Annotated in this window: 53 protein-coding genes and 7 pseudogenes (1 of these 60 cut by a window edge); 32 read left to right on the plus strand and 28 right to left on the minus strand. The window is 52.3% G+C overall.

Features of this window, described 5'->3' with window-relative positions; translation table 11 throughout:
- From AACY49_RS21910 to AACY49_RS21920, 4 genes are all read right to left on the minus strand, one after another.
- A partial coding sequence (locus tag AACY49_RS21910) for an Orn/Lys/Arg decarboxylase N-terminal domain-containing protein (protein ID WP_339526357.1) occupies positions 1 to 1,423 on the minus strand: 1,423 nt, incomplete at its 3' end.
- 33 nt (positions 1,424 to 1,456) lie between these two features.
- Positions 1,457 to 3,640 (minus strand): ornithine decarboxylase SpeF, encoded by a 2,184-nt coding sequence (speF, locus tag AACY49_RS21915; RefSeq protein WP_339526359.1) that lies wholly within the window; start codon positions 3,638 to 3,640, stop codon positions 1,457 to 1,459.
- Positions 3,641 to 4,349: 709 nt separating this feature from the next.
- Positions 4,350 to 4,457, minus strand: coding sequence for a hypothetical protein (locus tag AACY49_RS31935; protein WP_445262658.1), 108 nt, complete (start codon positions 4,455 to 4,457; stop codon positions 4,350 to 4,352).
- A complete protein-coding gene (locus tag AACY49_RS21920) occupies positions 4,457 to 4,783 on the minus strand; it encodes a hypothetical protein (RefSeq protein ID WP_339526361.1) in 327 nt (108 codons plus the stop codon). Before AACY49_RS21920 ends, AACY49_RS31935 begins: the two co-directional genes overlap by 1 nt.
- A gap of 406 nt (positions 4,784 to 5,189) precedes the next feature.
- Between AACY49_RS21920 and AACY49_RS21925 the strand changes: the two genes are divergently transcribed.
- The 4 genes from AACY49_RS21925 (at position 5,190) to AACY49_RS21940 (ending at position 10,379) form a co-directional block, all read left to right on the plus strand.
- The gene (locus tag AACY49_RS21925; RefSeq protein ID WP_339526363.1) at positions 5,190 to 5,873 is read left to right on the plus strand and encodes a hypothetical protein; all 684 of its coding nucleotides are present in this window, start codon (positions 5,190 to 5,192) and stop codon (positions 5,871 to 5,873) included.
- Positions 5,870 to 7,894 (plus strand): hypothetical protein, encoded by a 2,025-nt coding sequence (locus AACY49_RS21930; protein ID WP_339526365.1) that lies wholly within the window; start codon positions 5,870 to 5,872, stop codon positions 7,892 to 7,894. Before AACY49_RS21925 ends, AACY49_RS21930 begins: the two co-directional genes overlap by 4 nt.
- Positions 7,895 to 7,903: 9 nt before the next feature.
- A complete protein-coding gene (locus AACY49_RS21935; RefSeq protein WP_339526367.1) occupies positions 7,904 to 8,902 on the plus strand; it encodes an ATP-binding protein in 999 nt (332 codons plus the stop codon).
- Positions 8,903 to 8,999: 97 nt separating this feature from the next.
- Positions 9,000 to 10,379 carry a hypothetical protein gene (locus AACY49_RS21940; RefSeq protein ID WP_339526369.1) on the plus strand — a complete coding sequence of 460 codons (1,380 nt, stop codon included), beginning with the start codon at positions 9,000 to 9,002 and terminating at the stop codon, positions 10,377 to 10,379.
- A gap of 774 nt (positions 10,380 to 11,153) precedes the next feature.
- Here the strand turns inward: AACY49_RS21940 and AACY49_RS21945 are convergent.
- A complete protein-coding gene (locus AACY49_RS21945) occupies positions 11,154 to 11,612 on the minus strand; it encodes a helix-turn-helix domain-containing protein (RefSeq protein WP_339526371.1) in 459 nt (152 codons plus the stop codon).
- Positions 11,613 to 11,939: 327 nt separating this feature from the next.
- On the opposite strand from AACY49_RS21945, the gene AACY49_RS21950 reads away from it, so the two are divergent.
- The 5 genes from AACY49_RS21950 to AACY49_RS21970 all read left to right on the plus strand — a co-directional run bounded on the left by AACY49_RS21950 (position 11,940) and on the right by AACY49_RS21970 (position 14,346).
- Positions 11,940 to 12,443 (plus strand): hypothetical protein, encoded by a 504-nt coding sequence (locus AACY49_RS21950; RefSeq protein WP_339526372.1) that lies wholly within the window; start codon positions 11,940 to 11,942, stop codon positions 12,441 to 12,443.
- A 3-nt stretch (positions 12,444 to 12,446) separates the two neighbouring features.
- On the plus strand, positions 12,447 to 13,175 hold the full coding sequence (locus tag AACY49_RS21955; protein WP_339526373.1) for a metallophosphoesterase: 729 nt from the start codon (positions 12,447 to 12,449) through the stop codon (positions 13,173 to 13,175).
- Between the two features lie 107 nt (positions 13,176 to 13,282).
- The gene (locus tag AACY49_RS21960) at positions 13,283 to 13,684 is read left to right on the plus strand and encodes a DUF6957 family protein (RefSeq protein ID WP_339526374.1); all 402 of its coding nucleotides are present in this window, start codon (positions 13,283 to 13,285) and stop codon (positions 13,682 to 13,684) included.
- Positions 13,685 to 13,735: 51 nt separating this feature from the next.
- Complete coding sequence (locus tag AACY49_RS21965) at positions 13,736 to 14,104, plus strand: hypothetical protein (protein ID WP_339526375.1); 369 nt, start codon at positions 13,736 to 13,738, stop codon at positions 14,102 to 14,104.
- 23 nt (positions 14,105 to 14,127) lie between these two features.
- Positions 14,128 to 14,346 carry a hypothetical protein gene (locus tag AACY49_RS21970; protein WP_339526377.1) on the plus strand — a complete coding sequence of 73 codons (219 nt, stop codon included), beginning with the start codon at positions 14,128 to 14,130 and terminating at the stop codon, positions 14,344 to 14,346.
- Positions 14,347 to 14,442: 96 nt separating this feature from the next.
- Here AACY49_RS21970 and AACY49_RS21975 read toward each other — a convergent pair whose 3' ends face one another.
- Complete coding sequence (locus tag AACY49_RS21975) at positions 14,443 to 14,742, minus strand: hypothetical protein (RefSeq protein WP_339526379.1); 300 nt, start codon at positions 14,740 to 14,742, stop codon at positions 14,443 to 14,445.
- 198 nt (positions 14,743 to 14,940) lie between these two features.
- Between AACY49_RS21975 and AACY49_RS21980 the strand changes: the two genes are divergently transcribed.
- Positions 14,941 to 15,240: a hypothetical protein gene (locus AACY49_RS21980; RefSeq protein ID WP_339526381.1), complete on the plus strand. Its 300-nt coding sequence runs from the start codon at positions 14,941 to 14,943 to the stop codon at positions 15,238 to 15,240.
- A 147-nt stretch (positions 15,241 to 15,387) separates the two neighbouring features.
- The gene (locus AACY49_RS21985) at positions 15,388 to 15,885 is read left to right on the plus strand and encodes a hypothetical protein (protein WP_339526383.1); all 498 of its coding nucleotides are present in this window, start codon (positions 15,388 to 15,390) and stop codon (positions 15,883 to 15,885) included.
- A 94-nt stretch (positions 15,886 to 15,979) separates the two neighbouring features.
- Here the strand turns inward: AACY49_RS21985 and AACY49_RS21990 are convergent, their stop codons facing one another.
- A complete protein-coding gene (locus AACY49_RS21990; RefSeq protein ID WP_339526384.1) occupies positions 15,980 to 16,114 on the minus strand; it encodes a hypothetical protein in 135 nt (44 codons plus the stop codon).
- Here AACY49_RS21990 and AACY49_RS21995 point away from each other — a divergent pair.
- Together AACY49_RS21995 and AACY49_RS22000 are read left to right on the plus strand one after the other, a co-directional pair.
- Positions 16,113 to 16,361, plus strand: a complete 249-nt coding sequence (locus AACY49_RS21995; protein ID WP_339526385.1) for a type II toxin-antitoxin system PrlF family antitoxin — start codon at positions 16,113 to 16,115, stop codon at positions 16,359 to 16,361. The two genes, AACY49_RS21990 and AACY49_RS21995, sit on opposite strands and share 2 nt — an antisense overlap.
- A 105-nt stretch (positions 16,362 to 16,466) precedes the next feature.
- Positions 16,467 to 16,832, plus strand: coding sequence for a histone-like nucleoid-structuring protein, MvaT/MvaU family (locus AACY49_RS22000; RefSeq protein ID WP_339526387.1), 366 nt, complete (start codon positions 16,467 to 16,469; stop codon positions 16,830 to 16,832).
- A 47-nt stretch (positions 16,833 to 16,879) separates the two neighbouring features.
- Here AACY49_RS22000 and AACY49_RS22005 read toward each other — a convergent pair whose 3' ends face one another.
- A complete protein-coding gene (locus AACY49_RS22005; RefSeq protein WP_339526389.1) occupies positions 16,880 to 17,011 on the minus strand; it encodes a DUF2256 domain-containing protein in 132 nt (43 codons plus the stop codon).
- A gap of 284 nt (positions 17,012 to 17,295) precedes the next feature.
- Between AACY49_RS22005 and AACY49_RS22010 the strand changes: the two genes are divergently transcribed.
- From AACY49_RS22010 to AACY49_RS22020, 3 genes and pseudogenes are all read left to right on the plus strand, one after another.
- Positions 17,296 to 17,637, plus strand: coding sequence for a DUF190 domain-containing protein (locus tag AACY49_RS22010; RefSeq protein WP_339526391.1), 342 nt, complete (start codon positions 17,296 to 17,298; stop codon positions 17,635 to 17,637).
- A 105-nt stretch (positions 17,638 to 17,742) separates the two neighbouring features.
- Positions 17,743 to 18,176, plus strand: a pseudogene (locus tag AACY49_RS22015) (inorganic diphosphatase).
- Positions 18,177 to 18,544: 368 nt separating this feature from the next.
- The gene (locus tag AACY49_RS22020) at positions 18,545 to 19,897 is read left to right on the plus strand and encodes a chloride channel protein (protein WP_339526393.1); all 1,353 of its coding nucleotides are present in this window, start codon (positions 18,545 to 18,547) and stop codon (positions 19,895 to 19,897) included.
- On the opposite strand, the gene AACY49_RS22025 is transcribed toward AACY49_RS22020, so the two are convergent.
- A complete protein-coding gene (locus tag AACY49_RS22025; protein ID WP_339526395.1) occupies positions 19,871 to 21,148 on the minus strand; it encodes a DUF2254 domain-containing protein in 1,278 nt (425 codons plus the stop codon). The two genes, AACY49_RS22020 and AACY49_RS22025, sit on opposite strands and share 27 nt — an antisense overlap.
- Positions 21,149 to 21,299: 151 nt before the next feature.
- On the opposite strand from AACY49_RS22025, the gene AACY49_RS22030 reads away from it, so the two are divergent.
- Positions 21,300 to 21,620 carry a DUF1109 domain-containing protein gene (locus tag AACY49_RS22030; RefSeq protein ID WP_445262660.1) on the plus strand — a complete coding sequence of 107 codons (321 nt, stop codon included), beginning with the start codon at positions 21,300 to 21,302 and terminating at the stop codon, positions 21,618 to 21,620.
- Positions 21,621 to 21,775: 155 nt separating this feature from the next.
- A complete protein-coding gene (locus tag AACY49_RS22035) occupies positions 21,776 to 22,336 on the plus strand; it encodes a lipocalin family protein (protein WP_339526397.1) in 561 nt (186 codons plus the stop codon).
- Positions 22,337 to 22,798: 462 nt separating this feature from the next.
- Here AACY49_RS22035 and AACY49_RS22040 read toward each other — a convergent pair whose 3' ends face one another.
- The 3 genes and pseudogenes from AACY49_RS22040 to AACY49_RS22050 form a co-directional block, all read right to left on the minus strand.
- Positions 22,799 to 23,233 (minus strand): universal stress protein, encoded by a 435-nt coding sequence (locus tag AACY49_RS22040; RefSeq protein ID WP_339526399.1) that lies wholly within the window; start codon positions 23,231 to 23,233, stop codon positions 22,799 to 22,801.
- Positions 23,234 to 23,364: 131 nt separating this feature from the next.
- Positions 23,365 to 26,096: pseudogene (locus tag AACY49_RS22045) on the minus strand (cation-transporting P-type ATPase).
- A 395-nt stretch (positions 26,097 to 26,491) separates the two neighbouring features.
- A complete protein-coding gene (locus AACY49_RS22050) occupies positions 26,492 to 28,702 on the minus strand; it encodes an LTA synthase family protein (protein ID WP_339526401.1) in 2,211 nt (736 codons plus the stop codon).
- 292 nt (positions 28,703 to 28,994) lie between these two features.
- Between AACY49_RS22050 and nhaA the strand changes: the two genes are divergently transcribed.
- The gene (gene nhaA, locus AACY49_RS22055; protein WP_339473621.1) at positions 28,995 to 30,191 is read left to right on the plus strand and encodes a Na+/H+ antiporter NhaA; all 1,197 of its coding nucleotides are present in this window, start codon (positions 28,995 to 28,997) and stop codon (positions 30,189 to 30,191) included.
- Between the two features lie 63 nt (positions 30,192 to 30,254).
- Here the strand turns inward: nhaA and AACY49_RS22060 are convergent, their stop codons facing one another.
- The 3 genes from AACY49_RS22060 to AACY49_RS22070 form a co-directional block, all read right to left on the minus strand.
- Complete coding sequence (locus AACY49_RS22060; protein ID WP_339473620.1) at positions 30,255 to 31,106, minus strand: universal stress protein; 852 nt, start codon at positions 31,104 to 31,106, stop codon at positions 30,255 to 30,257.
- A gap of 11 nt (positions 31,107 to 31,117) precedes the next feature.
- Positions 31,118 to 32,605 carry a SulP family inorganic anion transporter gene (locus AACY49_RS22065; RefSeq protein WP_339526403.1) on the minus strand — a complete coding sequence of 496 codons (1,488 nt, stop codon included), beginning with the start codon at positions 32,603 to 32,605 and terminating at the stop codon, positions 31,118 to 31,120.
- 646 nt (positions 32,606 to 33,251) lie between these two features.
- Positions 33,252 to 33,494: a hypothetical protein gene (locus tag AACY49_RS22070; protein WP_339526405.1), complete on the minus strand. Its 243-nt coding sequence runs from the start codon at positions 33,492 to 33,494 to the stop codon at positions 33,252 to 33,254.
- A gap of 207 nt (positions 33,495 to 33,701) precedes the next feature.
- On the opposite strand from AACY49_RS22070, the gene AACY49_RS22075 reads away from it, so the two are divergent.
- From AACY49_RS22075 to AACY49_RS22085, 3 genes are all read left to right on the plus strand, one after another.
- Positions 33,702 to 34,019, plus strand: coding sequence for a transposase (locus AACY49_RS22075; RefSeq protein ID WP_339473614.1), 318 nt, complete (start codon positions 33,702 to 33,704; stop codon positions 34,017 to 34,019).
- 276 nt (positions 34,020 to 34,295) lie between these two features.
- Positions 34,296 to 34,868, plus strand: a complete 573-nt coding sequence (locus AACY49_RS22080) for a TetR/AcrR family transcriptional regulator (protein ID WP_339526407.1) — start codon at positions 34,296 to 34,298, stop codon at positions 34,866 to 34,868.
- Positions 34,865 to 35,842, plus strand: a complete 978-nt coding sequence (locus AACY49_RS22085) for a DMT family transporter (RefSeq protein WP_339526409.1) — start codon at positions 34,865 to 34,867, stop codon at positions 35,840 to 35,842. The genes AACY49_RS22080 and AACY49_RS22085 overlap by 4 nt, the downstream gene beginning before the upstream one ends.
- A 268-nt stretch (positions 35,843 to 36,110) precedes the next feature.
- On the opposite strand, the gene AACY49_RS22090 is transcribed toward AACY49_RS22085, so the two are convergent.
- Positions 36,111 to 37,352 (minus strand): cation:proton antiporter, encoded by a 1,242-nt coding sequence (locus AACY49_RS22090; protein WP_339526411.1) that lies wholly within the window; start codon positions 37,350 to 37,352, stop codon positions 36,111 to 36,113.
- Positions 37,353 to 37,811: 459 nt separating this feature from the next.
- Here AACY49_RS22090 and AACY49_RS22095 point away from each other — a divergent pair, with 459 nt between their 5' ends.
- Together AACY49_RS22095 and AACY49_RS22100 are read left to right on the plus strand one after the other, a co-directional pair.
- A complete protein-coding gene (locus AACY49_RS22095; protein WP_339526413.1) occupies positions 37,812 to 39,692 on the plus strand; it encodes a DUF294 nucleotidyltransferase-like domain-containing protein in 1,881 nt (626 codons plus the stop codon).
- Positions 39,689 to 40,408, plus strand: coding sequence for a 3'-5' exonuclease (locus AACY49_RS22100; RefSeq protein ID WP_339526415.1), 720 nt, complete (start codon positions 39,689 to 39,691; stop codon positions 40,406 to 40,408). The genes AACY49_RS22095 and AACY49_RS22100 overlap by 4 nt, the downstream gene beginning before the upstream one ends.
- Before the next feature lie 114 nt (positions 40,409 to 40,522).
- On the opposite strand, the gene AACY49_RS22105 is transcribed toward AACY49_RS22100, so the two are convergent.
- From AACY49_RS22105 to ltrA, 4 genes are all read right to left on the minus strand, one after another.
- Complete coding sequence (locus AACY49_RS22105) at positions 40,523 to 41,659, minus strand: mechanosensitive ion channel family protein (protein WP_339526416.1); 1,137 nt, start codon at positions 41,657 to 41,659, stop codon at positions 40,523 to 40,525.
- Between the two features lie 91 nt (positions 41,660 to 41,750).
- The gene (locus AACY49_RS22110) at positions 41,751 to 43,418 is read right to left on the minus strand and encodes a BCCT family transporter (protein ID WP_339526418.1); all 1,668 of its coding nucleotides are present in this window, start codon (positions 43,416 to 43,418) and stop codon (positions 41,751 to 41,753) included.
- A 563-nt stretch (positions 43,419 to 43,981) separates the two neighbouring features.
- Positions 43,982 to 44,239 (minus strand): hypothetical protein, encoded by a 258-nt coding sequence (locus AACY49_RS22115; RefSeq protein WP_339526419.1) that lies wholly within the window; start codon positions 44,237 to 44,239, stop codon positions 43,982 to 43,984.
- 142 nt (positions 44,240 to 44,381) lie between these two features.
- Positions 44,382 to 45,668, minus strand: a complete 1,287-nt coding sequence (gene ltrA, locus AACY49_RS22120) for a group II intron reverse transcriptase/maturase (protein WP_445262659.1) — start codon at positions 45,666 to 45,668, stop codon at positions 44,382 to 44,384.
- A 663-nt stretch (positions 45,669 to 46,331) separates the two neighbouring features.
- Here ltrA and AACY49_RS22125 point away from each other — a divergent pair.
- Together AACY49_RS22125 and AACY49_RS22130 are read left to right on the plus strand one after the other, a co-directional pair.
- Positions 46,332 to 46,409 (plus strand): annotated as a pseudogene (locus tag AACY49_RS22125) (IS66-like element accessory protein TnpA); the annotation flags it as partial.
- 62 nt (positions 46,410 to 46,471) lie between these two features.
- A pseudogene (locus tag AACY49_RS22130) lies at positions 46,472 to 46,852 on the plus strand (transposase); the annotation flags it as partial.
- Between the two features lie 219 nt (positions 46,853 to 47,071).
- On the opposite strand, the gene AACY49_RS22135 reads toward AACY49_RS22130, so the two are convergent.
- A complete protein-coding gene (locus tag AACY49_RS22135) occupies positions 47,072 to 47,488 on the minus strand; it encodes a 4-oxalocrotonate tautomerase (protein WP_339526421.1) in 417 nt (138 codons plus the stop codon).
- 148 nt (positions 47,489 to 47,636) lie between these two features.
- Between AACY49_RS22135 and AACY49_RS22140 the strand changes: the two genes are divergently transcribed.
- Complete coding sequence (locus AACY49_RS22140) at positions 47,637 to 48,224, plus strand: TetR/AcrR family transcriptional regulator (protein WP_339526423.1); 588 nt, start codon at positions 47,637 to 47,639, stop codon at positions 48,222 to 48,224.
- Between the two features lie 205 nt (positions 48,225 to 48,429).
- Here the strand turns inward: AACY49_RS22140 and AACY49_RS22145 are convergent.
- Positions 48,430 to 48,534, minus strand: a pseudogene (locus AACY49_RS22145) (AAA family ATPase); the annotation flags it as partial.
- Positions 48,535 to 48,539: 5 nt separating this feature from the next.
- On the opposite strand from AACY49_RS22145, the pseudogene AACY49_RS22150 reads away from it, so the two are divergent.
- The 3 genes and pseudogenes from AACY49_RS22150 to AACY49_RS22160 all read left to right on the plus strand — a co-directional run.
- Positions 48,540 to 48,773, plus strand: a pseudogene (locus tag AACY49_RS22150) (hypothetical protein); the annotation flags it as partial.
- A gap of 190 nt (positions 48,774 to 48,963) precedes the next feature.
- A complete protein-coding gene (locus AACY49_RS22155; protein WP_339526476.1) occupies positions 48,964 to 49,143 on the plus strand; it encodes an antitoxin Xre-like helix-turn-helix domain-containing protein in 180 nt (59 codons plus the stop codon).
- The gene (locus tag AACY49_RS22160) at positions 49,140 to 49,325 is read left to right on the plus strand and encodes an antitoxin Xre/MbcA/ParS toxin-binding domain-containing protein (protein WP_339526425.1); all 186 of its coding nucleotides are present in this window, start codon (positions 49,140 to 49,142) and stop codon (positions 49,323 to 49,325) included. Before AACY49_RS22155 ends, AACY49_RS22160 begins: the two co-directional genes overlap by 4 nt.
- 138 nt (positions 49,326 to 49,463) lie before the next feature.
- On the opposite strand, the gene AACY49_RS22165 is transcribed toward AACY49_RS22160, so the two are convergent.
- From AACY49_RS22165 to AACY49_RS22190, 6 genes and pseudogenes are all read right to left on the minus strand, one after another.
- Entirely contained in the window at positions 49,464 to 49,682 is a 219-nt protein-coding gene (locus tag AACY49_RS22165) for an AbrB/MazE/SpoVT family DNA-binding domain-containing protein (protein ID WP_339526427.1), read from the minus strand.
- A 78-nt stretch (positions 49,683 to 49,760) separates the two neighbouring features.
- Positions 49,761 to 50,042, minus strand: a complete 282-nt coding sequence (locus AACY49_RS22170) for a hypothetical protein (protein WP_339526429.1) — start codon at positions 50,040 to 50,042, stop codon at positions 49,761 to 49,763.
- 202 nt (positions 50,043 to 50,244) lie between these two features.
- A pseudogene (locus AACY49_RS22175) lies at positions 50,245 to 50,397 on the minus strand (endonuclease); the annotation flags it as partial.
- Positions 50,398 to 50,399: 2 nt separating this feature from the next.
- Positions 50,400 to 51,557 carry a HEPN-associated N-terminal domain-containing protein gene (locus AACY49_RS22180; protein WP_339526431.1) on the minus strand — a complete coding sequence of 386 codons (1,158 nt, stop codon included), beginning with the start codon at positions 51,555 to 51,557 and terminating at the stop codon, positions 50,400 to 50,402.
- 42 nt (positions 51,558 to 51,599) lie between these two features.
- Entirely contained in the window at positions 51,600 to 51,938 is a 339-nt protein-coding gene (locus AACY49_RS22185) for a DUF7693 family protein (protein WP_339526433.1), read from the minus strand.
- Positions 51,939 to 52,038: 100 nt separating this feature from the next.
- On the minus strand, positions 52,039 to 52,233 hold the full coding sequence (locus AACY49_RS22190) for a hypothetical protein (RefSeq protein WP_339526478.1): 195 nt from the start codon (positions 52,231 to 52,233) through the stop codon (positions 52,039 to 52,041).
- Positions 52,234 to 52,728: 495 nt separating this feature from the next.
- On the opposite strand from AACY49_RS22190, the gene AACY49_RS22195 reads away from it, so the two are divergent.
- On the plus strand, positions 52,729 to 53,442 hold the full coding sequence (locus tag AACY49_RS22195) for a hypothetical protein (protein ID WP_339526435.1): 714 nt from the start codon (positions 52,729 to 52,731) through the stop codon (positions 53,440 to 53,442).
- A gap of 187 nt (positions 53,443 to 53,629) precedes the next feature.
- Positions 53,630 to 56,851 carry the 5' portion of a hypothetical protein gene (locus AACY49_RS22200; protein WP_339526437.1) on the plus strand. The gene runs 9 nt beyond the window's last position, so the window shows 3,222 of its 3,231 coding nt (coding positions 1–3,222); the start codon lies at positions 53,630 to 53,632; the stop codon falls past the right edge of the window.

Below are 56,851 nucleotides of genomic sequence, written 5' to 3' on the forward strand. Positions count from 1 at the left end.
GGCGAGCCATGGCCTGGCGAAAGGCAATGGCCTCGTCGATGGACTCATCGGTAAGGTAGCCCCCTGCGTCATCCATCATTTTCGACGAAACATCAATCGAAGCGATGATGCTGTACTGCGGTGACGTCGAGGTGTGCATCATGAAGGCTTCGTTGAACAGAGCCGGCTTGACCTCAACCTTGCCCGAGCGGACATGGATCATCGAAGCCTGTGAGAGCGCCGCCAGTAACTTGTGGGTAGAGTGGGTGACTGTGACGGTGGCATCGTCGGGGTGGCGTTCGCCACGGTGCATGCCATAGCGGCCCTCGTAAAGCGGATTGAAGCGCGCGTAGGCATACCAGGCTTCGTCGTAGTGGATGCGATCGACGCTCTGGCTCAGCTCGCGGGTGGTGGTTTGCACGTTGTAGCAAAGGCCATCGTAGGTCGAGTTGGTCAGCACCGCGAGCACCGGGGGCGTTTGTTTATCGCTCACCAGCGGGCTGTCTGCGATTTTCCTGGCAACTGCAGCCGGCGTCAGTTCTATAAGGGGGACCGGCCCGATCAGGCCCCGAGCATTGCGCCTTGGACGCAAATACAGCGGCACCGCCCCGGACATATTCAACGCATAGTTCAACGACTTGTGGCAGTTGCGATCGACCAGCACGGCATCGCCGTCGGTCACTGCTGAATGCAGGACGATCTCGTTACTCGCCGAACTGCCTCCGACCGAGAAAAAGGTGAAGTCGGCACCGAACACCCGGGCCGCGAACTTTTCCGCTTCATCTATGGGGCCTGAGTGGTCATTCAACGAGCCCAATTGGCCGACCGAAACACTGAGGTCGGAGCGAAGCATCTGCTCACCATAGAAGTCGAGGAACGTACGCCCGACAGCCGTTTTCATGAATGCCGTGCCGCCGGTATGGCCAGGGGTGTGCCAGGAATACTCGTGCGTATCGGCAAAGTTGACCAGCGCGCCGAAGAACGGCGGCAGGATGGTATCCAGGTAACGGCGGGCTGCCGCTTCTATGCGCCCGGCGATGAATTCGGCGCTGTCTTCAGGCTGCCAGATAAACCCGTCAATGCACTCGATAAATGCCAGCGGAACCCGGCTCTGATGGGCTTGGCTCATCCCCAGCATGATCGGCAGTTGAGCCGTTCGCCGGCGCATCAGCTGGATAAGTTGCAGGGCCTGATCAGGCGCGTTCTCACACAGGCCCCATCCAATGATCGCGCAGCAGTAAGTCGAATTTGCCTTGATGGCGATTTCGGCCTCATCAAGAGATCTCACCCATTCAACTGCCACTTCATTCTCGTGCAGCGCTGTGGCGATGGATTGGACACTGCGCACCAGAATGTTGTCGTCGGTTTCCAAGGCATCAGCCACGATCAACACGGGGTAGCGCTGCGCCAGGTCGGCGGGTAACCGTGTTTGCGAGCGACTCATGGGCGTCTCCTTTAGAAAGTGGCTGGCGATGCATCAGGTTTTGAGTACGTAGCCAAAGGCACTGGTGCGTCCGCCTTCCTGCTTCAGATAAACGCCTTGCAGTTCCGGTGTGAAGCCGGGCAAACGGTTGATGCCATCCTCAAGCGCCAGGAAATACTTCAATACCGCGCCACCCCACATTTCGCCGGGCACCACGCAAAGGACACCCGGCGGGTAGGGCAACGCGCCTTCGGCAGCAATGCGTCCATCGGCTTGTGCCAACGGCACCAACTCGACATTGCCGCGGATGTATTCGATCTGCGCCGCCTGAGGGTTCATCGCCTTTTTGGGAAAGTGCTCCTTTCGGAACATGTCTTTCTGCAGTTGCTGAACATTGTGGCTGCGGTAGAGGTCGTGCATCTCCTGGCAGAGCTGGCGGATCCTGTAGTCGCGATAACGTTCCTGGTACTGCTCGTAGATCGCCGGAAGCACCCTGCTCATGGGGGCATCATCATTGATGAAACGTTCGAAGCGCGTTAACTGCGCGGCGAGATGGCTCATTTTTGCCCAGTCTTCGGCGGGTGTAAGCAGAAACAGAATCGAGTTGAGATCGCATTTCTCAGGAACGATGCCGTTCTGCCGCAGGAAGCTCGCCAGGATGCCGGCATGGATACCAAAATCGGTGTAGCTGCCGTCGACGGGGTCAATGCCAGGTGTTGTAAACAGCAACTTGCAGGGGTCGATGAAATATTGTTTGTCGGCATACCCGGGGAAGGCGTGCCAGCGATCCTTCGGATGAAACTCGAAAAACCGAACGTCGTTGGCGATCTCATCGGTCGGGTAGTCCTGCCAGGGGCGACCATCGATGGTGCCCGGTACGAATGGGCGGATCATGGTGCAGGCTTCCATGATCAATTTGCGCGCATTGATGCCGAACTTGACGCAGTCTTCCCACAGGCGCAGGCCGCTGCGGCCAGCATGGATGCGCGCATTGACATCCAGTGACGCAAACAGCGGATAGAACGGGCTGGTGGAGGCCTGAGCCATGAAGGCATTGTTCACTCGGGCATGGTTGCAGTAGCGCGCCTGACCCTTTATGTGCCGGTCCTTTTTGTGGATCTGTGAGGCCTGGGAAAAGCCGGCTTGTTGCTTATGCACCGATTGAGTGACGAAGATACCGGGGTCGTTCTTGTCAAGATCGAGCAGTAGTGGCGAGCAGTCCTTCATCATCGGTATGAACTGTTCGTAACCGACCCAAGCCGAATCGAAGAGAATGTAGTCGCACAGCTGACCGATTCGATCGACCACCTGGCGGGCGTTGTAAATAGTGCCGTCATAGGTGCCGAGCTGGATAACCGCCAGACGAAACGGACGCGCCAGCGTGGCCTTGTCTGGAGCGACCTCGTTGATCAGCTCACGCAGGTAGTCTTCCTCGAAGCAGTGGGCGTCTATTCCACCGATGAAACCGTAGGGATTGCGCGCGGTTTCCAGATAAACCGGTGTGGCACCCGCCTGGATCAGGGCGCCTTGGTGAACGGACTTGTGGTTATTGCGATCGAACAGGACCAGATCGCCCGGCGTGAGCAAGGCGTTGCTGACGACCTTGTTGGAGGCCGAGGTACCGTTGAGCACAAAGTAGGTCTTGTTGGCGTTGAACACTTTGGCGGCATGTTTTTGTGCAAGCAGCGCAGGACCTTCGTGGATCAGCAGATCGCCGAGCTTGACGTCGGCGTTGCACAAGTCGGCGCGAAACAGTGTTTCGCCAAAGAAGTCGAAGAATTGTCGGCCGGCCGGATGCTTGCGAAAGAACTGGCCGCCCTGATGGCCTGGGCAGGCAAACGTCGCGTTGGCTACTTCGTAGTACTGCTTGAGCGCATTGAAGAATGGCGGGAGGAGGGTGTCTTCATAAGACTTCGCAGCGGTTTCGAGTTGGTGTCCATAGTGATCGAGGTTGTTTTGCGATAGATCGAAAACACCATTTACCTGCAGCAGCACGTCTTGCAGTTGCTTGTAGATGTCCAGGGCACGATTGCCGCCGTCCTGGGAGACGACCAGAAAAATCGGGATATCGAAACCGGTACGTTTAATGGTTTCCAGCGCGCCGGCCAGCACATCGTCTCGGGAAACCACAGCTACCGCCACGTCGGTAAAGTCGGTCTGGTCGAAGGGGACAATTTCTCGGCCCGTACGGAAGCAATCACGAACCGAGACGCTGGCGGCAATTTTCAAGTAACTCACAACATTCCCCCAAGCCGGTGCGAGGGCACCTGCATTTGAGCGCTGTCAATATGTGGGCTACTGCAAAAAGCCCTGATCTAAATAATTGGCAATATTGGGTATAGACTCATCTTGGCCAGTCGGGATTTTTTTCTTCACTGCCCGAGAAGCCTTGTGTATCAATCCTGAGAAAGCTGCTTTAGCGAGTGAGGTACATCGTGCTGATCGAGAGGCGGACTGGAGGAAATCGTCTCCGACCACAGAGGATGATGTGTAATCATTTCCAGAGAGTGCGGAGCATTAATTCGCGAGTTCAATCTCTCGACAAACGACTCAGCTCCATCAAGGCTGCGAAAGCTCGCCACCCACAGGCCCATGTGAACCCTCCAGCGATTCTGCGCAGGGTTTTGTTCAATATAAATCTTCATTTGACGCGTTCCAAAAATGCAGAGGTCAGTCGTCCTGACGTGTGCAGGCTCATCCCTTTGCTTTCTGTGTACGGTGTACGCTGGCGGTGAGCAATCCATGGCGTTGCATCGTTGCGTGTTTGCCAGCGTGTACTCGTTCAACCGGCAAATTATTGATCTATATCAACCATCCTGGGCTGTTTGCCCGCTGCCTAATACCGTATGTCGGACAGCAACTGTCCAGCTCGATACGTGCTCTGTATACGCAGCGACGGGGCGATCGAGACCACAATTTAGAAGCGCTCTAAAAGGGGGAAACGAGCTTACGGAGAGCGGAAGAGTTGAGTGTTATTGTTAATGATGGTTTGTATGATTTCTACCGAACCATTGATGGCGAATTGAACCCCCATGCAAACGAGTAAAAAACCCATCAAGCGTGATATGGGATCAATCCCTGACTCTCTGTTGCTTTCATAATTAAGTCTGAAGCGCGCAAACAGCACCAAAGAATTATAGAAGTTGAAAGAAAAATCAATGGTGGGGCTGTTAGCAATACCCAGGACGGAAAAGTCGTGCTGTGTTTAATGGTGGCAGAAGCACTTATGTAGTAGGTGAGTGTCATGATAATAAAGACATACACTGCAGTCAGGAGTGCCTGTTTGTTTTTTTGTTCTCGACTAAGCCCTTGGGAAAGGGACCCAAATATAAGTGCGATGATTGCAGCCCAGCCATTTTTCCATTCGGTACGGAGCTGCATGCATTTTTTCCATCAACGGTGGACGCAACGATGTTGTAGAGCGCCGAAGTAACTCAAGTCCTTTCCCCCCCCTAAAATCAAATGCCAGCAGATCATCATATTAACTTCGATTTCAAGATTAAAAAGCACGTTGAACATCCATGATTGCTTCAAGTGTTGGGAAGTAAAGTTGACTACATTGCAGCGCAAAGAAGTGATTCTGTATGGCTGTCAGCATAACTGAGCGCTTGCGAATGCGTCATCTCGAATTATAGAGATAAGAATACATTATTAGGCCGAAACAGTCATTTTTATAGCCGATCGCTATTGCGCAAGTTTGGCTAGGATCGAAATGGTCTCTCAACCTCAATTCATCGCGCGTAGAATGAAAGAAGCAATATTTTACCTATGCAGCAGGTGCAGTTCCATGAAGTCGACGAAGGCGGTGAAGGGACATTTGCGGAATCGCCTCATACGGACTCGGAAAAAAACTGCAGGACAAGCCAACATATGGTTGTTCTACAGCTTTAAGCTCAATCTTGACGTGCCGATAATTGGTGATCTTGAGATGCTGCATTGGGTCTCCGAGTTGGAGACACAGCCACAGGTGAGGCGCTTCACAATGGATTTCCAAGTCGAGATCTCACTTCAAGAGACAGGTGAGAGCTTCGAAGAAGTTACTGTAATTCGAGTTGAGAGTGTAGATGGGTCGATTGAATTCCAGCAAGTCGATTCCAAACAGTATGATTCTTGTGAGAAAGTCAGCGTACCTGTTCGATACAAAGTAGAGAATCGTATTGAGAAGAGTCGTCTGGTTATTGTTCCGGCCGCTCACCTACAGGCTTTTTCTAAGTTGTCACTTAGTTTCTGGCTAAAAGTCATTGCATTCGTATCTCAGGTGAGAGGTTACGACCTCAGCTATGAAATGGGACAGGTTGGCATCTCAATCAGCATTTGTCGTGGCGGTACCATTGGAAGCCTCTTAGAGTCAATGTCTATCGCAGATTCCGCGCTAGCAGTCGGCGCTATTTGTAGATGCGTTCTCCAAGGAAATATCATTGTCGATGGCCAGGAAAGTTTTGGACTTAACACTCAGTGGAAAACACCATGAAATCCAGAATTTCTAGGGCTGAGAAAATCAAGCTTATAACCGCGTCGATGCCATGGGAAGAAGTACGTGAGGATCTCTTGGACGCTGAAGATGCGGCGACGTTCAAGCATAGAAAACAAGCGATCACTCGATATTTGACAGGAGAACCGCTGGAGCAAATTAATGTTGCAACAGGGGTGGGAGGTAATTTCCTTAGAAAGATTATTAACCGATGTTTGACTATAGCGCCGGATGGGCTGCCTTATGGTTATCGAGCATTAATAAAAAATCGCTCCATAAAAGTCTATGTACGGAATAAGAAAGAGTGCCTTTCGTCTGGTTCGAAAAATTCTGGTATGGCCGGAATACTAGGTCAAACGTTTCAACGCTATGCAGAACTGCAAGAAACTTTGGATACTTATATTTTAAAAGTAAAGGTAGTAACCAAGGATAAGAACGTCGAGGTACAAGGCAAGGATAAAAAAAAAGAAATTGAATTAGAAAAATTTTGCAATCGACCTAAGGACGTCCATAAAAAATTCATAGAATTGCTGGAAAGCTACCACCATCCAGAAACAGAATGGCCATTCAATACCAATTTGTTAGGAGTCAGGAGTATCACAACTTATGCAAAAGAATTACAAAATGCGAATAGTGAGAAAATTGTTCGTATGAGCGGGGACGCTGCGAAGATAGCGCATTTGTCTGTCGGAACGGGTAAGGTTCCACTAGTTGGGTTTAAAGACTTCAATGATTGCTGGATGATTGATAGCCATACCTATGACCACATTTGCACAATAGAAATATTAAATGATCAAGGGGCACCATCGTTTGTACCTGTGACACGATTACACGTGCTTCTTATTCTTGAGCCACTATCGCGGGCTTGTGTATGGTATCGGGTGGTCTATGGTGGGGATGTTACAGCGAATGATATTTCGGCATTGGTGCGACAAGCTTTATCGAAGGTGCTACCAAAGCCTGTAGAAATTATTCCAAACCTAGCGCCGAATCCCGGCGCGGGATTTGTAGCTGAAATGTTTCCTGAACTCGCTCAATCGCCTCCTTCGTTTATTAGCTTGGATAACGCTTGGGCGCATTTAGGGGACAAAGTTTGTATCGATTTGAGGAAAGAGACTGGCTGCGCATTTGATTATGGAGCACCAAAGAGGTTCGAAAGGCGAGCGCTGATAGAAAGTCGTTTCGGGGTATTCGAGTCAGTACTTTCTCACCGTATGAGAAGTACTGTTGGGTCTGGCCCTGGTAAAGGTCGCGCCAAAGACGCCATCGAAGCATCGATAAAATTCCGCATAACTAGCGACGTTTTGGAACATTTAACATACGTGACTTTCGCAAATTTTAATGTCCAGTCATCCGAGGGCTTAAGATTTTCTAATCCCAAGCAAGTTATTGAACATTATCTTTCCAAAAGAGATAGCCATTTTCTTGCCCGTGTCCTTCCTGCGGACAAGCTCGCGTTACTCGGAACTGCTCTTGTCCGAGAGAAAGTTTTTATCAGAGCTAGCCCGAGGCCCTTTATCAATTTTGAAAGAGTGAGGTATAGATTCACCAACCCTGATCGAGTTGCCCAACTTATTGGACAACAAATTATCATCGAGGTGAACGAATCCGATATAAGAGGGTTTAATGCTTTTTTACTAAATGGTGAGCCGTTGGGATGGATGACCGCTGAGAGCTACTGGGGGGAGCAGATCCACTCTAGGAAAACCCGTATAAGCATCAATAGACTAAAGCATAGAAGAGTCCAAGAGTTTGTCAATGGCGGTAATCTGATCAAGATCTACACTAATTTTTTAATATCTGAAGCAAATCGGAAATCCGCGGCGGAACTTGATCGCCTTAGGCATGAAGTTTCTAGAGCCACCGGAGAACCCGTAGAGAATCCTGTTAAAAAATATGCGGACTCAAGTGCACCACTAGAACAGCATGCAGTGGCACCTACAGCAGCTTCGCCGGCTAGTGGTTGGGTTGTGTCACCAGTAGATATTGATATTCATGTCTTGCTCAAGAAAATCAGGTGATGCTTGATTATGAACGAATTCGACCCCTGTGATCACGAAGCCCGTCAGCCCTTAATACGACATCATCCTTTGGTAACGAATGAGTTTACGACCTATACGCCTAGTATTCCAAAGGTTATTGGCATCGTCCTTGATGCTGTGATGCTCCACAAAAAGAGCATGTGTTTCAACGCGTTACCACAGATGGGTAAAACGAAAATTCTTCATAGTTGCGTTGCTGCGCTAGAGGGGCACCAAGATTATCAAGATCGCTTAATCATAAAAATATCAGTTGATCCATTTAAGCATGAAAATGTCATACGAAACGTGTTTCGAACCTTTGGGCTAGAAATGCCAAAGATATTTAACTTGGATCTAGCGCGTGAGGATGTGATAGCAACTATTAATGGTCGATTGAAATTAATTGAAGGAAGGCACGTCGTTTTTTTTATCGACGAAATGCAAGCTCTGAAAAATGATGATTTTGAGTGCTTGCGGTTTCTACAGAACGAATTAGCCGTAAGAAACATTAGCATGACAGTCATTGGGTTTGCGCAAACTGATATCGAAGTGTGCTTGAACAATCTGCGTAAATCGGGGCGCCCCGAGCTAATCATTAGATTTCTTAATGAGGTTGTGGCTGTGCCTTTTTGCGATAGTGAGGAATGGATTAGATTGACAATCGCTCCATATGATGACGTATTAACTTACCCTATTGGAAGCCAGTGCACCTATACTCGTTTTTTTCTTCCAATGGCCTACGAAGCTGGGTTTAGGTTGGCAAATCACGCTCATGAAATATTTGTTGCTTTGGACGAAGAAAGGGTCTCTAGCAGTTTGCCGTGCATTCCCACAGTTTGTGCATTTGAAGTGTTCCGACTCATCCTATATCGGGCGCATGAGCGTGACAGCCCATTTTTTACCCTTGACGCAAAAAGTTTAGCGAAAGCTATAAAGGAGTGTCAGATTGCCGGCTATGCCGCGAACTTGAAAAAAGCGAGTGCTGGTCATGCTAATATCGCAGAGTAAGACTCTCATTCATCCAGGGGTTCAGCTTCCATATGCATCCTCTTGGCTTATTTTTATCAATCTTCTCAAGTGGAATAGGTTTAAAGGCTGCAGGCGCATGAAGGAATTTTTGAATCCTTGTGCAAATCAGAGTTATAAGAGAGTTTTCTGGGAGTCTGGAGATGACGTTAGTATAAAAGAATTAGAGCTAGCTATGAGTCTTGCTTCAGGATCACTCAAATACTCATTTGTAGATGGATGGTTTCCAAGCGAATATCATTCAAAATATCTAACCTCTTGGCACAGAATGCGAATTCGCCATTGTCCTGAATGCATTGGGAAGGGATATCATTCAGTGGTTTTCTATTTTGCACGGATTACTCACTGTCCCTGGCATGGCCTTGCACTTGAATTTTGCGACAAATGCACGCGCTCTCTTGATATTGATTTCCCAGTTAGACAGGGAATTTACAAATTTGCAAATCAATGCGCGCATTTGAGCGTTTTGCTTGACCTTGTACCGTCAAACCCAATGACACCTAATTTTCTCAATGAGGTTGAAATTTGGGTTGCAAGATTTATTGAATGGGTTCAAAGCAGTATCGGATTGCTTGGTCAGTCAGCATATGAGGTGATTGCTACAACTGTCAACAATGACTTCATGGATGTATCAATTGCGATTGATTATTTGGTTCAGCGCATAGGCCCACCTGGTTTTAACCATGAACGGAGACGAGAGGCTACGATTTTATTGTTGCCACGATCTAAAAAGCATCTCTTGAGCTTCGATCATAGCATGCAGCGTTCGAAACCCGAGAAGCTCCAGCCTGAAATCGGAGATAGCGAAATGAGGGGCTGTCTGAAATCGCTCCGTAGGTATATTTATCGCCGGTTTGTGCGCCTTCATATAAAATGCTTTAAGAGGATGAGAAAGCTGAGTCAGCCTCAATGGTATAGGCTGAACGCCAATACAATATGCCCATGTATAATGTCTTATTTATTGGTTGTATCAAAGTATTGGCATGCTGCTCCATTTGATTTTTTTCATAATAATGAACATTTGGATGTGGGAGGGTTCTGGAAGATGAAGTACGAAGATCGCACGCGTGTTCGTAGCGAATTCCAATATGAAGTTATCTGCATCCTAAGTGATTTTTATAGGCATTGGGACAGTCTAAGAAATTATCGCGTTACTGATGCTCACTGCATGCCTTGTCTAGATAGATTTTCAGGAAGGGTTTGGGTTTATAATTCAGGTGTTTATCAAACTGGTTCGAGAATGAGCACTAGCGAGTTTTGGGATAGCCATCTCTTTATGGAAGATCCGTCCTTGCTTATACATAGAAGTCAAAGTCTTTGTCGGCAGTCTCTGGCCTCTTCGCTTACTGTCAATATGAATGACACTAAAGCCAAATCTCTTGTTAGAGTCGAAAATGTACTTTGTGTTCTATATAATCTCGATTCTAAACAAATCAAGACAGCCAACATAGAGATCTAGTGAACTTTCGCCTGTTTCGTGGTTATTTAGTTCTCGCCGTCATTGGTCGCTTTTCAGCGTACCCCATTGCCGACGCTAACCCCAAGTTAGTGGCAGCCTGATGGAGTGTTAATCCCTCCGCCTTAAGCGCTGCTACGACTTTCACAATGTCAGCGCTCAGCGGTCTACCAGGAGACCTCATGACCAAGAAGTCGCGGGCCTCAAATTGCTCCCGCGTCAGGCCCATACATCCGGCGGTGTCAGAGTGGGACAGCTTTTCTGATGAATCGCACGTCCGGGTAGTCTCGAGTTCAGCAATTTTCCGAAGGCGAGCGGCGTCCAAAAGGTCGATATACCGGTCATCACGGATGATACGGACTGCTCGCAGCACTCCTGCGAAAGCAGATCTACGAACCCTAACTTGGCCAAAAGTTAGAATTAGTCACAGTTGAGGTTTACGAATAAACGCCGAATCAGTGCATTACTTGTAATTGTTGAATTAATGTGGAGCCGCGTGTTGAGGTAGGGAAGGCCGTCAGAACGAAGTCACCGAGAAGACGTCGCTTGAAATTGTCCCCACCGTTCATTCCCAGATTTGCCAAGGACGACGATGGATTGAGTGGAGAGACTCACCACATTTCTCTCGTCTAGCTGACGCACGCATGAGCTCTTTGATACACACCGGACTTTTAGCATCTTCCTTCTCCCCAGAGACAGTTCGCTATTTTTGTCCGCTACAGGTTTCAACACATCTAGCCAGCGATGACTCGAGTCCAGATGAGTTGATGGCAACAATCAAACCCAGAATCTCTGGACAGAAGACTTTGAAATACCAAGTGCTTCGGCGACTTCCTTTCTTGATTTACCTTCCTCTTTGAGACGCTTAACGGCGAGCCTCTTGCTGTCAGCGATTTCACGAGCCTTAGCTTTTGATACGAGGCTGGAGCTTCGCTGCTCCTCTCGTATTACCTCATCTAGGCCGATCGAAAGGAGATCGCGAAGCTCCTCCGTCAGCTTGCCTATGACCCCCAGAGAGTCCTGTCCACTCTCGATGGACTCGCACAACACCATAAGCGCCAGGGGAGTGATCTCAAGGCTCTTTGAAAGCTCCCGCAGCTTGCCTAGCGATATATTTTTCGGCGTACCTGCCTCTAGAGCGAACGCGTAGCTCCTACTAGAGGGGAGTCGTTCCTGAGTGAGCTCTCTAGTTTTTCGTAGCGCGCGAAGCACCACCGCGAGACTCTGAGTCAGCATGACGACTTGTCCTCAAAGCGGAGGATAAGGCCAGCAAATTATTGACCCAGCCACTCTGTACATAGAGCCTGAGGGTCTGGTATCGTGATCGTCTTCTTGTCTTAATCATACTTTCAAGAAGGATGCAACAAAAAACATTTGGCATAAATTGACACCTGGCGAATGGACGCAAAAAGCCGGCAAGGACTCATTCCTTTTTGTCCGAAAGCCACATTCCCAGGCTCGTTGAATGCAGAAGAAGCGCCGCAGAGCGTGTTATGTCGGGTGGTGTCACTCACGCTTTAAGAGCTCTCAAACCAAAATATTGATGTTACGGATATAACCATCATGTTTATTTCAGATGAAACTTGTCTTGTTGGCCTACCGGGATTTCCCGGGCTTGGCCGCATGGCTTGGCGGATGGTCGAGCGAGACTCGGAAGATTTTTGGTATCACGTTCGCTTTCGCGTTTGTGAAGGAGCAGAGGTTCGGTTCAAAAAAATGATGCCAACAGACCCCTCTATGTTGGCCCACCTAATCTCTCAGCGGAGCCGAGAGCACACGATTGAGGCGGTTCAGGTTGTTACTTCCGCTTGCATTAACGGGAGCTCGTTAGAACGGATGGAAAAGCTGATCAGTGTGATCGTCGGCTATGACAGAAAAGGTGAGTGCGTACTGCTTCATAAAGTCGATAGCGGAGCAATTTACAGCAGCTCGCCCGGCGAGATCGACGCAGGCTTGCTCAGAAACATCCGAACGATCTACGACGCGATGACTGCCGCTGGGAAGCATTTCCATTGCACCAACTGTCAGACCCCGAATCGCTCTGCCACTACAAGGGCAGCAGGTTAATCCATGAAGCTACAAATCTATTCAGATCTGCACCTCGGTTTCGCTCGGTTCGATCCCGCCCCAAGCAACGCGGACGTAGTCATTCTCGCTGGTGACATTGATATCAAATGGCGCGGCGTGGTTTGGGCGAACGACACATTCCAGTGCCCGGTGATCTACGTTTGCGGAAACCATGAGTACTACGGCGGCCACATTGATCACACGCTGCGGAAAATGAAAGAAGCGGCAGCGCCACATGTCCACGTACTCGAAAACGAAGTCTTGTTCATCAACCAAACTAGGTTTTTGGTCACGACAGCGTGGACAGACTACTCGTCGACCGGAGATGTCGTTGCTGCGAAACGCATTGCTTGGGACTGGATGAACGATTTCACCGTGATCAGAACCGATGAAAATTTCCGACGTGTGCGTCCTGATGACTTGATCGCTAGATCACAGGCGGCGTACGCCTGGCTAACTGGCGAATTGGACAAGCCCTTCGCGGGTAAAACTGTTGTCGTCACGCACCATGCCCCCGCTTTGGAACACGTGAGTGAGGATTTTCCAGCACACCTCATTGCTGCGTACGCAAACAATTGGCCTGAGCTTCTAGAGAAGGCCGATCTTTGGGTGTACGGGCATACCCACATCGCTGCAGATTTCGTTAAACGAGGATGCCGAGTTGTTTCAAATCCTCGCGGATACCCGACTGAAGAGACCGGTTTCGATCAGGATTTTTTGCTCGAGCTTTGATGAGCGGTGATTCAGCGATAAACCTCTGCAATCTAATTCCTCCCTACGTTCTAGCCCTGGGATGAACCCCATTTGCAATCTAAACCTAAATCGATCGAGAAGTTTATATGGTTACGTTAGAAGAGGTTTCCCAACTCCTTTACGGTGCAGGGAAGGAAGTGCCTGGCTGGCAGGGCACCCAGGACGAGCTGATTGCATTGGCCGAAAACGTGTTCCCTGGCAAAGCCTTCTGTGTTGTGAAGCAGTGGATCCTGATCGACCTCACTGTGACACCTGCTGAGAAGGAAAAACTCACCGGGCTTGGTCTACTTCCCGCGACGCTTTTCGCCCACGAAATTGTCCTCGACAGCCAAAGCCGCTTCCAGCCTTCGATGTGGGTGCGCAGTAATTTCGGCGTCTCTTCCAGCCCTTACATGTTTGAAACCAATAAAACTGTCTATCTCCTGCTTGGGCCCGGTCTGAGAAAAGAGGCTAGCATTGGTGCTGCTTTTTCGATGAAGGCCGGTTAAGCAATGACCGCCGCGGATACATATTGAGTCATTTTTTGGAGCTTTGGCCGGATGCCAGAAATCATCGAAATCGAATTTCATAGTAAGTATCTCAGCGACTTCCAACTGAGTCGCCTTGTACAAGCGAGTCTTCGAAAATACACAGTAGACATTACGGCCTTTATCAGCGATACGGTGATCATCGACGATCGCTGCATTGGCGTGTTCTTCGATCACCTACAACAAGACGACGCGTACCGAACAGCCAATGGCGGAATCATTCGGACAGAAAAAATTCAGAGGGCTTGGAAAGAAGGGCGTTTTTGGCTTCTAGAGACGCGAGAAGGAAATTACCTCATCGGTAGCTTCAAACGTGGGGGTGGGCGACGTAGTTTTCTTGAGTTGCTCCGTTCCGGTGAGCGTCTCGAATCTGAGGATTGAATGTTCTGGGGGATTGGAACTGCATGGCAGCTGATGAACGTTGGACAGTTGCTCGGGCAACGAGAATTTTCGATGAGTTGCTCGAGAAGGTAATCATGACGCGTAAACCGGTTTTTATCGATCGTCAGCGCAAGAGCGTTGTGCTGATCTCGATCGAAGAGTGGAGCGCCATCCAGGACGAGCTCCGCCCCGCGTCCCGTCAGACCTCTGAAAAATCACTTGGGAAGCCTCCTACGTTTTAATCATCAGCGCTCCCATTTAGCCGTGCGGAGCGCTTCAAACTGCCTCTATCCTTTAATGCTCATTTTGTCGTCGACGTATTCACAGCTCGCCTTACCTCAGTAACCGTACTCGTTCAGTAGTTTTTGCAAAAACTCGCGCCGCCGTTGGACGATCCTCATAATGAGATAATCGCGATCTGTGTCTCTAGTCGACAGGTGCCCCGCGTCCACCAGGCCATCGATGTAGCCTTCGGCTTTGCCCCTGGCTTCGAGCAACGCCTCTCTGGATGTGCTTTTGTAAATGTCTCCAGCGATGAGCTCCCACCGCTTTTTCTGACGTTGCCCAATGGGGTCATCGGAAAATTTCGGAGCGTTGATCAGATTGTTAAAATCGGCATGTGCGTTTGGTGTGTTCAAAGCGGATTCTCGGAACGGTGATAACTGAGCTGAGGCTATCATGCGCACACTAAATCGCTTGTTGTTGGCTAGTTTTTGTAGGCGCTGGCGCGAAGGGACGACTTCAATGATGGTGCACGCTATCGGTGGCACCTTCGGACATTGCGGAGCGTACAGGCAGTGCTATTCAGTGAGTACGTTCCTAGCCCGGAGTTCGATATGGGATACCTCAGCCTAGAGGACATTTACCCCGATGACGTAGAAAAATATGGGCATATGCGGGTGGGAATGACCGACCTATACGTTAAAGACAATCACGCCACTTATGGTGTGGTTACGCGTGGCGAATACCGCGAGCTGACCAACAAGTTGCTGCGTGATGAAACGGTGCAAATGATCATCAGCGCTGAGCTCGCTGCTTTGCCCAAGGACTACGATCCGTGGATTAGGCGGATCGTACGCAATCGCGCCTTGCGCGCTAGGTATGGGGCCAAATTCGATCCCTGGGGGGACGACTGAATGCCCCTATGTCCAATTACAAATGCCGCGCCTCATCTTACTCAGCCGGCTTTGTAGTTACGTTCCCCGAAAATCCATCGGTACTGGCAAATAATGGACGGACACGGGCTCCAATGACAGGCCAAAATCGTTGAAAAGGAAAGGGGGTTGAAGATATTCCTTGATTGCGAATTTACCCGGCTCAATCCGGACTCGAAGCTGATATCCCTAGCTCTGGTATCAGAATCGGGCCAAGAGTTCTACGTTGAGCTGACCGACACCTATTTGGTCGAAGACTGTAGTGATTTCGCTATTCAGAACGTTCTACCACAGCTTGATCCTCTGCGATGTGGTCAGTCGCTTAGCGAAGCCCAAGCCTCTCTTCGCAGATTTCTAGGGAGCTTTGTCGAGCAGCTTGAGGTGTGTTCAGATGCGCCACATTGGGATTGGAGATTTTTCTGTGATCTCGTCTGTGCAGATCATCAACCTTGGCCAGCCCAGGTTATGAATGAACCAACCGACCTCACTATCCTTTTGAATAAGATCGATGCTGAATCTCTTGAACAGGTAGAGCTGCCTGATCTGCCGCACCATGCGTTGCTAGATGCGCGAATGCTTGCAGAGCTCTTCAAGATTTTAGCCTCCCGGCTTGTGCTGTCACTATAGAGGCGCATTACGACGTAGGCCGATCAGCTTTGGACGGTGTACTGCTGGTGACTCGGCCATCGTTGGGGAAGCGGAAAAACTGGATTATTCCAAATTATGGCTCAGCAATAATTATTGCTGAGCCATAATTTTTCTCATCAGAAAGGAATTGGAGCAACACGCCATCATCAAAGCAGACGGAACCTCCTGCAATTGCCGCAAAGTCGAACTGAAGATAAGGTTGGGCCATGAATGATCCTCTCATCCCTCTCATCTCGCCTGCGAACCGCGTTGAAAGCGAGAACTCGCCGGCGTTTATTGAACCGATGGGAGCTCATCTCTCGGTATCGAAAACTCTCGAGCTTCTGGCGGCGGATATGGACGCGCATCCGGAGCGAGTACTGCATGTGGAGATGAATCTGGTCGCGCGCATCTTTGCGTTAGTCGGTCAGGTAGATTTTGACCTCAATTCGCCGCTCTTGGCGGAGGATGAATAGATCAGGGCTGCGAATCTCGACTCACATACACGGGGCTCCCTGACTCTAAATTCAAATTGTGGTTTTTGGTGTATTGTTAGGTGACTAACTACCTAGAGAACGACCATGTCCAAGCTCGCAGAATTCCGCCAACTCGAAAAACACCTCGCCGAGCAGCTCGAAGCTCTTGAGGCGCTGAAAGGCGATGCTGGCCTCAAGAAAGAAATCGAATTTGAAACCAAGCTACGCGCTCTGCTTGCCGAGTACGGCTACAGCCTGTCGAACGTGATCAACCTGCTTGATCCGAAGTCTGGTCGTCGTGCACCAGTCGCTGAGCCTCAAGCCAGTACTCGGAAGCCGCGCCAGGTGAAGGTATACAAAAACCCGAACACAGGCGAAGTCGTCGAAACCAAAGGCGGCAACCACAAGACCTTGAAAGAATGGAAAGCAGAGCACGGCTCCGCGACCGTTGAGTCCTGGCTGACAAAGTGATCTTGGTTTGAGTACAAAAGGGCCTGGAATGGCCCTTTTTCTTTAGTTCAGCGTTTACTACGCCGGCAGCGTTCCGACCAGTAGCGAACTTTCTCCGAGCAGTGTGCCCACTTTTTCCTCAATGAGAAGGGAAGGCCGCAAGTCACGCAAGTTTTGACTGGAAGTCCACTCTCCTTCAAAACAACTCCCTTGCATCAAGTCTGGCGAGCAGCTTCTGACCACGTCCCAGAGCGCTTGTCGTTCGGGTTCAGTCATCTTGTCGAGGTTTTGTAGGCAATACTCATGTTCTGATTACCACACTGAAGGACTGCCGTGACGCATTCGGAGGTGACAGTAGAGCGCGTGATTGGTGTTTCCGCTCACCTTGTAGGCGCAGTCACGGCGATAGTCACACATCTGCTTGATACCGGTCGCTCGCACAGCAACGCTATTTCCACTCTGGGGCCACGTTGAGGAGACGAACATGAGAGGTTATCTAGCGATTTTCTTTGCCCAGCAGAACCGTTGTTGTCAGGGAAAGATGCTGGGCGAATGGATCGTCGACGTGGCTAAAGAGATGGGGTTGCGCGGCGCGAGCCTCTGCACAGCAATTGAAGGATTTGGGCACACAGGTAAATTGCACTCATCGCATTTTTTTGAGCTGGCAGATCAACCTACGGAGATTCGCATGGCTATCACCGAGGACGAATCCGAAATGTTGTTCAAGAGGTTGGAGGTTGAGGAGATTTCCGTATTCTACGTAAAAACCCCAATTGAAATGGGCACCGTCGGCAGAAAGGCCTCCAAGCCATTCCTAAACCTTTGAGGTACGAACGTGAGCTATACGGATGTTCCACCAGGTATCGCGATCCCCAATGACTTTTTTACGGTTATCGAGACTCCTGCTAACCATTCTCCGGTTACACACGAGGTGGATAAAACAAGTGGACAGACCTTCGTTGACCGCTTCCTCAGTACATCGACGCTTTATCCCGCCTACTATGGATTTATTCCAAATACGCTGAGTGATGATGGCGATCCTCGGGGCGTACTGTTGATTTGCCCGTACCCGGTATCGGCTGGCGTTGTAGTTCGCAGCCGACCGGTTGGTGTGATGTACATGACAAGCGAAGTAGGTGCTGGGTCAAAGTAATCGCGGTGCCTCATGACAAGCTCAGCTCTAAGTACAGCGACGTGAAGGAGTGGGAAGACCTTCCCGTACTTTTGCTCGCACAGATCCAGCATTTCTTCGAAAACAGCAAGGCTCTGGAGCCGGGCAAGTGGGTGAAGATGGGCCGTTGGGGGAGCGCTGATGAGGCCCGGGAGGAAATTTGCAAGTCGGTGGCTGCGTATGCCCCGAATTAAGTTTTTTGCGCTGGACAGAGGAGCGTCTGTCGAGTGCTTGATACGAGGGGCGCGTGAATAGTGCGCAGCCTCTCAGTCGCTCGAAGAGTCAAGCGTCGAGGGAAGAGCGCGCATGGAATAGCGGATGGCTTATGCCTTCATAACAATGTTTTTTGCGGGATTTTACATCTGTAATCACCAAGATGATCCTCACACGGTGACTACTTAAAGATGTTGCAGACGCTGGATAAAAACTCCTGGGTAGCACTCGCTTAACGGCGAAGCGATAGGAGAGCGTTCTGCGCTAGCTTGCGCAAAGCTGTTTGGAGCGAGCTGCTTATTTGTTCAGTCTTACGGTCAATATGGCGACTTCAACGGGAGCCCCTCGTGTGATCAAACCGATAAAGCTGTTTCGTCGAGGCTTCGCCTCAATGCGCTGGCGCACTCGCGTAACTCTATGGATTGCAGCGACCATTGCTGGCCTACTGGTAGTGGCTTTTGCAAGGTTGGCCGACATAGCTTTGGAGCAGTTCGCGCAACAGACCGCTGAGCGAGCGTGGCTTCCTCTTATTTACACCCCACTGATCGGCATGTTCGTAGTTTGGCTGACAACGCGTTTTTTCGTGGGCGCACAAGGCAGCGGAATTCCGCAGGTAATCGCGGCAACACTCCTTGCGCGTCAAGGCAAGCCCATTAACAGACAGGTTTCACTGCGCATTGCTTTCGCCAAGATAAGCCTTGGAACGTTGGCGCTAACGGGCGGCTTTTCAGCGGGGCGCGAAGGCCCCTCAGTCCAGGTTGCGGCATCCATCATGCACTTCTTTCACCGTTTCCTGCCCAATGCGCGAATTGTGCGCAGCGAGGATCTCATTCTAGCGGGAGGTGCAGCAGGTATTGCGGCTGCATTTAATACGCCATTGGCCGGGATCGCCTTTGCGGTAGAAGAGTTGGGACGCAAGCTGGAGACCCGCACGAGTGGCGTTCTTCTCAGCACCATCATCCTGTCTGGTATGGTCGCTATTGCCTTGCAGGGCAACTACAACTATTTCGGTCATTTCGGCATTCAGGACAACAACCTCGACATAGTCGTCCCGGCATTAGTGATAGCGATTGGATGTGGGCTATTGGGTGGTTTGTTTAGCCGAATGTTGTTATGGCCACAGCGGCACCCACAGTTCATCATCTGGCAATGGCGGCGCCGGCACCCAATATGGTTTGCCGGTATCTGCGGATTGATCGTCGCAATATTGGGCTGGCTGAGTGGCGGAATTTCGTTCGGTAGCGGATACGGCATTACCTCTCAGGTCATCGCATCCGATGTTGTCCTGCCATGGCACGCACCCATTACGCGTTTCTTAGCGACCGTAGTGACCTACTTTTCTGGTATTCCAGGAGGTATTTTCGCCCCTTCGCTCGCCGTAGGGGCAGCAGTCGGCGCCAATACCGCAGAGCTATTCCATCTAGCCGCGCAGCCCACTATTGCCCTCTGTATGGTTGGTTTTTTGGCCGCTGTTACTCAGTCTCCGATCACCTCCGCAATCATCGTGATGGAGATGATTGATAGTCACAGTATGGTGACTAGTCTCATGGCGGTAGCCTTGATCGCCAAGGCGGTCAGTTCGCGAATGGGGCCTGAGTTGTATCAGCAATTGGCGCGAGGCTTCCTACAGAACGTAGAACCCGACACCACGCCAAAGAATCCAGCTCGAGAGGTTTTACAGGGGCATCGTCCTAGCCAGTGAGCTAAGTTGATCCTTCTCATGCTGTAGCACTAACGTTGTATCTGCTCGTTTGACCAGAAGCTCTGCGTGCCTGTCGCAGGCATGCTTAAAGATCGCAGGGTTTATCCTCGCGAGGCTGATGAGGGCCTTTAGCAGGCGAAGGTTAACTTCGAGCAAACCTGCACCGTCCCTGCTGATCGGGGCAAAAAAATCGTCAAACAGATCTTCAACAGTCAATCCTCGAAGAAAGACCTGTTTACAGCCTTGATCTGTCTGCGAGCTAGAGACGTGAGGTTTGCTCCAACAAGTCAAAGTTCTCACTCCCCGGCCAATGACATCAATGGCCGTCCCTGGGTCGTTGACCGCAGGAGACAAGGCGCGAGAAGCGATTTCCGAGAGCACGCAGAGCCCGAAGCGAGGATCATTTTCAAAGGTTCGCCGGATGCCGATGGTCAGCGCCGCTAGAATCTCCTCTCTAGCGATATTGGTATCACCGGTCATCGTGTTGCCCAAGCTCACAATGTGTAGGAGTGGCATTCCCTCGTGCACAAATGTCCCCGGAAGTACGTCCAGATAAATCTGGGTCTGATTGTCCTGCGCGATGGTTCCAAGAGCGTTCACATCGATATGCTGCACATAGCCAGTTAGATCACTTGTGACTGTAATTGCGCCAGGGGGAAGTACCAGATCAGGCGGGTAAGCTGAACCGCCTAGGTAGGGCCATTGGACTCGTTGGCTGATTGCCTTTATCGCAGCTGCCTCGACGCGGTCGATGGTTTCTCCAACCCTTCCGAGCTTGGACAGGTGATCGATCCAGCGCAGTAGGGTGTAAACGATCAGGATGACCACAACTATCGTCACTGCGAACAGCAATACTCGACCTTGGGTGCCGTAGGCGCCCGTGCTCAGCGCGATGATCCCCACCAGGCTGAAGAGGAATGAGCCGATGAAAGTGGCGAGGGCATTCTGGGTTGTGGTGTCCTCCATCACGAGCGTGGTGGCACGAGGCGTCACTCCGCTGCTCGCGGCACCATACGCCGTGACCATCGTGCTTAAGGAGAAGGTTGTAACGGCCAGCATGCTGGAAGCAATGATCCCCAGAATTTTGTCCACCGCATCCGCACCGATGCGCGCTGGCAATGACTCCGGGATGAAGTCTTTGAAAACAACGGCGAGCAGTGCCGTAGCTACCCCCAGAATTGAGAACAAGGACGCTCTGAACCACAGCCGTTTAGTGAGTTGATTCGTTACCCAGCGCCAACGGGCGATCATGTGCAATACCTTCAGTGACTGCATCTAATGAGAGTAGCGGGCGGGGTAGAAGTTTTATTCGGCAATTTGGAATGGTAGGTTGCATCCTATCTGCCAGCAACTATCTACACTGAGGGCTCAAAGCACTGGCGTTAAGAGTTAGATGTACATGATGATCTATGTACTCTTGGTAGCCCCACCTGACGACCGCGTAGCGATCATTCTCGGCCAAACCTGGAAGGTATGCGCGCTCAACATTACCTTGATGTCGATTCCGGGGTTTATCGCTGTGCTTTGGGCGCTACGCGGTCTCGCACCCACCAACCTGAGGCTCTCAGGAGCCTGCGGCGGACTGCTAGCAGGCTCAATGGCAACGATTGCTTACTCCCTTGGCTGCCCCCGAGATGCAGATACCATTTTGGGGTACTTGTTGGGCATGCTGGTGCCGACGGTACTAGGCGCATTACTCGGTCGAAGCTGGCTGCACTGGTAAGTCTGTGCTTCACATGGCCGAACCCGATGCCGGTTTTTCTCTGATTGAGCTGGCTATAGCCTATCGTTGAGCTGAGAGGCCAATCTCCGTACACCCGATTTCTCCGATGGCATTGGGGAATGCATCGTCGACCGCCAACCGTGAGCGTTAGTGCTATGCGCAGAGTAGTTCTCTACCTTTTTACTAGCCTGCTTTGGTCTGGATTGAGTTTTGCTATTCCCGGCGGTCAGGCAGACAGTTCCAGTCTGCCGTTGCAGCCTGTCGCCAGCATCGATCTGCCTCGGCTCATGGGTACCTGGTACGAGATCGCCCGCACTCCCAACCGGATTCAGAAAAAGTGCGCCGGTTTCACCCGAACCGATTTCCATCTACAGGTCGACGGTACGGTGCAAGCGGTCAACCGTTGTCGATTACGCGATGGCCAATTGCATCTTTCTCTCGCTACTGGTCGGCAAGTGGGTGCTCCGGACTCTCCCAGGCTCAAGGTGCGTTTCGCACCAGCGTGGATGTCGTTTCTCCCAGCAGTATGGGCGGACTACTGGATTATTGATATTGACGAACAATACCAATTGGTCGCCGTCAGCGAGCCGACTCGCAAATACTTATGGATTTTGTCGCGAACAACTCGAGTGAAACCGCAGGCCTACGCGGCACTGCTGAAACGACTGAAAGACAAAGGCTTCATGGTGGAACAGCTGCTGATGACACAGCAATAGGCTCGATAACTCTAAACGAGTCTCAGGTATTTTCATTAGGGGGCATGAGTAAGCCAAGGCGCTTTAAGCATTTCCAGGCATGATGCCACTGCTTGATTGAGCGCGATATCACTATAATGAGTGGTGGGCAAAGCCGCGAAGGTTGGAGTGCCGACCACGAAGGCCGACCACCCTTTCGGGTGCCGACGCGACCCCGCCCATAACGCAGGCAACGCGATAACATGGTCACAAAGGCCCTAAACATTATTGGATTCGCCGAGGGTCTTCTCTTGGGGAGCAATCCTAGGCTAATCGATATCACATCATTGTCGAGAAGGCATTTGATTCAAAAAATATCAACACCCCACTCGTCATAGGGCTTCATGGTCGGCGAAAGGGCAAGGCTCAATCAAAACCTTTCCAAAACAACTGTCTTTGACAATCCAGTTATGGGTGCCGTGCTATCAAACCATCCACGATCTCTTATTTGACTAAGGTGATTGGTAAATCCGAGAGCTGAATCACCTTTGCCGCGACAGAGCCCAGAAAAATCCCCGCCAAAAAACCATTGCCATGCGAACCTAGGATGATGCTGTCACATCCAAGGGAATGCGAACACACCACAATTTGGCTGGCTGCATCGCCTTTTAAGGTATGAAGTGCGAATGCAATCCCTTCTTGCTTCAGAAGCACCTCAGCTTTTTGTGAATCCTCAGCACTTTTATCCCCATAGTAACGATCACGCTCATCCTCGCTCATGTCGTGTGCGATTCGAGTGGGTAAAAGTGGCTGCACATTCACCAGATGTACCTCAACACTTCCCCCCAGCAATCCACCATCCTGGATCAGTCCGATGAGGTAACGCACCGCGCGCTCTGAATGCTCGGAACCGTCGACAGCAACAAGAATTTTATGCATTTCCAGATCCTTTTTTTCAGTGGCCTGAAGGTGCTTGTACAGCAAGCGTTCCCCAAGTGAACCACCTTGGGGCTAAAGGGGAACAGTTACAGATTGCACCTCAAGAGTATGGGGTCAGCTTGCAACCCGTTCTACTCGGACAAGCGGATTCGAATTTGTTTTTCAATCTCGATGATCGCAAAGAGCGCAACACCCACGCCGATGATCAGCAGGCCATCAAGGAAGGGGATCGCTTCTGTGGCAAACACCTTTTGCAGCGGTGGTGCATAGGTGATGGCGAACTGAGCTAAGGTCACCACGGCGACGGTCATCCACACGACCTTGGTGCCACGAATGCCCTTCCAGGTAAGCGATGTGCTGTAGAGATTACGAATGAAGAACAAATGGAATATTTCCATCACGACTAACGTGTTCACCGCGATGGTTCGGGCCAACTCCACCGAGTAGCCTCGGTCGAGCGCATACGAAAAAATACCGTAAACGCCGCAGAGAAACAGAATAGAAACAAGCACCATATGCCAGACTAAGGCTCCGCTTATGAGTGGTTCCTTGCGTGAACGAGGCGGTCTGCGCATGGTGTTTTCTTCGGTGGGCTCGAACGCCAGCGCGATGCCGAGCGTCACTGCGGTTATCAGATTGATCCACAGAATCTGTATCGGCGTCACCGGCAGCGTAATGCCGAGTAGCAGCGCGACGATGATGGTCATGGTCTCGCCCGCGTTGGTAGGCAGCGTCCAGCTCAGCACTTTCTTGATGTTGTCGTAGACTGTCCGGCCTTCGCGTACCGCAGCCACGATGGATGCAAAGTTGTCATCTGCCAGCACCAGGTCTGCGGCTTCCTTGGCGGCCTCACTGCCTTTTCCACCCATGGCGATACCGGCATCGGCACGCTTCAGCGCTGGTGCGTCGTTAACGCCATCGCCGGTCATGGCCACTGTCATGCCGTTCGATTGCAGCAGCATTACCAGCCTGAGCTTATGTTCGGGGGTGGTACGAGCAAAGATATTGACGTCCTTTACCGCCTCCTTGAGGGCGGCATCGTTCATGGCGTCGAGGTCTACGCCGGTCAACACACTGTCGGGATTTTGCAGGCCAATCTGGCGACCGATAGCGGCGGCGGTACCGCCGTGATCGCCAGTGATCATTTTTACGACAATGCCTGCTGCTTGGCATTGTTGAACTGCTTTTATCGTCTCGGGTCTAGGCGGGTCAATCAGTCCGACCATACCCAGCAGGGTTAACCTTCCTTGTACGTCCCCAAACTCCAACACGGTGTGCTCGGGAGGAACTGATCTAACTGCAAACGCCAATACACGCTGCCCCTTGGCAGCAATGGCGTTTGCCTGTTCGTGCCAGTAGTCCGCATTGAGCGGTTCAGTCCCGCCGGCGTTTACGACCGCTGCGTGCTCATGGCCAGTATTTGCTCTGGCGCACCTTTCACATAGATGGAGGCATGGCGATCGTGGTTGTGATGAAGCGTCGCCATAAGTCGGTGTTTCGCGTCAAACGGAATGGCATCGGTGCGGGGCCAGACGCGATGATCTTCATCGCTATCAATTCCGGTCTTTGCGGAAAATGCCAGCAAGGCACCCTCCATCGGGTCTCCCTCTACCTTCCATAAGTCATCATGCAGGCGCAGCACAGCATCGTTGCACAGGCCAGCTGCTCGCCCCAGTTCTGCCAACGCAGGATAAGTCGATATATCGACTAGCTGATCTGCCAGACTGATGCTTCCTGCAGGCTGATAACCTGCGCCATCGACTTTGAAGACGAGATCGTTCGTGACGACAGATGCCACCATCATTTCGTTGCGGGTGAGTGTGCCGGTCTTGTCAGTGCAGATGACGGATACCGAACCTAGCGTTTCGATGGCTGGTAGGCGACGCACGATGGCGTTGCGGCGAGCCATTGCCCGTACTCCGACAGCCAGCGTGATGGTAAGGACGGCTGGCAGCCCTTCAGGTATCGCCGCTACCGACATCCCCACCACGACCATGAAGATCTCGGTGAATGCGTAATGCCCGACATAATGGCCGAACACAAGTAAAAGGCCGCCGACTAACAAGATCAAGATCGTCAGCCATCGCGCAAATACGTTCATTTGCTGCACCAGCGGAGTGGTCAGCGTTTCTACTCCTGCAAGCAGCGTACTGATGCGTCCGATTTCAGCAGCTGCTGCGGTAGCAACGACAACCCCTGTTGCTTGCCCGCAAGTCACGAGTGTGCCGCTGAACGCCATGCAAGTACGATCACCCAAGGCTGATTCGAGGCCCACAGGTTGGGTATGTTTCTCTACTGGTACGGATTCACCGGTAAGAATGGCTTCTTGAATCTGTAGTCTGTTCGCGTGCAGCAGGCGTAAATCAGCAGGGACTTTGTCTCCCGCCTCCAGCAATACGATATCGCCCGGTACCAGCTCCTCGCCCACAATACTTAAGCGTTGGCCTGCGCGAATCACGGCGGCGTGCGGTGCCAGCATCTGCCGGATAGCGTCCATGGCTTTTTCCGCTTTGCCTTCCTGGACGTAGCCAATGATTGCGTTTGCAATGACCACCGCCAGAATCACCACCGTATCCCACAGATGTTGCAGCATCGCGGTAATCGCAGCGGATCCTAGAAGCACGTAAATCAGAATGTTGTGAAATTGCAGCAAGAATCGCAGCCACGCGGGTCGCCGTGCTGCCTCTGGCAAGCGATTGAAACCAGTGCGGTCAAGCCGGGCTTGAACTTCGGCGGCGTCCAGCCCGACATGCTCATTGACCTCAAGCAGGTTCGTCACCTGCTCTGCAGGCAGGGAGTGCCAGGCCACGGAATGCGGGGGGATTGGTGTTTGCTCGGCTGCTGCGTCGACCACCTGATTCATCAATGATTATCTCCTGTGCGCACAGCTCAACTGAAACGGGCTGAGGTGGTCATGAGCGGGCGTGGCTATATCAGAATGCTGAAAGCTCGTTCGTCGTTCTTACATTCTCTCTGCCATCTAGCTGATACGAACTAAAAGACCTATGCAACCAAGCGCTTGATAATTATTGACTTAAATCAAATTGTTGGCAGTCGGTAGTGTGACAAGATATTTACTAAGCAATCTATTCTTCGATCTAAGTCTCTTGTGATTTATGGTGTCAGCGCCCTGATATTGTTTTTAGTAAGTTCGATCTGTTAAAAGTTTGGAATGCAGTTACTGCAATACTTTGATAAATCATTGCGTTACAGTCCGCATATTGGTTGCACTTAAAGTAGGAGTGCATACGGCGGCACCTAGCTTGATTGAGCACTGCTGTCGACCGGGTTCTCATCCAGTACCTCTAGTGCTTCTGGCAACTCGGTAATCACGCTGAAGTCGCTCACTTCAACGGCACCCAATCCATAGCCCAACAAGTGGAACGAAAACGCCTTACGCGACTTCGGATTGTCAAAACTGAAGTCCATCTCCAGTGGCTGGTCTGCAGTGACGAGCATCTCGGCGGGGAGGCCCAACTGGACATCCTGCTCCAGTTCCTTGGCCTTGAGCAGAATGTAGGCTTTCTGTTGTGGATCTACCGAGCGCACGGTCAGGCGCACGCGAGTGTGTGAGCCCTTGGGCATTTCCAGATACTGCGCGCCAATGAGGTTATCGGCCCAGTCATCCTTGATCTGCGCCTGAAGCGGGATGATGGCGGGACTGCCGAATTGGTAGTGCTGGTTCAACGGTGTCCGGAGCAGCGAATGATCCAGTGCCGTCGCTCTGGCTACGATTTGGCGGGCACGCAGGCCCCCATACTGCCCCGTCAAGGTTGCACGCTCGGCAATGAAGCCGGCGCTGGCGTAATACCGACAGCGCTGTTGAAAGTCACACTCGGTCAAGGTGCCTTGGCCATCGTGATAGCGCAGCTTGTCGTTGGTGAACGACATGATCTCGCGGCCCGTTTCATAGTCACGAAACAGGGAGCGACCGCTCAAGGCTGAAGGGACGGGTAAGGCAAAGTAGTCGAGTATTGAGGCGCTCAGGTCGACATGCCCGTAGACCCCGGACTTCACCTTGGGCAACTGCGCCTGCTCGGGGGCCAGCATCAGGTTGAAGCCCCAAGAGGAGGCCAGCCGCACACCATCGATGCCGTGGGATTCGTCCGAGGTGATCACCACCAAAGTGTCTTTCAAGATGCCCTGACGTTCCAGACCGCTGAGGAATTGCCCAAGGGCATCATCCAGATACCCCACTGCGGCTTGCTTGGGCGTGTCGTAGCGCTGCAGGTAGTCTTCAGGAGCCGAATAGGGCTGGTGAGTGCCAACGGTCAGTAGCGTCAGCATCCACGGTTTTTTTTGTTTTTTCAGCTGGCCGACGTAGTCCAGCGCCCCTTCAAAGAAGGCCTTGTCATCCTTACCCCAAGGGAACTCCAGGTAGTTGCTGTTGGTGAACCATTCCAGGCCATGGGTAGCATCGAAGCCGATGTGCGGCATGATCTTGTCTTTGGCCATGAAGCGCAGGCCCGCCCCCTGAAGGTAGTGCGTGGCGAATCCGTTGTTGTACAACTGGGCCGGCAGGCACGCCTGGTTGCGTTGATTCTGGGTCAACATTTCCACCCCCTTGGGCGTGCCGTTGTCCAGTTTGTCGTAATCGCCGCAAAGCATCGCGTACAGACCGCGAATGGTTTGATGGCTGTGCAGGACATAGTCGGGTGTAGTCATGCCGCGCTCTGCCCAACGACTGAGATTGGGCATGAGGTTTTCTTGATACTTGCTGTGCAGGGCTTGGCGGTTGACGCCGACGTAGGCGCCGGGAATACCTTCAAGTGCGATGATCAACACATTGCGCGCACGCCCCGGTGCCGCGAGCAGTTTCTGTCCGTCCAGATCGAGTTGAGTGAGCCCCGCCATTTGCGGTAGGGCATCGACAACATCACCTTCCAACCACTCTTCTGCGCTTGCCTGAACATCGCCAACGCTCGCGGCCAGCAACTGATGCGGGAGGTTGAACAAGCGCCACTGGTCTTCTTCTGAGGGGTACAGGTGCTGAGCGCCCCAATGGGCGATCAATAGCAGTAGTGGTGGTGCCCACGCGCTTCGTGGTAAGCCCGGAGCGGGGGTGGAGCGTCCCAGATACTGCGTGATCAGCCAAATCACCAGTCCAAGAAAAAGAGTGGCGGCTAGCCAAGGCTGGGCGAAACCACCATCGGTAGAGTTTTCCAAAAACTGAGAGTCGATCAGGTAGTGCAAATCTGAGGAGTTTGGAAGCCTACCGACTGCGCTGACCAGTTCGACAGTCGCCAGCGTCATCAGTCCCCAAACCAGCAACACTGGTAGCGCTAGCCACCAAGGACGGCGATGCAGGAGTACGATGAGCAGGCTCGCAATCCCCAGATCTGAAAGGTAGCCGAGTGGATTCGACCAGCCCAGTGCCGCACGCAGGCACAAAGGCACGAGCAGAACCAATCCAATCAAAGCGGTGAGGCGTGCGTAGGGTTGTCGTAGCCAGTGACGGATAACGTTCACGAAAAGACCTTCCAGACATTAAATCTTCATACAAGTGTGCTGGATGGTATCAAGCGATGCGAAGACTGATCGGATTATTCGAAAAGGACATGGGGTATGGAGCCGATGATCGGCATGTATATTGTTTCGCGTGCCAATAGGTTCTGGTCTAACCCCCCATTCCAGAGTGATGAAGGAACAGCATTAATGCCCCTTATGGCCTTGAACATGAACTGTTTCAGGCTATTTAACGCCGCCACTCGTGTGGGCCAGATGTTAATCTATTACCTTTTAAGTGATACCAAGGACGTTGATGACCAAGCATCAAGCTAAAGCCGAAACCCCTAGAGCAGCCGCGATTCTGGCTCGCTTCCTGTCGTCGGAATCCGCTGGCGGTCTCGTGTTGATGGGTGCAGCTCTGGCCGCTCTGATTGTTGCTAACTCACCTCTATCCCAGAGTTACTTTGCAGCCTTGCACAGCGTTTGGATGGGCATGTCTGTAGAGCATTGGGTGAATGATGGTCTGATGGCGATCTTCTTTCTGATGGTCGGTCTAGAAATCAAACGAGAGGTGCTGGCCGGTGGGCTTTCCACGTGGGGGCAGCGAGCCTTACCTGGATTTGGTGCTTTGGGCGGCATGGTTGTTCCTGCGCTGATCTACATCGCAATCAACTGGGGTAATCCTGAGACCTTGGGGGGGTGGGCGATCCCGGCCGCTACTGACATCGCATTCGCCTTAGGTGTTTTGTCGTTGCTGGGTAAGCGAGTCCCGACTTCGCTGAAAGTGTTTCTGGCTGCCTTGGCGATCATTGACGATCTGGGCGCGGTGGTGATCATCGCCTTTTTCTATACGTCGGGCCTTTCCATGCCGATGTTGCTGGCCTCGCTTGCGACCCTGGTCATTCTGATCGCAATGAATCAATTGGGCGTAAGGCGTTTGTTCCCGTATCTCCTGGTCGGGGGCGTGTTGTGGTTCTTCGTGCTGCAATCGGGTGTCCATGCCACGCTGGCCGGTGTCGCTGTGGCGCTGTGCATCCCCATGGGCAAGCCAGAAGAGGAAGCCCAATCTCCGCTGCTTTTCCTGGAAGAGAAGCTGCACATGTGGGTAGCTTTCGCTGTGGTGCCGATTTTTGGTTTCGCCAACGCGGGTGTTTCATTGGCCGGTATTTCGATGGAGAACCTGGTCGATCCGGTTCCACTGGGTGTCGCTCTGGGTCTGTTGGTGGGCAAGCAGGTCGGTATTTTCCTATTGGCTGCTCTGGCCATTCGCATGGGCTTGGCCAAGTTGCCGGAAGGAAGTACCTGGGTACAGCTCTACGGCGTAGCACTGTTATGCGGCATTGGCTTCACTATGAGCCTATTCATTGGCAATCTGGCGTTCGCCGGATCAGCTCTTTTGATCGATGAAGTCAAAGTCGGAGTGTTGATCGGTTCGATTCTGGCTGCAATTGGTGGTGTTCTGGTGCTGCGCTGCAGCAGCGTTTTAGCAAGTGCTGCCATAGCCAAATAATCTCGCTTGAGATAACCACAGTATTTCTCGAAGCATAGAAATACTGTGGTTTAGAAACCTGCGTTAGCGAAGCAACAAGACAGGCATGCTGGCTGTTCGAAGCATCGTCGTAGTCGTGCTACCCACCAGGAACTGTCGGATGCGTGAGTGCCCATAGGCGCCCATGACCAGCAGATCAATTCCGTGCTCTGCTTGATAAACGTGCAGGGCCGCCTCCACCTCACCTTGTCGTATTTCAGCTTGGACTACGAAGCCTGAAGAAAGAAGCATGCCTCGTGCTTTCTCCAGCGCCTCTCGATTGCTTTCCGAGTCTGCATCGACCATAACAAGATGAATGGGTAAACCTTCGCAAAGCCGGCTGGCGGCGAGCATTTGGACGGTTTTGTAGGCCGTAGGGCTGCCGTCAAATGCGAGCATCACTTTTTCGGGCTTTTTATAGCAGTTGGCTGTGATCAAGATGGGCCGGCGAATTGTCCGCACGACAGCTTCTATCTGGCTACCAAGGGTGCGCGTACTGCGTGTGCTGTCTTCTCCCACTCTTCCGATCACCAATAGCCGAATATCCTCCTGAAGGTCGCTCAGACTTTCTACTAAGTGGCCGTGGCGCTGCTTCAACTCAGGAAAGCCAGCACCGGAGATGACAGTTCGCTCCCTGGCGGCTTCAAGCATATGCTTTCCCTGCTCCAGAGCGATTCTGGCACGATGGGCATCCAACGTAGCCAGTTCCTCCAGCAGATGCTCTCGACTTCCGAGGCCAATATTTCCACTCAGGTCAGCTGCTGCCGGGTATTTCTCTTCATCCAAGACATGTAGCAAAGTAAGGGGCGCATCTAATTGTTGTGACGCCCATGCTGCGTAGTCGCAGACCGCCAGTGAGAACTTTGAGTTATCAATGCATGCCATTACGTGAGTCATTGTTGATCTCCTTAGTGGCTCATGAGCTTGTCGATGGCGTCAGGTTTGTCATGCACGCCAAAGCGGTCAACGATAGTGGCGCTGGCCTCATTAAGGCCTAACACTTCAACCTCAGCACCCTCGCGACGGAATTTGATAACCACTTTGTCCAGCGCTACGACGGCAGTGATATCCCAGAAATGCGCCTGCGTGAGATCGATGGTGACCTTGTTGAGCGCTTCCTTGAAGTCAAAAACTTCAGTGAACTTGTCTGCAGAGCTAAAGAACACCTGGCCCACGACGTGGTAAGTCCGATGCGATTCCGCCTCTTCTAGAGTGCTCTTGATATTTAGGTAATGTCCGACCTTGTTCGCAAAGAACAGTGATGCCAGAAGCACGCCTACCAATACGCCGTAGGCCAGGTTGTGTGTTGCGACGACGACCACAACAGTCGCGACCATGACGATGTTGGTCGAAAGCGGGTGCTGCTTGAGGTTGCGCAAAGAATCCCAGCTGAAGGTGCCGATGGACACCATGATCATCACAGCCACGAGTGCGGCCATGGGAATTTTGGAGAGCCACTCACCAAGAAAGACGATTAGCAGTAGCAGGAAGACGCCGGCGCAAAGTGTCGACAGGCGGGTGCGGCCACCGGATTTCACGTTGATGATTGATTGGCCAATCATGGCACAGCCCGCCATCCCACCAAGCATACCGGCAATGATGTTAGAGACACCCTGGCCCTTACATTCGCGGTTTTTGTTGCTGGTGGTATCGGTCAGATCATCGACGATGGTCGCGGTCATCATGGACTCAAGCAGACCCACTACAGCCAAGGCAGCTGAGTACGGGAAGATGATGCACAGGGTTTCAAAGTTCAGCGGGACTTCAGGCCAGAGGAAAATCGGCAGTGTGTCCGGCAGTTGGCCCATGTCACCCACGGTGCGGATATCCAGCCCGAGGTAAATGGCAATTGCGGTCAGGGTCAGGATGCACACCAGCGGCGAAGGAATCAGCTTGCCGATCTTCGGTACATACGGGAACAGGTAAATGATTCCGAGGCCCGCTGCTGTCATGGCATAGACGTGCCAGGTCACGTTGGTCAGTTCAGGCAACTGCGCCATGAAAATCAGAATTGCCAATGCATTCACAAAGCCTGTGACCACCGAACGTGAAACAAAGCGCATCAGTGAGCCCAGCTTCAGGAAGCCAGCGAGGATTTGGAGTACCCCACAGAGTAAGGTGGCTGCTAGCAGATACTGAAGCCCGTGATCTTTTACCAAGGTGACCATGAGCAGTGCCATGGCACCAGTTGCCGCTGAGATCATGCCAGGACGACCGCCGACAAATGCGATAACAGCACAGATACAGAAGGAGGCATAAAGACCGACCTTGGGGTCGACACCGGCGATGATGGAAAAAGCGATGGCTTCCGGGATCAGCGCGAGTGCGACCACGAGCCCCGCGAGCACATCTCCACGGACGTTGGAAAACCACGTTTGTCTGAGTTTTTGCAGCATAGAAAATATCCAAGGCAAAGCATCGCGCACGCCAAATGGATGGCGAACGAATCGATACAAATTCAAATTTTGAGAATTTTTGCTGTGTGCTTAAGGTGTAAAACCAGGCGTACAGCAGTGCGCGTCCGCGAGCGAAGCTAGCGGAAGCAAGGTGTTGCGAGGGGGCGTAGTGCTAAGGCGGCGTAGGCTGCCAGTAAATTATTTGGAGTACAGTCATGCTGGTGTTCTTGTAGCTCAAGGGGGCAGGCTGAGCGGGAAGTATACAGTCAAGCTATCGTCGATTGCGACCCGCCACCTCACTTTGGGCGGATTGCTTTGAGAAAGGTCTTTTGGCAATATCACTCGCCTGCGCTTCTTTTGTCAGTTCTCCATCCCTCTCAGTTGGGAACTGCGTAGTTGAGAAGCGCAGGTAAAAACCCGGCCAAGTGCCGGGTTTTTTATTTTTCTGGTCAAATTTGATCAGTGTGATTCGGAGTGGAGCCTCCACACATCAGGCAAATGTGGCTGTAGAGCAGAATCGGAAAAGCCCGCACGGAGGCGGGCTGCTTTTTTCACAAAGGGGGCGCCGATCCATCAGCTGAGGTCATTGTAGATTGAGTATTCCCACGCGCAAGTCGGAAGCGGATAGCGCGGCGCTCGGCCAGGTTCAATCTTCTGGATCTTTCTCTTCCTCAGGCGTCCATCTGGCGATTAGGTCAACCAACAATTCTGCAACGGCGTCATTGTTACCTTCCAGCACCCTCATCTGCTCATTGATTCGGTCGGATATGACTTTAGAACCTTGCTGATCGATCCAAGTACTTATCTCTTCAATCGCACACTTGAGCGCTGTGATGTTTTGGTTTAGGCGGCTGAGCAGTGCAGGGGTAGGGTCGTCAGGCAGAGACATGGTTTTCCTCCATAGAGAGTAAAGCATAGTCGAAGAAGTTGATGAGAACGAAAAGCCCGGCGCCTCACGGGGCTCATGCTGCTTCCAGCGTAGAGGCTAGGCGATTTGTTGTAAGGGGCCGGCGAACACACCTTCCGAACTCCAGGTTTAAGGACGATGGTGTCCGCGTATTGAGCGGACGCGATTGCCCTTATTGACAGGATTTCCATGCGCCAACGAAGCTCTTATCCCAAACCGTTCAAAACCCAGGTCGTCCAGAAATGCCTGAAACCTGGAGCGACGGTCTCCAGCGTTGCCATCAACCACGGCATCAATGCCAACGTCATCCGCAAATGGTTGCCGATTTACCGAGATCAACCACCCGCAGTACTGCCCGCATTCGTGCCTCTGAAAACCACGCCCAAGCGGGCCAAGGAAGACATGGCTGTCATTTCGCTATCGCTGGGCGATAAATCCATCACGGTGAAATGGCCAGCCTCCAACCCGGATGGCTGTGCGCGTTTTATCCGTGAGGTTGCTCAATGATTCGCATTGAAGCTATCTGGCTCGCCACTGAGTCCATGGTATGCGCGCCGGTACAGAGACCGCGTTGGCCAGAGTGATTGCGGTGTTCGGTGCGGCGAAGCCGTACTGTGCTTAGCTAGCGTAACGAACGTCCTGATTGGCCAAATCCTACGATTTGCTGCCGCGTTAGCATGTTGCGGCTGGTGTCGTAGAAGCCATGATTCAGGTCGTATTTGGATGCGCCCAAATCTTACCGGTCAGTATAGTCAACTCCGTATCTTTGCCGGAGTGCCTTAAATGGACAATACCCGTGAGCGCTTGATTGACTCCGCACTGAAGCTTTTTCTGTCACAAGGTATATACATTACTGGTGTGATGACCCTCGCCGCGATGGCGGGTGTTACCAAGATGACGCTATACAGCCATTTCCCCTCCAAGGATGCGCTGATAGTGGCTTGCCTTGAGGAGCGCGACCGACGCTGGCGTGAAGAGGTAGAGCGCACCTTGGCAGGGCATCCTGACCCGGTCAGTGGCATGCTCGCTTTTTTCGATTTGTATCAACGCTTTCTTTTGCAAGACAGCGAACGCGGGTGCCTGTTCGTCAACAGTGCGGCTGAATTCCCCCAGTTTAGCCACCCTGTGCATTTGGCAGTGAGCAGGCATAAGCAAGGGATACGCGACAATCTTAATGCCTTGGCCGTGAGCGCCGGTATAAGTGACCCTGACGTAGTTGCTGAGGGGCTGTTTATCTTACTGGAGGGCAGTTTTGTAAGCGGCGCCATGGGCCAGGACGTGCGGGTATTCGACACTGCCCGACACGTAGCTCATTGCTGGATCCGGAAGCAGGGCCAGCAGGAGCAGAGCGTATGACCCTAGGCTTATTAGCGGCCATTGCCGCCACTTTTTCCTGGTCGCTGCTCTACATCTTTCCGGGGTTGGTCGGCGATTACAGCCTTTTTGATCTGGCTGTGGTGAGCTATGCCTTTGCCGGTTTGGGTAGCCTGCTTGTGCTGTTTGTTTACCGCAGCGAAGTTCGGCAATTGCGACTGAGCGACTGGGCCTGTGCCGCACTGCTGGGCTTCGTGGGATACATCGGCTACTTCTTCCTGATCACCTCTGCGGTCTTGGCAGCTGGGCCGGTGATCCCTCCGGTAATGATGGGGTCAGTACCGATTGTGCTTGCGATCGCCGGCAACATGAGAAGCTCCAGCGTGCCCTGGCGCGCTATTGCCGGGCCGCTGGTGGTGGCGGCCTTGGGCATAGGTTTGGTCAATCTGAGCGTGTTTGATTTTAGCCGTGCAACTTCAGTGCTCCCGACAGCTTCGATATTGCTTGGGCTGCTCGCATCGTTAATGGCAATTGGATTTTGGACTGGTTTTGGATTGTTAAATGAAAGTGCTTTGGCTCAACGCCCAAGCATGTCCCCCATGCTGTGGTCAGCCATGCTGATCTTCATGTGCAGCGTCGAAATGCTGGCCTTCATCCCAGTTGGGCTGTACTTGAAACTGTCCCACTTCGCTAGCCATCCGAGCGGGTTAACAGGTACTCAGGCGCTAATAGTCTGTGGGTTAATTCAGGGGTTAGGGGCCACCCTTGCAGGTGCCTGGGCGTGGTCAGTCGCAACTCGGCGTCTACCTCTGGCTCTAAGCGGGCAATTGATCGCCAGCGGAACCATTTATGCAACTACGATGGGCCTGCTCATCAACCAACGCTGGCCCTCTCCTATGGAAGCGCTTGGAACTGGGTTGCTATTCGTAGGGGTTGTTTGGGCTATTCACGCCTTTTATCGCAGGCAAACACGCCTCGAGACGCATGGCGGGATAACTGACCTTAGCCAAAACTAATGCGACTGTGCTGGTATGGGCATTTCAGGTTTCCACTTTGGATTGATGCGGCATCATTGGCCTAAGTGCTTGGGTCGGGAAGTTGTGTTAGGTGGTCGGTTCATATCTGGACATGTTTGTGCGACGGCAATTTTCATCCTGGCCGGAAGGTGTGTTCGCCATCTTCTTACGGGCTATCGGCTCCTCGAGCATTATAAGCCTGCCTGCGATATCCCGTTAGATAGCTATCGCCGTATTATTTCTTTTTATCGCAATGTTGTATTAACTATTATCTGCCCGAGCAGGGCATGACCTTCCTGACCAGTTTCCCAATGGTCATACCTTGGATCAAAATAGAGAACACTACGATTATGTAGGTTAGGGAAACCACTGTATCGCGTGCCTCGCTCGGCGGAAGCGATAAAGCGAGGGCCACTGAAATTCCTCCTCGTAGGCCACCCCAGGTCATTACGCTCCAAGCACCTTTAGGAAGCCGAAAGCGTTTACCCAAGACAGCGATAGGAACACCGACCGTCAGCAATCGCGATAGCAACGTTAAAGCCACGACCATCAATCCAGTGGCGATAAGAGCATTTGAAAAATGTATCAGAACCACTTCTAGGCCGATCAGGACAAATAAGACTGCATTAAGGATTTCGTCCATCAATTCCCAAAACATGTCGAGATTTTTCTTGGTCTGTTCAGACATTGCATAGGAACGGCCATGATTGCCAATAATCAGCCCCATTACTACCGTAGCAATGGGGCCGGAAACATGTAGATGCGTTGCGAGGGCATAGGCGCCGAGCACAGCGGCCAAGGTGATGAGGACTTCCTCTTGATAGCTGTCGATACTTTTGAGCATCCGGTAGATGACGTACCCGACGACTGCGCCTAGAAGAGCGCCGCCGCCTGCCTCTTTCAACAGTAACTGCGCGGCTCCCGCAACCGATGGGCCTTCACCGCTGGCGATTATAGCCAAAATGAGAGAAAACAGGACTACGCTGACTCCATCGTTGAATAGAGATTCCCCCGAAATAACCAGTTCAACGCTATCGGGAGCACCAGCAGACTTCAAAATGCCCATCACAGCGATAGGATCGGTTGGCGAGATCAGAGCACCGAACACCAGACAGTAGACGAGCGGCATACCGAGATCTGTCAAAGACAATAACGCCCATAGACCGAAACCGATAAATAGCGTCGACAGGGTTGTGCCTATTGCGGCGAGGGACGCTACCTGCCATCTGTAGATACGTAACTGCGACAAGTCGACGTGCAAGGCCCCAGCGAATAGCAGTAACGACAACATGCCTTGCATAAGCAATTCGGAGAAATCTATGGATTCCACCAGCGATTGCTCAAGCGTGTGCAAGGCATGGAAGCCAAGGCTATCAGCGGCCATATTCAGTAGCGATATGCCAAGTGCGATACCCATGACGCCAATGGTGGAAGGAAGTCCCACGTAACGTCGGTTAACGTAGGCAAGTAGGGCTGTGACACTTAGAAATATCGCAATAATGTCTAGCATTCAACGGTTAGCTCCGGGGTTTGTGCGATAGTTAATGATAAGGATGCGCTCTGCGGCGAGGCCCGCCATTCAGTTTGAAAGCAATAATGCCTGAGAGTGCAACATTTGCCGGTTGGTCGCGCTGCCCTGACGGTAGGTTGGACACCATCGGCGCATCAGTATCACAACCAAAGATATGGCCCATGCCATTTGTGTGTGGCGGCAGAGGAGGGGGGCATGCGCGATACGCTGAGTCATTCGACTGCTAACCACGATGGTTACAGAACTTTCACTCAAATCGATAGCCCACTGTTATGAGCGGATGGATACCGTATTTTGCGAAGGCCGCTGCCGCCCACTCGGCTTGAATTGCCTTAATCCTATAATCCGATAGAAAGTATCTGATAGGCTTTTGGGGCGAGCAGCAAATTTCAACATACGCCTTTTGGCGATTTTTTCCTTCCAGCATACCGAGGTTCCATGCAAGCCGAGATGCAGGAGATCAGCGACCATCTCTATCGTTTTTCCCCGTTTGATCAACTGCCCAGGGAGTCGGTAGATGCTATGGCTCGGCGAGTTGATGTGCGTTACTTCAAGGCCGGTAGCGACATCCTGGAAGCGGGTGCCGTTATCCAGGATTTGCACTATGTGCGCAGCGGCGCAGTGGAGATTTATCGACGCAGCGGCGAGCTTTACAACCGGCTTGTCGAAGGCGATATCTTTGGCCAGGCAGGGCTCTTGCGCAGCAACAAAGTTCGTTTTCCTGCGAGAGCACTTGAAGACAGTCTGATTTACTACATCCCCGCCGACGTATTCGCCGATCTGTGCGCACAGCATGACGCCTTTGCGGATTTCGTTGAAGCTGAAGGGCACTCCAGGCTCAAGTCCGCAGTCGAGGCGCAGGGGCGGGCGAGCGAACTGATCCAGCTCAAATGCCGAGCCTTGCTATCACGCTCCTTGGTGTGGGTGACGTCAGATACTACTGTTGGCGAGGCTGCAAGGCTGATGACTGAGCAACGCGTTGCTTGTGTCGTGGTCATGTCGCCATCGGGACTGCAGGCAGGAGAGACCCAGGGGATTGTGACCGACAGAGATCTTCGCACCCGGGTCGTCGCTGCCGGGAAGAACGCCGACAAAACGCTCATCAGCGACATCATGACGACAGATCCTGTCGCCATAAATGCTGATGACTCAGGTTTTGAAGCGATGCTAGTCATGCTGCGCCGCAACATCCATCACTTGCCCGTTCTCAATCATGGGCGCCCGATTGGCGTAATCAACCTCTCAGATATTATTCGGTACGAATCCCATAGTAGCCTGTACCTGGTCAACAGAATATCTAACCAGACGTCGGTCGACGGTCTAAAGTCGCTTTTACGAGACCTGCGTGGAACGTACATCCGGATGGTGAAGGATGGCGCGACCGCGCACATGATCGGTAGCGCTATCTCAGGTATCGGCAGAGCTTTCACGCAGCGTCTGCTGGAGCTTGCAGAAGAAAAACTGGGCCCACCTCCAGTACCTTACTGCTTCATGGTTCTAGGCTCCATGGCGCGCGATGAGCAACTGCTAGTAAGCGATCAAGATAACGCCTTAGTGCTGGATGATCGATTCGATCCCTCCTTGCATGACGCATATTTTCGTAGTTTGGCAACCTTTGTCAGCGATGGCCTCGCCGCGTGTGGGTACAGCTACTGTAAGGGCGGAGTCATGGCGACCAACGATCAATGGCGACAACCTTTGAGGGTGTGGCACAGCTATTTTGATCAGTGGATCGAAAAACCAAACCCGACAACTTTGCTAAATAGCTGCATCTTTTTCGATTTGGATGGCGTATTCGGCCAGCTCTCGCTAGTGCAAGAACTCAAAGTTCTATGCGCTCGCAAATCCAGTTCCCACCCCGGATTTCTCAGTGCCATGGCGAGGATTGCACTGAACCGGACACCGCCCCTAGGATTTTTTCGTACCTTTGTCGTCGAGACAGATGGACAACAGAAAAGAATCATCAATCTTAAAGGTCGCGGTACGGCACCACTCACCGACCTTATTCGCATCCATGCTCTTGCTTGCGGCAGTACTGCGCAGAACTCGTTTGACCGTATCGATGCAATCGCTAGCTCTAACATCATGCCGCCCGAAGCATTGAAGCACTTGCGCTATGCTCTTGAGTTACTCTCTATGGTGAGGATCCGGCATCAGGTAGAGGCGCTGGAGCAGGGAGAAGCGCCCAATAACTATATCGAGCCTGAGCGCTTCTCCAATAGCGAGCGGCACAATCTCAAAGAGGCCTTCAAGGTGTTGAGTAACGGCCAGAATTTCCTGCGGTTCCGCTACCCGCCAAAGAGTCGTGTCTCAAAATGAATGATGCCAAGGCGGAGCCAGATCACCCGGGAAACTGGCCAGAAGTGTTCCGCGAGTTGGCGCAGAAGTCGGCTAATTCTTACTTGCGAAAGTTTTATCAGGCGGGCGTCGTCTCACCACAGACTCTGATTGAAAACGTGCAATTTCTTGCGATGGACGTGGAGACAACCGGGCTCAATGCACAGGCTCATAGTATTGTTAGCATTGGTTTAGTGCCGTTCACCTTAGAGCGCATTTATTGCAGCAAGGCGGCGTATTGGGTGCTAAACCCATCATCAGAACTGAATGAAAAGTCGGTGACCTTTCACCACATTACCCATGCTGAGATTTTGAATGCTCCCTCGCTTCCGGAAGTGCTGGAGCCACTTCTGGACGCCATGGCAGGCAAAGTGGTCGTCGTCCATTACCGCAATATCGAGCGTGAGTTCCTAGATGCAGCACTGCGGAGGCACCTCGGAGAAGGCCTGAGGTTTCCGGTCGTAGACACGATGCAATTGGAAGCCAGGATGCATCGGCAAAAGCAAGGTTGGGTTGCCAGGCTCATGCGCCGCCCGCAGACATCCATACGATTGGCCGACAGCCGCACGCGCTATAACCTTCCAGCCTATCAAGGGCATCATGCGTTAACCGATGCCCTCGCTACCGCTGAGCTGCTACAAGCGCAGATAGCTACTCATTATTCATCAGCCTCACCTATTGGCGCGCTATGGGACTGATTGCCCTGCACTGGAAGCGGGTTCGCCCGAGAATCCATGGATGGGAAGCTCCTCAAGAGCCTCGATTGTTTCTCAGAAGATATCCATGGTTCTAGGTGTGCGCTGAACATGCGTTTATATCGAGTGCTCTGAACTCCTCACAGCCACGTCTTTATTACGAACCACAGGCACCTCGTCACCGGAAATAGATGCAACGTAAACGGTTCGTGATGGGAACGCAAAGCTGACTCCTATCTCGTTAAATGTGTCCATTATTGCTAAATTTATGTCCTGCTGAACATCCATGTAGATGTTGTAACTTGGGTCTAGCACGATGTATACGACCTCAAATTCTAAGGCGCTCTCCCCAAAACTCCGAAAATGGCATCGGTCAAATCTGGCTCTTTCTTGCTGCCTGATAATATGCTCGATTCGTTGTGTTACTTCCCTGGCCTGCTGCGCAGAGCAAGTATAAGTAAGCCCTATCTCAAAGACTATTCTACGCTCCAGAAGCCGTTTGTAATTCTGTATAGTACTCCCGATCATTTCCGCGTTAGCCATAACGATTTGTTCACCGCCCAGGCTACGAATCCGCGTTGTCTTCAATCCAACATGCTCGACAGTACCAGATAATGAGCCCACAACGATGAAGTCGCCTACCTCAAATGGTTTATCTACCGCAATTGACAACGAAGCGAAGACATCCCCTAGAATATTCTGCATAGCCAGCGCAATAGCGATGCCTCCTACCCCAAGGCTGGCAACGAAAGCTGTGATATTCACGCCGACATTCGAGAGCATCGACAGCACTACTACAACCCACAGGAAAACCTTCGCCCCCCACAGACTTAGCGTTGCCAAGGCGCTGCCTTGGAATGTTTCAGAAGCGCTGTGCCGTCTAAAGTATTGAGCGAGCGCCAACGCGCAGGCGCGGTTCGCCCACAAGCCGATCTGCAAAGCAGCGACCACGAACCAAAGGCTGCTGACTCGTCCCAACCAACGCTCGGGTAGGTCAAGGACGCCTACACCAATGAGTATCGATGCCAGTAGTAAGAGTGTGTTACTTGTGCCTGAAAGCACTACGACCGCGATATTACTAACGGGGGCATTTGGTAGGGTTGATATTTTTCGAAGCTTCCTAAGGAAAAAACCAATCACAGTTCTTGCCAAGACGAAACTAATCGTCGCTAACAAAATAGCGATAACCCAATTGGCTAGCGAGATTCCCAGAAAATCGTAAGTCATAAAAAAATTTAATGTTTCTTGAAACATTCTGACCTCCTTTTTTCGAGGTTAAACCCGCCAGCGAGTACTTAGCGGGTTATGTAAAAATTACGGGATGCTTGGCGCCCTCAATAGTTAACTAGCGGGGCTCAGACATCAGTCCCTTCACAAGAGACACGCAGCCCAGTGCCAACACAAGAGCAAAAGGCAGACCCGTAGATACCGCCATGGCTTGTAGTGCCACGAGACCTCCGCCCAACAACAGCGCAATGGCAATCACTCCTTCTATGACGGCCCAAAATACACGCTGTGGAACAGGCGCATCGACCTTACCCCCTGCTGTAATCGTATCGATGACTAAGGAACCGGAGTCTGAGGAAGTGATGAAAAAGACGATGACCAGAACAATGCCCAAGAACGAAGATATTTCTTTTAGTGGCAGTTCTCCCAGCATGGCGAACAGTTTCAACTCCAGCACAGCATCCTTAACGCCAACCAAGTTTTGTACAGTAGCTTGGTCGATGGCAGTGCCACCAAACGTCGTCATCCATAATACGGACACCACGGTAGGAACTAACAAAACAGAGATTAAGAACTCCCTGACCGTTCGTCCACGGCTGACCCGCGCAATAAACATACCCACAAATGGAGACCAACTGATCCACCATGCCCAATAAAATGCAGTCCAGCCCTGCGTGAATTCCGTGTCAGTGCGTCCGAAAGGATTGGAAAGTGCCGGTAGGTATTCAGCGTAGGTCACCAAATTTTTAAAGAATCCAGTGAAGATTGCCAAGGTCGGCCCAACAACAATGATGAACACCAGCAGCAGCAACGCTAGGCCCATATTGATCTGTGACAGCATCTTGACGCCCTTATCTAAGCCAGCAAGTACTGACCAAAGGGCAATTATGGTGATACCAACGATCAGCACTACTTTGCTTAGATTTGTCGACTCAATACCGAAGAGATATTCAATCCCTGCTGCTGCCTGCTCGGCTCCTATCCCCAGCGATGTCGCCAGTCCGAACAATGTGGCGAATACCGCTAGGATATCTATCAAGTGCCCTGGCCACCCCCAGACGCGCTCGCCTAGCAATGGATAAAAGATCGACCGTATAGAGAGCGGTAAGCCCTTGTTGTAAGAAAACAGGGCTAGGGAGAGAGCGACAATCGCGTAGATCGCCCAGGGGTGGAGTCCCCAGTGAAAGATAGTGGCGGCCATTGCCAAGTCAGCTGATGCCTTGGCGTCACCCGCGGCACCTCCTAACGGTGCCCAGTCGGTTCGGGCTCCACTCGCATCGACTGTTACACCGCCCATGGACGCTTGATAATGAGACATGGGTTCGGCTACGCCATAGAACATAAGGCCAATGCCCATTCCTGCAGCGAAAAGCATTGAGAACCAGCCCACGTAGCTATGGTCTGGTTTGGCATCCCTACCGCCCAATCGAACCTTCCCCAGCGGCGAGAAAATTAGCCCGATGCAAAGCAAGACAAATATGTTTGCAATGCTCATGAACAGCCAAGCGAGATTGCCAGTCAGCCAGTTTCGGATGGCACTGAACAGCGGTTCTACTTCATTTTGGAGCGCCAGCGTCAAAATGACGAACAGCAAGATGGTGGCAGCTGAGATGACAAACACTTTGCCATGGATATCAAGGGAAAATGAAAACTCACCTTTGATATTGTCCTGTCCGATCACGTAGTCGGTGTCAATCAGATTGGCGGCCCCGCTAGGAGCAGGAATGCCATCCTCACTGCTTTTATGAGGTTTTTCTGGTAGATCATCCCCAGGTGTTCGGCCCATGAGAGCCTCCTTGATGGTGGCACGTTATGACGTGCAGTGGTCGTTAGCCCCGCTGTTCCTATGGTAAAAACGAGATGTTTGCATGCCTATCCTAACAAGCTTTTTTACAATCTGGCGAAAGCTGGTCTCACAGGGTAAATGCAGTAGGGCGTCAGTCAGCTTGGATGCAGGGCTCGAAAACTGGGCGCTTAAGCAATCATTTGGTTCTGCTTACCTATCGCTGCGGTAAGAGGATTGATGGGGCTGGATGTTTCCTATTCGAAGGTACCTGTTCTTCAAGGCGCATCAGTCTCGCCACCGATGCCGACGACAGCCATGACCAATCGACAGGAACTCCATCACGGATTTTTCCGCTGATTCTCAAAAGGTTGAAGAGGCCGAACTCAAAGGCAAAGCCTATACCAGCGTGGCCACCAACAAGACCGAGAAGGCTCGTGTCGTTTGGCAGCATAGCCATGGAGGAACGCGTGGCGAAACGCCAATGCTCCGATCAGCCTGATGGGCTGCGCAAGTCGGCCGATTGACAGTGATAGGTATTTTCTACATGCGTGAAATGATGGATGTCATATATCAATCTGCAATTCCAGATCCCCATTTGCCAATATACGAGCGTTAACAAGGGTACCGGTCAGTGGCCGCTCTGAAAGCTGGATAACAGTTATCGCATGCGCCTTGTGAAGATCATCCGGGAAAGGAGCTTTCACCTGCACTTGAAAGGCGCCACGCGTAATCGGGATGATCATCGCCACGCACTCCGCGCTTTTTGCGATGGGGCCAAAAAATGTGTCCAGCAGATAATTCAAGCGTATGCGGCAGCTCATACACAAATCCCATTCAGTACAGCAGATCAGAGTATTCACACTCACTTGTTAACTAGACTGTACATGCAGTATTGCAGTTCAACGGGTCGCGGTAGGGACGGCAGTTACCTGCCGCCCCCCGCACAGATCCGTACGTGCGGAACTACCGCATACGGCTCCTGCCTCGGGTATGTGACGCGAAGCGATCCTCAGGGTAAGGATGTGCATTTCTGGGTCTAGGTATGTAGAAGTCAGCAAGGCGTCCATAGCGTGACCATTGAAGCCGATTACGCTGGCTACGACGTTTGAGGGCTTGCCTCCATAGACGGCAGACCGCCGAACGAAAACCACCCAGACGTATCAGGTTTCCCGGCACCGCGTGGTAATTGAAGTAACCGCTCACCACCCGAGTGAGCCATTGCCCTTGAACCCGGATGGGTTCATGACGTCGACGTTTCAGCTCATCCCGAATGGCCAGCAGCGTCGCACGCATTCGCTTCTTGACCGTCAGTCGCAGTATTTGAAAGCCACCGTTTCTGTTGGTACTACAACAGTGTGTGAAGCCCAGGAAGTCAAAGGCCTGCGGTTTACCTAAACCTCGCTTCCTACGATTTCTCGCAGCAAAACGACCGAACTCAATCAGTCGTGTTTTCGAGGCGTTGAGCGATAAACCGAACTTGGCCAACCGTTCCTGCAACTGCACCAGAAACTGCTGAGCCTGCACTTTCGTCCTGAAACCCACCACGCTGTCGTCCGCGTAACGCACAATAATTACATCGCCACGGGCATGCCGCTGGCGCCACTGCCTTGCCCACAGATCCAACACGTAGTGAAGATAGATATTCGCCAGCAATGGCGATATCACTGCGCCTTGGGGCGTCCCCTTGGTCGCAGCCACCCTACGGCCATCTTCCATAACACCCGCCTGAAGCCATTTGCAGATAAGCCCGAGCAGGCGCCGGTCTGCAATCCGGTGTCCCAGAAACATCAGCATCCATTCATGGTCGATCTCATCAAAGAACGACGTGATATCCGCATCCAATATCCAGTTCACCTTCTGGCCCTTCAGCGCGACCGTCAACGCATCCAGCGCATCGTGCTGGCTACGTCCCGGCCGAAACCCATACGAGAATCCCAGAAAGTCCTCTTCATAGATCGCATTCAGAACGGTAACGACTGCCTGCTGTACGATCTTGTCCTCCAGAGAGGCAATGCCCAACGGGCGTTGCCTGCCATCGGCTTTGGGAATGTAGACCCGCCGCGATGGCGTTGCTCGATAGGCTCCACCGTGGAGCCTTGCGTGCAAATCAGTTACCCGCTGGAGAAGACCTTCCTCGTATTCCCGCCACGACATGCCGTCCACGCCTACCGCTGCATCGCGGCGCAGGGCATAGAAACTCTGCGCCAATAACTGCGGTGTGATGTGGTGCAGCAAAACCGTGAACTGCATGCCCTTGTTCCTTCGGGCGGCTTCACGTACACCTTCAAGTCCCATCGACGCGCAACTGATCCGGCTCAGTGTCCGGGGCGCGGGAGGCTTGTTGGTGTTTCCCTTGGCTACGTCCCTTTCCTCCACTATCTCCGCAGGGCCAGACCCTTTGTTCGATGGCTTCTCAGGTACTACGGACGTATCCGACTTCTCGGCGGCGTAGACAGCAGGGTTTCGGCTTTTGGCCTTTCCTGCTCCGCCCGGTGCTTGCGCACCGGGCGCCGCTGAGATCTCCCAGTTTCTGTGCGAAGGACTTCCCGACGTGCACAGGGTCTCCGACCGCGCGGGATCAGAGCATGACTGGCGTATAACGCCATGCTCCGTATTGCCTTCTGCTTCGCTTAACAGCATCGGCATCCCGAATTCCTGATTACGCGGCTCAATGGCTGGCCCATCGGTTTCCCCTGTCAACGCTTCACCCTGCACCTCACGGTGCAACATGCATGACTCGGGGCCTGGTTGATTCGCCATTTCTTACCAGTATCGAACTTTCATCGACTATCCTCCGCCAGCTTTAACTGGCGCACTAAGCGTCCGGCGAAGTCACCTTCTCGATCCCAGCCATAAGGACGATGGTGTCCACCTAAAGTGGACACCAGTTCTAGCCTTTTAAGCGGGTATTTCATGCAGCCACAACGCCGTTCCTACTCCAAGTCTTTCAAAGCCCAGGTCATTCAAGAGTGTGCCCAGCCCGGGGCTTCGATTGCCAGCATCGCGCTCAGTCATGGTCTCAACGCAAACCTCGTACACAAATGGATTCGGGTGTCACCCAAGTCGATAAGCTACTGCATGGCGATGAAAACATGGTCGGTGCCGATGCGGGTTACACCGGCGTCGAGAAGCGCCCAGAACATGAAGGCCGTGAGGTCATCTGGCAGATCGCTGCCCGCCGTAGTACATACAAGAAGCTGAGTAAGCGCAGCGCACTGTACAAAGCCAAGCGCAAGATCGAGAAGTCCAAGGCGCAGGTTCGCGCCAAGGTCGAGCACCCGTTCCGGGTGATCAAGCGCCAGTTCGGTTATGTGACGACGCGCTTCCGTGGCCTGGCAAAGAACACCGCGCAACTGGTGACGCTGTTCGCCCTGTCGAACCTACGGATGGCGCGCCGACAGTTGCTGGCAAATGCAGGAGAGGTGCGCCTGTAATGTTGGAAATGGCTGCCGCGAGGTGCTCGCGGCGGCTAAAGACACAGAAATGAGCGGGTGGCCTGATCGCTTTTGATCGATTTGCCGCTTTCAAAATCGGCGGTGGCTGAAGTAGCCCGGAAATACAGGGCTACTTCAGACCATCCCTAGGGTGATGGCGGTGGGGATTGATAGCTTAGGGGCAACGCTACAGCACGCGCCGCCCCTAAGTTTGGCGTCTCAACCCTTTGCGATAGCCTCACCGAGTTGCTGATTGGTCATTGCTTCGCCAGCAATACCCCAAGCACCATCTACGGCATGCACGATGTTGACCCAGATGCTTTCCTTGGGCAGTTGTCCGCCGGACATCTCATGGATAATGTTGGTTGCTTCCTCAATGTAGCCAACCTGTATTTCGCGATTGGCGAATGCAAAAGCAGGCACCTTCCATTCGATGAAAGCGACTGGAGCTTCGGCAGAGCCAGAGAAGGTGTTTTCTGCGGTCAATACATGGATGGAACCGACGACGTTCGGGGTCATGACCCTGTTGCCGGTCAGACCATGCCACTTCAACATGGCGTCAGACAGGTGGGCGAAAGCAATCTTTTCACTGCCTTTAGGCAGCACACCTTCAGTAAGTGTAAGGGTGAGAGGCATTTCCATACTCCTGTAATCGAGGGTTCGTGTCGCATCTGCGACCGCGACGATCGTAAAATAACGATCGTTATTTAAATTTACATAACGATCGTTATTTTGCCAAGTACAATCTGGGATCACTCACCCTGAATCCAATACGGAGGTATCTGTGTCTCGATCCGAACGAAAGCAGCAGACACGTCAACGAATTCTTGACGCGGCAGGCCGTGTTTTTCGTAAAGCCGGCTTTGGCGGTGTTGGTGTGGATGGCCTGGCAAAAGAAGCAGGAGTCACCTCCGGCGCCTTCTATGCCCACTTTGACTCTAAGGCTGCGGCATTTCGTGAGTCGGTCGGACAGGGGATGGCTGAACTCAAGGACGGCGTGCGCCACTTCCAAGCCCAGCATGGACACACCTGGTGGTCTGAGTTCGTGTGTTTCTACTTAGGAGAGAAGCGTAAATGCGGGCTAGCAGAGAGCTGCGCACTGCAGAGTCTTGCTTCAGAAATTTCCAGGTCTGATCCCTGCTCACGTGCAGAGTTTGAGGCTGAACTGCTCAACGTCGCTGCTCTAATCGTGGAAGGCCCTGCATCGGATCATGCTCCTGCCGACATAGGTGAGGCCATGTTTGCATTGTCCACATTGGTTGGTGCCGTCACACTTACTCGTGCGGTAGCAGATCCAGTAGTGGCCGAAAAAATCGCAGTAGCCGCGGAGCAGGTATTACTGTCAGGGATTAGTTATCGAGGCCATCCGTGAACCGGCTTGAGCCAGCCGAACTAACAGAGAGCATGGTGTCGGCGCTGATTGAAAACTGACCCACCCTGCCGATTGAAAATTGACCCAGGGCGGATTGCTGATTGTTGCCCCAGCAATTGTGGATAAGCTTAGCAGCAGTGTCCCGCTGACAGAGGCACTAAGCCCCACCGCATGCAGGCATGCGGCAGGGTATTCCCGGTGTAGATCAAAACGGTTCATCGTCCTCTGTACCGTCATCGTCCTTGCGCTTTCGCTCACGTGATTTGATCTTTGTCTGCGCGACCAAGCTGCTGTGTTGCAGGCGGTAGGACAGAAATGGAATGTACTTTCACCCTGACGTACCAATTGCCGTCTGACGACAACGACATGGATGCGATCATGGATCGCTTGGCGGAAGCCGGCTGTGATGATGCGTTGGTCGGAATCGGACAGCCAGGTCGCCTAGCATTGGAGTTTGTCCGCGAAGCATCCTCTGTACATGACACAATTGAGGACGCCATAGAAGACGTGCGCCGAGCCGTACCTAACGCACGCTTGATCGAGGCCGCTCTCGCTCCAGCCTGACTGCAGACGCCTGCTCATCCGTATCTAATACTAATAGACCTACGCTGGGCAATGGAGATGTCGGTGGTTCGGGCCAGCGGGCCCGGCTTAGTTGTAGGTTTTTCAGATGGAGGTGAAAGTGCTGTCATCGATCAAGGAATACCAATCAGGGCCTCAGATGCCACAGAGCATTTGGATGACCCTCGGACTGCCGTCACGCGGTACCAGGCTTTATGACCTAGTTCGCGAAGGACTACCTTTCGAATTCCTCGACCGGGTAGCGAGCCTACTGCAGATGCAGCGAGGGGATATCTCCAAGGCTATTGGTGTGCCGCCCACAACGTTGGCGCGTAGAGCGACCGCCTCGTCGCATTGATTGGTGTCCTTGAAGAAGCCCTCTCTCTGTTCGAAAACGATGTCGCCACTGCAACGGAATGGATGAGCACGCCCGTTCGTGGGCTTGGTTCGAAGCGTCCTCTGGATATGATGAGGACGAGGGTGGAAACGAAGGCCGTCTTTGATCTTATTGGCAGACTGGAGAGGGGCGTTCTTGTGTGAGATTCGATAGGCGACATGTTGGGCAGTGGAGCTATAAATACTTTGGCTATCGCTCCTACGGGCTTAAGCCCGGCTAGACCCCAAGTCTTCTCATACCCTGGATGAGTCACGGAAGCGCATCACGGCGGCCTATTTCTTCTAGGCGTTGCCAAGCTGTCCGCTATCCCATCCTTCAGTGAGTTCGTTTATTCGATCCGCAATCTGAGGCGTTTTTGATAGGACAAGGCAGCGCGTATTGCCGACAAACTCCTCGATCAAATACAGCGAGTCGCCAACATCGAGTTCCAGTTCCTGCAGCGCCTCATCGGGAATTCGAATTGCGCCGTCACCGTCCCATTCTTCGATGATGATTTTCATAGGTGGCTTTCTCACGTGTGGTCTCCGTTGCTTTGAGCCGGCAAGTCGCTCCTGCCTGTAGATTCTCAGAGGCAAGTTTTACAGATCCGGATAATCGTCAAGCCTAAGGCTAGGAGCGCTCGCGTCTTGCGGCTCGCGCTGGGGCGTATGTATCACTCCGGCTTCAGCATCTGCACGCATCTGTTCAACCTCCTTCTGAAATGCCTTGTCCTGAACCGTAGGTTTGCTGCTGTACGGCTTTCGCTCTGGTTCAGGTTTGGCTGCATAAGTCGTTACCGCGTCTGGGTCGTGCTGCAGCTTTTCTTGGACTTGCGATTCCAGCATCGCACGAAGGGCGTCTTTGTCAGGACGGGTAACCAATTTGTTACTCCTAGTTGGCAGTCAGCGATTGGCTCATTGGCTTGGTGGTGTGAGACGGGGCGTCCAAGCCTTAGCACCAACCGCCTGCGGTGAATGATGTTATCAAGTATGAAAATAGCAAATGCCGGACGCATTTCTCAGCCTAATGTTCGGCATCGGCATCGGCATCGGTTTCACGAGACCGGCTTTCAACAAGCACCAACTACTTACAGCTGCCTGCCTTTCGATATCCTGCCGCTTGGGTCTCGGATTCCGACTTGAAGGAGACATGGTTTTTTTCAGACACCTGACCATAGCCAGGGCACCCCGTCGAGAGGTGGTATACCTGACCCTTCCAGTTACCGATGATCACACCGGTCAGAGTTGCACAATCTGTGCTCGTAGGAATCTGAGCGGAATTTCTACTCGCGGTGAGTAGGTACTCCGCTCAGGCTCTAAATTATCCAGGAACAAGACGACGTTACGTTTACCTTGCTTTGGCGCCGCTACGCTCCCATACATTATCCCATCGAGCCGGCCGGATTCGAACGGGTAATCACGGAGGAACTCAGTCACCACTTGAGACGGAACGTATTCGGTGTGCACTCGGTCATCCCGAGCGACGGGCTGCATGATCTCGTTCGTGAAGTAGTGAAGAAAAGAAAGGAGAAGCCGTCGTCTATAGGGTTCCTCGGAGAAAATTCCCGGTATAGCAGGGAGTCTCGACAGATCTAATAGTCGTAGTGGCCTGATCACCTCAAAGCACCCCACACAACTCACCAGCTCCTTCACCTCATAAACAGCGGTTCTGCGATCTAGGGCGGCATAAAACATTGGCACACCAGCCGGGTTCATCCTGTTGGTCTGGCAAACATGCCGAGGAGGAGGGCCGAAATCCTTTGCGGTCGGTGAGCGACCCTTGAATCCCGGTCGTGCACGATACAGTAAGAGCCCGGGCACTGCCGTCTGGATAAGATCTTCCACCTCGACCAGGCGTGCTATTGCTGTGAGAAGATCCATCGGCGAGTAGGCGTCATAGCTGAGATCTTCAGCGTCCAGATTCTGAAAGAAAAATCGCCGTTCGTGCTTGATGTGGTTGCAAAACCTGTCCCACGCGAACCGCATTGCATCATCTTCATCCAGCGACATCCAGTTACGGTCACACCAGATATCGTCTGTCAGGGTGAAGGAGATTGCACTGCGCAAAGAGTCGTTAAAGTCCTTGGGCAAATCCATGCAACACTCCTCGAATACCAGCTCATAGGTCGACCACGTCTCGCCTTGGTAACCACCCTCTGCGCTGATGTGGGGCAAATGATCTGCAGCTTTCCCGTAGTGCTGAGCCAATAAAGCTTCTATATGTTCGCAAAGGTCGCTAAGCGGTGCCGTAGGTGCGGTATATCCGCAGCAAAAGTCGCACCCACGACGGCCGCCCCGTTCTCTGATCCACTGTTTTAAATCGTCGTCACTAAAGCAATTGGCGCAGACACTCTCCATCAGAAGCATTTCCCTGGTTTTCTCACGTGTGGTCTCCATTGTATTTGAGTCGACAATGGTAACGTTGTTTTGAAAACAGGCTCAGAGCGCAGCGAGTAAACGCTCGAGCTGCTCATGCTCCCACTCACTCAATAGTTCAACAGGATCAGCTGCGTCGCGCTGCCAAAGTTGAAGTGTCCCGACTCGACCGTCAGGCGACCTGCAGTACTCGCAGTAGTCCAGGGTGTCACAGTCATTGAATAGCGTGAGCTGCCAGCCATCAATCTCCACAGGCATGAGTCCATGATAGATTTCAATCCATGACTGGATGGATCTTCGCATCATGATGCGTTTGCCAAGCGCGACGTCCGTCAGCACCTGGCAGACCTCGAGGGCTGTGAGAAGAGAGGTTGTGTTCAGATCATTCTGAGCTCGAGTCATCGCGTGCCCATAGCTAAGCAACGGTATGAAGTGGCGTGAATTGAGAGGTCGCTCGTTCGGGCCAACGAGGCCCGGCTATCCTACCAAACTCGAAAGCTACTCACTCAGGAGTCATGAGCACCGCTAAGGTGATGTTGATGAATTCTTCATTCTTGCTGATTGTGTCCAAAGCACCGCGTACGTTACCGGCGACCTCCGCTGATCCGCGCTGTTCGACCCAGATCGTGAGTTCCATGATCGCGGCTTCGAGGGCGAGCTGGTTTTGATTGATTTTGAAGAGTAGGGAAGGGAGCAGGCCTGCCCTTCAGGTTGTTCCTCTAGCTGAGGATGGTTGGGCACAGTTCCGGGCAAATCGAGTGCGAGCTTTAGGGTGAAAGAGTTTTTTCGAACTGTGAATGACCTATTTGCACAGCGCAGCCCCAAACACAAAAAGCAAAGCCCCGAAGGTTCGCGGCTTCGGGGCTTCTATTTTCGCCTCCATCCCTTAATGATTGGCGAACTTGCCGGCGAGAATACCAGCGATGTGTCATTGATTCACTACGGCGATAAGGGGGTTGTGTCCGATGTGAGGGACGTCGACGAGGGGGGGAATCCACGTTTCGTACACCTGTTATTGGCTGATATTCATACATCATCTGCTTGCCACGGGCTTGACGAGAGCTACTGGCGGCCCTTTCAAGAGAGGCTTCGCCTCGCCCTGCAGCCATGCTGTATGGTGTCATCCTGCCAGTAGCTCTGGGCTAAGATGAGGCGGTAGCTAGGCCACCATTACACAAGGATAGTTTTGGGTATGACGTACATTAACTTGCCCAGTGACCAGCAAGCTGCAATCAGCGACGTCGACGAGACGGTGCTTCGGGCTGCAGTACGCAAATGCTTGGATGAAGAGCGCGTAGGGCCGATTCATGGGCTTGGTCTCAGTGACTGTGGGCCTTACGTGGCTACCAAGCTCCATGGGTTCCAACAAGCGATCGCTGAGTACGGCAAGGCCAAGGCTCATGCCAAGCGCGAACGGACTCGGCAAGATGCGCTGCGCGCCGGCAGTGACCTCGTTCACGCGGTGCAGCAAATGAAGGGCCGGCTCGAAACTGAGCGCCAAGAGGGGGAGTTGTTCTTCATCGATGATCAGATCAGGCCGCCCTTCCATCTCAGCAAGCGACTATCACTGCAGGTTACATTCCGCTGGCGAGCATCGCCGTCTGCGGACTGGAAGCACGGTCACCTGACGTTCGTCTACGATTTCTCCCCTCAGCCCAGCTACACCCTGCCGCTGCCCAAGCGCAAACCCAGCGCTGCGCAGGCAGCGAGGGATCTCGAAGACAGTCTGTATCGAGAATGGGAGCGCTTGAAGGCTCAGGCGCTGTTCTCTATGAGAGAGTTCTTCCGCGAGGGCGGCGATGGGGATGCTGTGCCAGAGGTGTTCGCAGTAAGGTCTAGTCCCTACGGTGGGGGCTTGAATAATTTCAGCTGTAATTTTTGGCAGCCCGAAAGGACAACACCATAATTGCGAGCAAGCATCAGCCTGGTTGGCTATGGCTGATGTGAACAATCGTTCGCGCATCAACTCTGCGCGGGCGTCCCTCAGCATCGTGAACCGCACACCATAAAGATGACGTTGAGGCCTGCGTTGACCTAGGGCTAGAGCGTTGAGCGTAGCCGGGCGATGCCACTGGTCATTTAAGGAGTGGATGATGGACAAGGAACAATCGGCTACCAAGATCAATGGCCCTAAGCCGCAAGACTTTCTGCGAGCGAGACGTCCGGAGCAGTTTTCGGACTCGGTAAAGCTACAGGAGTCGACTATTGATCGTTCCATGCTGGAGTACCACTTCGAGACCCTGAACAACCGAAGCCAAGAGCTTGAGTTCGAGATATTCGCACGCAAGCTTTGTGAGCGAGAAATCTGTCCCAACCTGGTTGCCCAGACCGGCCCGACTGCGGGTGGAGACGGTAAAACCGATACCGAAACGTACCCTGTGGCCAGCCAAATCGCCTTTTTCTGGGGATTAAACGAGGCTCCGGAGTCTGAGCGATGGGCATTCGGTGTCAGCACCCAGAAAGACTGGAAGACAAAATGCACGAAGGATGTCGAGAGCATCATGTCCACCGGGCGTGGGTACTCACGCATCTTCTGTGTCTCCAGTCGATTCATCAAAAACAGCCTGAGGGCGCAGCTTCAGGATGCCCTTTCGGAAAAGCATGGCGTCAAGGTCACAATCCTCGATCGAACCTGGTTGCTTGATAAAACACTGCAGCCCCACAATCAGCAGCTTGCCATCGATTACCTAGGTCTTACAGGCAGCATTGAGAGCAAAATTCAGATCGGCCCATTCGACGCTGACAAGCAGATCCAGCTAGCAGACATCGAGCGCCAGATCGAGCAGATTGAAGATCCAGGCCGTTTAACGCTCTCCCAGGTCGACCTCTACACCAAGCGTGCCATCACCTACAAAGAGCTGGAGCGGGATGCCGTCGCTGTGGAGCATCAGTTCAATCTCGCTGTGCGGACAGCGAAAAAGTTTGGCAGCCAGAGGCAGCATTTCGATTCCCTTTATCAGCTGACATGGGCCGCGTATTGGTGGCTGGAAAATGCCGAGCTCTTCGAGGACACCTTTGAGAAAGCACTTGGCGTGGCTCAAGAGACCGACAACGTTGAGGTCTGGGAGAAAGTCGTAACGTTGTTCAATCTGGTTGTCACCACTCATCGAGACGGCAAGTGCACCCTCGATGTGGCCTCCATAGAAGTCACCATTCGGGAGAAGTTGAACTCGTTAGCCGACGACGCGGATATGATAAGCGGTGCATTGCAAGCCAAGACGTCATTGGCGCTCCTGGATCTGTTGGCTGCTAAAAGCGAGGAACAGGTCAACAATACCTTCAGGTCTTTGGGCATCATCGCTGATAGCGCTCATAAGCTGATTGGGTACCCCATGGCTCGCCTCGTCAACTTACTGGAAGCTCTCGATGTGGCCTTCGGAGATCTCAAAGCTTACGAAGACCTGATGGATAAGCTCATTGATGATGCCGGTGCACGGGAGAACAGTCGGATAAAGGCGGATAAGTACCTGAGGCGAGGAGCACTGAGTAGCGACAAAAAGGATTACTACAGGGCAATCAAGTGCTTCGGGTTGTCTCTGTATGGGTTGTATAGCAGTGAAAGCAAGACGGAAATGTTCGCTGCCCTTTATATGTTGTCCCATGCGTACGAGAAGCAGGGCCTGCTCTGGGCTGCGCGAGGTGCTGCGCTGATGGCAGCTTACCTTGTTACCGCAGACGCACTGAAGGAACAGCGGAGTAGTGCTAAGCAAGCTGCTATTTACCAGAAACTCATGTGGATTGAAGGTCAGCTGGGTCGCTTGGGTCAGTCATTAACTTGGTACCACCTGGCTCAACTGATCTCTCAAACACTGGATGAAGATCTGTGGACAGAAAATCAGAAAATGAGTTATGAGGCTCTCATTGGTAAGCTATTTCTTAATGCCAATTTCTCAGATATTGAAAGACTAGCCTGGCTGCCGGATAAACTAAATCAGTTGGATTTATGGCTTAGTGCCGATGCGCTATTGATTTGCTTAGGCCATGAAGATAAAGCAGGGCCCGAAGGTGAGCCTATTGACCTTCAATTTATAAATATGTGGCGCAGCATTGATATGGGCGCTCCGGTGGCCCCGCTCGACCTTTATCTAGGCCGCTGGACGACCATAAGCTCCTACATCCTGGGTTGTAAGGTGTCCGTATCCTTCCCCGTGAAGTCCCCTTGCATGGAGCTAGCGCAGCAATTGCTGGCTGTGCTGGAAAGCTTCTGCGCGCCGATGATGGCAGACCATCTAGCGTCTACATTGCCCGCCGTAAATATTGATATCTCGTTGGAAGATGAGGACGACTTCATACTGCAGCACAGTTTCGATACTGCTGCACAGGTAACTTCTGCTGAAATCCTCTGCTCGCCATTCAGTATCGCCAATTTAACCGACGAGCAACGAGATGCAATCAAGGATTTCTACAGTGAATTCTGCCTCCGTTTTGTCACCATCATCTGCCCTCAGATTGGCTGGTCGAGATTGGAAGAAATGCTTCGAGACGATAAAGCCTTGGAGCGAGCCGTTGTCTTCAACTGTAATATTGGATTGGACAGCTATTTCATGGGGTGTGATGCTGTCCCAGGAATTGCGTCTCATCAGGATGCGTCCCTAGAGTTGCACAAGCCGACTCGTCGCGTGACTTGGTTTGAGCATCACAACATTGAGCCCATGGACTGGCGACCTAAAGCTGATGTTTCCGAGGAGCGACCAAAACATCCGTTCCAATTCTCGACCCTTAAACATAGAGAGTTGAAGATTTTATCTCTCATTCAGGTCAGCCTGTGGGATCAAGCTGGTTGGAGGGGCGTAGGTTTTCAAGGGGGTGGAGGGCGGATTCCTGCTATCGTATTCCTCTTTGAAAATCTGGTAGTTGGGGAAAGAATTTTTTCAAACATTGCTAAGACTGTTGGTGATAAAGATCCTAACAATACGTTGCGTATCGCACTGATACGCGGTATTAACAAGCAGAGCCCCGCGCACTATCGAGTCGTGGTTACAAGTAATCTTGATCGGGAAGATGACTCATCGAGTATTCATTCGGCCTTGTCCAGAATTCTTACGGTCACGCCGGACTCCTCTGAGAATCTTGATAGGTTCCTCAGCGATTATGAAAACTACAAAAGGTGCTATGTCGTCACGGTGGATTCAAAGGGGAGACCCACACATCATTTATCAACTTCAGGGGTTGTGGTTATAAATGCTTGGGAAATTGATGATAACCACCTAGAGATTACAGCACTTCAACCTGATGACGATGTGTTGATCCCGGAAGGGGTCGATAATCCTCCGATCAGCCGTGCTTTGGCGAGGATTCGTTCATCGGAAGGCCGT

This window comes from Pseudomonas sp. EL_65y_Pfl2_R96, from assembly GCF_963970905.1.
Classification (GTDB): domain Bacteria; phylum Pseudomonadota; class Gammaproteobacteria; order Pseudomonadales; family Pseudomonadaceae; genus Aquipseudomonas.

Bases quoted from the DNA above. Each gene is read 5' to 3' on its own strand.
- AACY49_RS31935 (WP_445262658.1), bottom strand. From the start codon at position 4,457: ATGGGTTTTTTACTCGTTTGCATGGGGGTTCAATTCGCCATCAATGGT.
- AACY49_RS21920 (WP_339526361.1), bottom strand. From the start codon at position 4,783: ATGCAGCTCCGTACCGAATGGAAAAATGGCTGGGCTGCAATCATCGCA.
- AACY49_RS21925 (WP_339526363.1), top strand. From the start codon at position 5,190: ATGAAGTCGACGAAGGCGGTGAAGGGACATTTGCGGAATCGCCTCATA.
- AACY49_RS21930 (WP_339526365.1), top strand. From the start codon at position 5,870: ATGAAATCCAGAATTTCTAGGGCTGAGAAAATCAAGCTTATAACCGCG.
- AACY49_RS21935 (WP_339526367.1), top strand. From the start codon at position 7,904: ATGAACGAATTCGACCCCTGTGATCACGAAGCCCGTCAGCCCTTAATA.
- AACY49_RS21940 (WP_339526369.1), top strand. From the start codon at position 9,000: ATGAAGGAATTTTTGAATCCTTGTGCAAATCAGAGTTATAAGAGAGTT.
- AACY49_RS21945 (WP_339526371.1), bottom strand. From the start codon at position 11,612: ATGCTGACTCAGAGTCTCGCGGTGGTGCTTCGCGCGCTACGAAAAACT.
- AACY49_RS21950 (WP_339526372.1), top strand. From the start codon at position 11,940: ATGTTTATTTCAGATGAAACTTGTCTTGTTGGCCTACCGGGATTTCCC.
- AACY49_RS21955 (WP_339526373.1), top strand. From the start codon at position 12,447: ATGAAGCTACAAATCTATTCAGATCTGCACCTCGGTTTCGCTCGGTTC.
- AACY49_RS21960 (WP_339526374.1), top strand. From the start codon at position 13,283: ATGGTTACGTTAGAAGAGGTTTCCCAACTCCTTTACGGTGCAGGGAAG.
- AACY49_RS21965 (WP_339526375.1), top strand. From the start codon at position 13,736: ATGCCAGAAATCATCGAAATCGAATTTCATAGTAAGTATCTCAGCGAC.
- AACY49_RS21970 (WP_339526377.1), top strand. From the start codon at position 14,128: ATGGCAGCTGATGAACGTTGGACAGTTGCTCGGGCAACGAGAATTTTC.
- AACY49_RS21980 (WP_339526381.1), top strand. From the start codon at position 14,941: ATGGGATACCTCAGCCTAGAGGACATTTACCCCGATGACGTAGAAAAA.
- AACY49_RS21995 (WP_339526385.1), top strand. From the start codon at position 16,113: ATGAATGATCCTCTCATCCCTCTCATCTCGCCTGCGAACCGCGTTGAA.
- AACY49_RS21990 (WP_339526384.1), bottom strand. From the start codon at position 16,114: ATGGCCCAACCTTATCTTCAGTTCGACTTTGCGGCAATTGCAGGAGGT.
- AACY49_RS22000 (WP_339526387.1), top strand. From the start codon at position 16,467: ATGTCCAAGCTCGCAGAATTCCGCCAACTCGAAAAACACCTCGCCGAG.
- AACY49_RS22010 (WP_339526391.1), top strand. From the start codon at position 17,296: ATGAGAGGTTATCTAGCGATTTTCTTTGCCCAGCAGAACCGTTGTTGT.
- AACY49_RS22025 (WP_339526395.1), bottom strand. From the start codon at position 21,148: ATGATCGCCCGTTGGCGCTGGGTAACGAATCAACTCACTAAACGGCTG.
- AACY49_RS22030 (WP_445262660.1), top strand. From the start codon at position 21,300: ATGATCTATGTACTCTTGGTAGCCCCACCTGACGACCGCGTAGCGATC.
- AACY49_RS22035 (WP_339526397.1), top strand. From the start codon at position 21,776: ATGCGCAGAGTAGTTCTCTACCTTTTTACTAGCCTGCTTTGGTCTGGA.
- AACY49_RS22040 (WP_339526399.1), bottom strand. From the start codon at position 23,233: ATGCATAAAATTCTTGTTGCTGTCGACGGTTCCGAGCATTCAGAGCGC.
- nhaA (WP_339473621.1), top strand. From the start codon at position 28,995: ATGACCAAGCATCAAGCTAAAGCCGAAACCCCTAGAGCAGCCGCGATT.
- AACY49_RS22060 (WP_339473620.1), bottom strand. From the start codon at position 31,106: ATGACTCACGTAATGGCATGCATTGATAACTCAAAGTTCTCACTGGCG.
- AACY49_RS22065 (WP_339526403.1), bottom strand. From the start codon at position 32,605: ATGCTGCAAAAACTCAGACAAACGTGGTTTTCCAACGTCCGTGGAGAT.
- AACY49_RS22070 (WP_339526405.1), bottom strand. From the start codon at position 33,494: ATGTCTCTGCCTGACGACCCTACCCCTGCACTGCTCAGCCGCCTAAAC.
- AACY49_RS22075 (WP_339473614.1), top strand. From the start codon at position 33,702: ATGCGCCAACGAAGCTCTTATCCCAAACCGTTCAAAACCCAGGTCGTC.
- AACY49_RS22080 (WP_339526407.1), top strand. From the start codon at position 34,296: ATGGACAATACCCGTGAGCGCTTGATTGACTCCGCACTGAAGCTTTTT.
- AACY49_RS22085 (WP_339526409.1), top strand. From the start codon at position 34,865: ATGACCCTAGGCTTATTAGCGGCCATTGCCGCCACTTTTTCCTGGTCG.
- AACY49_RS22090 (WP_339526411.1), bottom strand. From the start codon at position 37,352: ATGCTAGACATTATTGCGATATTTCTAAGTGTCACAGCCCTACTTGCC.
- AACY49_RS22095 (WP_339526413.1), top strand. From the start codon at position 37,812: ATGCAAGCCGAGATGCAGGAGATCAGCGACCATCTCTATCGTTTTTCC.
- AACY49_RS22100 (WP_339526415.1), top strand. From the start codon at position 39,689: ATGAATGATGCCAAGGCGGAGCCAGATCACCCGGGAAACTGGCCAGAA.
- AACY49_RS22105 (WP_339526416.1), bottom strand. From the start codon at position 41,659: ATGTTTCAAGAAACATTAAATTTTTTTATGACTTACGATTTTCTGGGA.
- AACY49_RS22110 (WP_339526418.1), bottom strand. From the start codon at position 43,418: ATGGGCCGAACACCTGGGGATGATCTACCAGAAAAACCTCATAAAAGC.
- AACY49_RS22115 (WP_339526419.1), bottom strand. From the start codon at position 44,239: ATGAGCTGCCGCATACGCTTGAATTATCTGCTGGACACATTTTTTGGC.
- ltrA (WP_445262659.1), bottom strand. From the start codon at position 45,668: ATGCAGTTCACGGTTTTGCTGCACCACATCACACCGCAGTTATTGGCG.
- AACY49_RS22135 (WP_339526421.1), bottom strand. From the start codon at position 47,488: ATGCCTCTCACCCTTACACTTACTGAAGGTGTGCTGCCTAAAGGCAGT.
- AACY49_RS22155 (WP_339526476.1), top strand. From the start codon at position 48,964: ATGACCCTCGGACTGCCGTCACGCGGTACCAGGCTTTATGACCTAGTT.
- AACY49_RS22165 (WP_339526427.1), bottom strand. From the start codon at position 49,682: ATGAAAATCATCATCGAAGAATGGGACGGTGACGGCGCAATTCGAATT.
- AACY49_RS22180 (WP_339526431.1), bottom strand. From the start codon at position 51,557: ATGGAGACCACACGTGAGAAAACCAGGGAAATGCTTCTGATGGAGAGT.
- AACY49_RS22185 (WP_339526433.1), bottom strand. From the start codon at position 51,938: ATGACTCGAGCTCAGAATGATCTGAACACAACCTCTCTTCTCACAGCC.
- AACY49_RS22195 (WP_339526435.1), top strand. From the start codon at position 52,729: ATGACGTACATTAACTTGCCCAGTGACCAGCAAGCTGCAATCAGCGAC.